This is a genomic window from Myxococcus sp. AB056, assembly GCF_006547365.1.
Lineage (GTDB): Bacteria > Myxococcota > Myxococcia > Myxococcales > Myxococcaceae > Myxococcus > Myxococcus virescens.
Map to the genome: position 1 here is coordinate 1 of NZ_VHLB01000043.1, position 57,549 is coordinate 57,549.

Consider the following 57,549-nt stretch of genomic DNA (forward strand, 5'->3'; position numbering starts at 1 on the left):
CTCGGCGGGCGTCTCGATGCCATAGAGGTCGGACAGCGCGCGGGCCAGCGCCGCGTCCGAGGCGATATGCGCTTCGACGCGTGGCATTCCGGACACGGCGCGGACGGCGTCAACCGCATCCAGCGACACGGGGGCGGGCAGCGCGATGTGGAGCACTTCCCGCTCGCCCTGGTCCAGCAGCACCTTTTCGACGCGCAGCGGGACAACCCGATACTGGCGCGCCACGCGAGCGGGGATGTGGTTCAGCAGCCTGGCGTCTGGCGGGGTCCGTTCCAGGTCCACCGCCTCCACGCCGAACTGCTCGGCGAGTCCGCGGAGCACGTCGGCTTCGGAGCAGAGTCCCTCACGCACCAGCGCCCGCCCGAGCGGGACATGCACCTCATGGTGATGCACCAATCCCACCCGGAGCTGAGCGCGGTTGAGCACTCCCTGTTCCAGGAGAATCTCGCCGAGCGGACGTCGTGAGCCGGTCTCCATGAGAAGACATGAAGTCTTCACTCGACGCCCCGGTCGGCGAGAGGCGGCCCGCCGTGGGCTCGCCAGGTCGCCTGCCCTGCTGGCGGGGCTCAGCCGCGCGAGGCGAAGTGCTGCTCGTAGGCCTCGGGCTTGAAGCCGACGAGGACGGTGTCACCGGTGACGAGCACGGGGCGCTTCACCAGCTTCCCATCCGCGGCCAGCCACTCGACCAGCTCCGCGTCACTGGCGGCATCCACCTTCGCCTTGCCGAGCGCGCGGTAGCTCTGGCCGCTGGTGTTGAGCCACTTGCGGACGGAGACACCGCTGCGAGCAATCCATTGCTTCAGCTCCGCCACGGTGGGCGGCATCTCGACGATGGGGCGCACCTGGTGGGCAATACCTTGCTCCTGCAACCACTTCAGCGCCTTCTTGCAGGTGCCACAGCCCGAGTATGAGAGAACGAGGACGTCTTTCGCCATGTGCGCGCTTGTAACAGGGCACCCGCGTCCCTCCCAGCGATGAGTCCCGGGGGCGTCCGGACCCGGTTTGCGAGCCGCCAGCAGCGCGTGTTAGCGCGACGGGACATGAGAGCCTCCCGCTTCCCGCGCTCGCTGTTCGCGCTACCCGTGGTCCTGGTGCTCGTTGCCTGTTCGTCGGGGCCGGATGACAGGCCCGTTCCCGGAGACGACGCGGGCGTGCCGGACGGCGGCGCGGACTCAGGCACGCCGGACAGCGGCACGGATGCGGGCAGTGACGGCGACGCGGGCACGCCGGACAGTGGCACCGACGCGGGCACGCCGGACGCGGGTCCGGACATCGAGGTCCCCGAGGATGGCGGCACGATTGTCAGGGGGACGTTGACGGGACGGCTCACGGTGGAGGGCTCGCCGTACCGGGTGGAGGGGGATTCAAACGGGGTCGTCACCATTCCCCACGGGCAGGTGCTGACGGTGGGGCCGGGCGTCATCCTGGACTTCCGTGGCCGGCCGGAGGTGACGGAGCGGGACGTGGACTCGGACGCCCCCGACAATGTGATGAACCACCAGGCGGGCCGCGTGGAGGTCCGCGTGTACGGCGCCATCCAGGTCCGGGGAACGGCGGATGCGCCCGTGCTGCTGACGTCCACCAACCCCCATGGCTGGTGGGGGATGAACTTCTACGGCGCCAACTCCGTGGGCTCGGGCAACCCGGTGTTCGAGCACATGATTTTCGAGAAGGTGCGCAAGAACCAATACAACAGCGACCGCGATTGGACCCGTGGCGCGCTGTGGGTCTACTACCCGGGGGCGGTGACGATTACGGACTCGGTGTTCCGTGACAACGAGTCCTCCGCCAACTGCGGCGCGTTGGACCTGATGTTCACCGACGGCTCGCGAGTGGAGAACACCGTCTTCGAGAACAACCGCATCCGTGAAATCGACCGCTTCGCACAGCCGGGCACCTCTTCGATGGCCGGCGGTGGAGCGGTGTGCATCACCCATGGTCGCAACACGGTGCTGCGCGGCAACACGTTCCGGGGCAACTTCGTGCAGGCCTTCGGCGGCTCGCTGACGAGCGACCTCTGGGACCGGCCCATCCTCACGTGGCCCAACCCCCAGGGCATCTTTGACCTGGGCGGTGGTGCCGCCATCCACTACTTCCAGCCGGACAATGACCTGCTGGAGGGCAACGTGTTCGATGGCAACTTCATCCCGCTGGGCCCCGGCGCGGCCGTCCAGTTGGAGGACATCGGCGGATCGCGGACCGTCGTCATGCGAGGCAACCGCTTCGTGAACAATCGGGGCGGGGCCGGAGGTGTCATCACCTGCAACCGCGGGTCGAATACGGGGGAGCTGGTCATCACCCGCGACAACGTTTTCACTGGCAACACGGTGAATGGACAGCCGGCCACGAACATGACGGGCGACTGCGGCGTGGTGACGCAGTAACGGCCCTCACGGCGTGGCGAAGCGGACGCCCGCGCGGCTCAGCAGCGGGTCGTCCGCCAGTTGCCACAGCGCGACGGCGTGATTCTCCTGCCGGGTGCCACCGAAGTGCAGGCCGAGCACCGCGTGCGTCTCCAAATCGACGATGGGCGAGCCGGAGCTGCCTCCCAACGTGGAGCAGTCATGGGAGAGCTGCTGCCGGGCCGGGTCGAGCGAGAGCAGCTCTCCTGGCTGGAGTCGCTTCACGCCGAAGGCATCCGCGAAGATGCGCAGCAGCACCTCGGGCGGCGTCCGGCTGTGGTCCTTCATCGGGTAGCCCACGCAGTACAAGGCGCGGGAGTCCGTCGCGTCCGGTGCTTGGGTGGCGAGCCGCAGCGGGGCGGGACGCAGCACCGCCCCCTTGGGAGCGCCCAGCCGCAGCAGCGCCAGGTCATGCACGGTGTGAACCGCCGCGACGCCTTGGATGGGGAAGGTGGCCTGGGCATCGCGCTGGTGCTCCCCCAGCCAGTCCACCCGAGGCACCACGCCGAGCCGCAGCACCCACTTGTCCGTCGCCTGCCGGCAGAAGTGCTGCGCGACGTGACGGTTGGTCATCACCAGCTCATCGGTCACCAGGAAGCCCGTGCCGAGCATGCCGCTTCCGGCCAGTTCGATGCGCCCGGTGGCGTCGATGGTCCGCTCGATGTGCTCGCGGTGTGGCTCCAACATCTCCCACCCCACGGGCGGCGCACCGAAGCTGCCGTTCCGGATGGCGAGGGCAGGGCGCCCGAAGAAGGCGACGACCGTTTCCAGCGCTGTCCGCTCGGTTTCGGAGAGGGACGTGTCCTCCCCTGAATGCTCCAGCCGCGCGAGGACCTGCGCGCCCGTCGTCAGCAAGTCACGGAGTTCGTCACGCAGAGCGTCGGCAGTCACCTTGCCGACGACGGAGGTGGGCACGCGCCAGGAAGGGGGAAAGTGTGTGGCGACGAGCGCCTCCACGCCCTCAGGGTGCAGTGCCTCGCGGACCTTCGACAGGTCGCGGAGGGTGCGGCGTGCTCGGTGCAACGGCTCACGGGCTTGCTGGGTGGCGCTCATGGAGACGTCGTGCCTCACGGCGTCGGCAGGCCCGCCAGGGGAGCCGCTGGGGGAAGGAAGGTGTCGCAGATGGACTGGACCGGTGCGTACTCGCGCCGTCCGCGCATGAGCGTGCAGGCCTGTCGCAGCAGGTCGTCCGGCCGGAGCGAGAAGACATAGGCTCCGTCCGAGTCGAAGGTGGCGATGCGCGTGCCCATCTCATCGGGCACCATCTCCAGGCCGGAGCGGTAGCCCTGGTGCAGCTCTGCCACATGCCGGCCATCGGAGGTTCGCCAGAAGTGGAGCTTGCCCGCCGTGTCCGAGACACCGAAGCGCGCTTGTGCATGGCGGACCTTCACGTGGCTATCCGTGCTCACGTCGATTCTGCGCACGAGCGCGCCTGAGTTCGGGTCGAAGAGGTGGATGGCATCGTCTGTCACCGCGACGAGCCGGGACGTATCAGGAGAGAAGGAGAGCGCCTTCACCTTCCCGTCGATGGCCGCAAGGGGCTTCTTCTCGCCGTTGGTGGCGTCGAAGAGGTAGGCCTGTCCCATCCAGTAGACGTCGGGATGGTTGGCGACCGCGAAGTACTTGGAGTCCGGTGAGAACGCCATGACGGCGGCTCCCAGGCTCGTGGGCAGTGGCGCCAGCTTCGTCCCCGTGGCGCTTTCCCAGAGCGCGGAGGACTCGGGCACGTTGGAGAGGGTGACGAAACGCTCGCCGTCTGGTGAAAACGAGGCGCCCTGGGATGTCGTCGCAGCGGTGGCCAGAGGCGCTTCCCGCGTCAGCCGGCAGTCTCGGGCCGAGCCCAGGTAGACGGAGCGTTCGTCCTCAATCGCGAAGTATCTGCCGCTGGGGGCGAACTCGACGAGGGCGCTCTGGGAGAACGTCCTCTGCGTCTGACACGCGCCCTCGCCGGGCACCTCGGTCCGCTGGAGGTGCGCACGGGGGCGAGGCGACGCCAGGATGCTCTCGGTGGCGGGGTCCTCCGTGGGGGTGACGTGCCGCCATCGCCAGTGCGCGGGGAGCGAGGTCAGGTTGATTCCTGCTTCGATGGGCGGCGGCTGTGTGCGCGGTCCAAGGTTCGCCTGCGCCACGTCCCAGAACCGGACCTTCACGCCGCAGCGGACGGCGAGGTACTGGCCGTCGTGAGAGAAGGCGCCCTCCAGGGGCGGATACACGCCTTCGACGTCACACGCGCCCAGTGCTGTCTGGTTCGAGGTCTCCCTGTCAACGAGTGAGAGCTGGCCGCTTTGCGGCTCCCTCACCGCCATCCAACGCAGGTCCCTGGACACGGCGAAGCCGCCCGGCACGTACTCGCTCCAGGTGGAGATATCGATGTTCTTCCGCGTGAGGCCGGGTTCGGTCTGGACGAGGAGCGTGCGTCCATCCGGCGCGCTCAGGGCCCGCTCCGCCCGGGACTCCAAAGGCCCCTGGCGAAACATCCAGCGCAGGGTTGCCTGGGGAACCCGGATGAAGGGATGGGCGCCCACGGGATTTTCGGCGAACTCGACGGCGCGCCGCCCGTTCTCGAAGAGGCGTCCATGGAGGGGAATGGGCGTCCAGCGTGTTCGCATCCGCGGGGATGCCGCGCTTCCGGTGGCGTTGCCAGACCCTCTGTCACAGAAGCGCACGGTGAGCGCCGAGGAGAAGATGTCGTCGAAGGCCGAGAGGCTGCATTCGTCTTCGAAAGACGGCATGAGCGCGTGCCCTTCGAGTTTCGTGAGCGGGCGATGAAGGTCCCGGCCAGAGGGCAGCTCCAGCAGACGGAGGCTGACTTCGCCGCGCCGGTCGCCGAGCACGGCAAGCCTGCTCGAAGGAGAGAAGGCGACCGAGGGGCCCGGGTCATGCGTCGTGATGCAACGGATGAGGCGCGCATCGGAGGTCAGGTCGTAGAGGCACGTCAGTTCTTCACCGCCCACCCATGCGTAACGCGAGTCGCCCGACAGCACGGCCTGGGTGCAGGGCTCCTGGAAGGTCAGCTCGCGCAATGTCCGTCCGGTGTTCGCATCCCAGAGCTTCACCCTGCGGTCGCGACTGGCGGACAGCACGCGGTCGCCGCTGTCCGAGAACGAAATGGCTGTAATCCTGTCCTGGTGGGCATCCGGAATGGAGGGCACAGCGCCCTGGTGGCTCCACCTGAACAGGGTGCCTCGGCGCCCTCCCAGCCAAAGCGTTCCATCCCCAGGCGAGAAGCCAAAGGCGTGGGTGTCTTCCCCTGAAACGTCGGCGTACAGCGCGTCCGTGCATTCCACGAGCGCGCCCTTCGGGCACAGGTCGACGGACTCGAACTCGCGCAGCAGGCTGGCGGTGCGGACGTCCCAGAGCCGGCTGACGAACCGCATGGACGGAGTCAGCACGACGCCTCGTGTGAGGAGATGACCTGAGTCTGGAGAGAACGCGCCGACGGTGCGGGCCTCGAGCTCCGTGGACAAGGGGGCGGAGTAGAGGAAGGCGGCGATGGCCTCGGTCAGTGCTTCGGTCACTTCGTCCTGGGCTGCGTCCGCACCTGCCGGCGGGCTTCCCGCGAGTTGGATGGCCTGCGTGAGTGCCTCCACCTCGCGGCCAGGGCTGCGCGACAGGCTCACCACGGAATCGGCTTGGGAGATGCGCAACTGCAAGGAGAGCTGTTTCGAGGTCGCGGCCTCGGCGGCCACGGCAATCTCAGCCGCATCCTTCGCGGCCACGGCCTGCTGCTCGGAATCCACCGCCCGGAGGTAGAACCCGCTCACGCCCAGCAGCGCGCTGACGGAGGCACCCAGGGCGAGCCACAGGTTTCGCCGTGTCCGGCCGTACCGGCTCCGCTCCGCTTCCTGGCCGCGCAGGACGTACCGTTGGACCCGTGCGCTGGTTGGGTGCGGATGGCGCGTGACCATCGCCTGCGCGTGGGTGAGCGCCTCGCCTCGCAGCAGCCGGTGCTCGGCCTCCTGTCGCTGCTGAGCGTGCTCCGCTTCCCACCAGCGCTCCGCGTCGGCCTGCACGGCTTCGTGCCACCGGCGGAAGGCCCGGTCCTCGGTGCGCAGCTTCACGAAGCGCTGCCAGTGCGTGAGGAGCGCGTCGTGAATCAGCTCCACCGTCTCCTGCTGCCGGTGCCCGTCCTGGGCCGTCACCAGGAGCCGTCCGTTGACGAGCACCTGGAGCACCGCGTCCACCTCGGCCTGCTCACCCAGGCGCCCGCGCAGCACCTCCAGCGGCACTCGGCGCCCCTTGTCCTCCAGGCCGCTGTCCGCCTCACCCAACTGCACCAGCTCCAGCAACAGCCGGTCCGCCAGCAGGCGTTCCGAGGGCTTCAGCGGTTCGTAGACGCTGTCCGCCCAGCGCGCCAGCGAACCGAGCAGCCCCGCGCTGGCGTTGAAGGCCTCCAGGGTCATCGCGCCATCCCGCGACGCCTGCCATAGCTGCGTCAGCGCGACCTCCAGCAACGGAAGCACGGTGACGCGAGCGCCCGCGCCAGACTCCACGCGGAACTCCTCCTGCGCGGCCAGGGCGATGGAATCCACCACCTCGGGTGGGTCGAAGCGCAGGCCCACCTCCCGGGCCGGGCCGGCGATGATGTCCCGCAGCTCCGAGGGCGTCAGCACCGATGGCACCTGCACCCGGTGCTCACCGAGCAAGGTGCGCAGCCTCGGCGCGCGCTCGGACAGCACCGCGTCGAAGCCCTCGCGCAGGGCCACCACGCACGTCACGGGCAACGACTCATCCGCGAGCGCGGAGAGCTGCTGGAGGAATCGTTGATGTTGCGCCAGCTCCGCGCTGCTTCCGCGAAGGAGCACGTCCTCCAACGAGTCGATGACCAGCACCAGCCGCTTCCCTGGCTCCGGATTCGCGGCGCGCCACGCCTGGACGCGCGCGACCAACCCCTCTCCAGCGGGCAGGCCCGCGCCATCCAACGCGGCGAACGGCTCCAACCCCGGGCGCAGGGCCCGGACGTCCCAGTGCTGGCTGCCCGGAATGAACGTTCCGTCCCGCAGCGCGGGAATCAGCCCCGCGTGGAGCAGCGACGACTTGCCACTGCCCGAAGGGCCGGAGACCTCCACGAATCGGGGCAGCCTCGCGAGCAGCGGCAGCAACTGTTCGTCTAGCACCCGCCCGCGTCCCTTCCAGAACCGCGCGTCCGATTCACGGAATGACGCCAGGTCCCGGTAGGGGCAGTCCTCCGAAGCACTCAGCTCCGGACAGCGCGCGAGCAACTGCTCCGTGGGCGTCGCGTACGCCTCCCGCGCCTCCGAGCCCACGGCCTTGAAGCGCACCACACCCACCACGCGCCGCGTCTGCTCATCGAAGAGGGGCGCACCGCTGAAGCCCTCCCGGATGTCCGAGCCGTGCAGCAGCAGCTTGCGAAAGTCGCCGTCCCCCGTCGCATAGCCGATGGTGCCGCGGGCCCACGTGCCCGTGTCATCGAAGCCCCGTGGAAACCCGAACGTGGCGAAGCGGTGGTCCGCGCTCCGCTCCGCGCTGCCCAGGGGCAGCGGCGTGAACGGCCCTCGGAGCGGGCGCGTCAGCGTCAGCACCGCGAGGTCCGCCACCTCCGTGGGGCTCGATGCATCGAGCCGCAGTCGCGCCGTGGCCTTCTCGTGGCTCTGCAGCACCTCCAGGCAGATGGCGTCACGCTCGGTGTCGCTGAGCGTGTCGAGCACGTGCCAGCACGTCACCACCAGGCGCTCGGTGACGAGGAGCCCTGTCCCGAGGACGCGCTGCCGATCCCGGCTCAACACGCGAACGACGCCTTCTCGGAGGTCACTGCCTTTCATGATGCGCGCGAAGCTAGCACGCGCACCCTGAGCTGATTCCAGGCGCACTCAAGAGGTGGATTCTGTCTCCGTGAGCGCTTGCACGATTCGGCGGGCGGCCCGCCCCAGGGGGATGTCCGCGTGGTGGTGGAGCTGGGGGCGGAACGCGTGGGTGGCGTCACCCGCCAGCTTCAGGGCCTTCAGCTCGCCCCGGCGCAGCTCGCGGGTGGCCATGTATTCGGGCAGCCACCCGAAGCCCAGCCCCTCCAGGATGGCCGCCTTCTTCGCCGCGAAGTCATTGAGATGCACCGTGGAGCGTGCCTCCAACTCGCCGGTGCTGAGCTGGAGCCGCGGGTCCGAGCCGCGCACCGTGAGCACCAGGTGCTCGGCCAGATCCTCGTCCTTCAACGGTCCCCGCCGCCGGGCGAGGGGATGGCCCCGGTGGGCCACCAGGATGGCCTTGAGCTCCGGCAGGCGGTACGTGCGGAGGCCCGGCACGGTGGGCGGCAGCAGCGTCACCATCAGGTTCGCCTCCTCGCGCACGAAGGCCGCTTCCACGCCGGAGAGGAACTCCGCGGAGACGTGGAAGCGGGTGCTGGCGCCCTCGGCGCGCAATTCCTTCAGCACGCGCAGCAGGGGCTCGGCGGGGAAGATGCCGTCGAAGACGATGCGCAGCGCGGGCTCCCAGCCGGCGCGAATCTCCGCGCACGCGGCCTCCAACTCGCGCTCGGCGGCCAGCAGCTTGCGGCAGTGCTCCAGAATCCGTTCCCCGGCGGGCGTCAGCCGGGTGCGGTAGCCGCGCCGGTCGAGCAGCGTCAGCTCCGTCTGCGCCTCGAGCGTGCGCAGCGCGTACATCACCGCCGTGTGTCCCTTTCGCAGGGCCTCCGCCGCGGCGGTGAAGGTGCCATGGCGGGCGAGGGCGTCCAGGGCGCGGGCATGCTCCAACGTGACGTTCATGCCCGACATTGTGCAATCTTCAGACAGATACAGGCAGTTCTCTGTGCTCAGTCCGCGTCCTCTGCGCTGGACTGGCTGCTTAATGACGCATGACGCTGCGCGCCCTATGCCGGGTGTGAGAGCCGCCCTACAGTCCCTCACAGTGAGGTGCTCCGAGAGCACCCACCTCGACGGAGGGGAATATGACGGGAAAGCTGTCTAGGGCCCTGGCTGTGGTGTCACTGCTGGCCTCCACGAGCGCGAGCGCGCAGGAGGAGGCGCAGGCGCTGGAGTCCTCCGCGCGGGATGAGCGCAGTGGCCTGGAACTCACCGTGGGGGTCGGCTTCCAGGTGGGCGCCGGCTACGTCTACCGGGAGGGTGCGGGGCTGGACCGGCAGGTCCGCGACCTGAAGCTCAGCGACGCGGCCAATGGGGGCATCGCCTTCCTGTTGGAGGCGGGCTACCGCGTCACCTCGCGCTGGTACGTGGGCGCGTTCGGCCAGTACTCGCACGTGCTGACGAAGACGAACCCGTACACGTGCCCGGAAGGCTACGACTGCTCCACGTCGCAAATCCGCTTCGGTCCCCACGTGCAGTATCACTTCGCGCCGGACGCCTCGTTCGACCCCTTCGTGGGGCTGGGCGTGGGCATGGTCCTGCTCAACAACAAGGTCTCCGGTCCCATCACCCAGCCCGCGCCCGGAACGGTGGAGATTGACAGCCAGTCGCGCGGCCCTGAGTTCGTGAACCTGACCCTGGGCGGCAAGTGGCGGCTGTCGGATTCGCTGTCGTTCGGCCCGTACCTGACGGGCACGTATGCTCGCTACACCACGCGCAGCGGCACCTCGACGGTGAACATCCCCGCCATCAATCTCACGCAGGAGACGCCGCTGGAGCAGGTGGGCGATGGCCCCTATGGCTTGCTCATGCTCGGAGTTCGCGGGACCTGGAACCTCTAATCCGGAATAGCCGGGTTTGTGTTTCACGCGCAGTCTCAAGTGACGCGGTGCCAACACGCCGCGTCACATGTTTCCCTACCGGGGACGTCGTCGTTCGGGATTCTCAACGCCTGCTGGCTGCGTAGAGTGCGGGCAGAGATTTTCATCCCGAGGAGTCGCCCATGGTTCGTGGTTGGCAGCGGTGGAGCGCGTGCGGAGTCCTGGGTGGATGGGCGCTGCTGAGTCTTCCCGGGGCCTCAATCGCAAAGGCGCCTCCGCTTCAACAGGTCACCAGTTGGGTGCACCAGTCCGGCGGCCCGCAGGACGAACTGGCACAGGCCGTCACCACCTCCGGCAACGCCGTCTATACGGCGGGCTACACCAGCGGGCAGCTCGACGCGGAGCCCTCGGCGGGGGGGCAGGACGCCTACGTATCGAAGTACGACGCCTCGGGCGCGCTGCTGTGGACGCGGCAGCTGGGAACGTCCGCGAATGACCGCGCGCTCGCGGTGTCCGCGGATGAAGCCGGCAACGTCTACGTCGCGGGCTACACGTGGGGCAGCTTCAGCTTCTACGAGAACGCCGGCGGCACGGACCTGTTCGTGGCGAAGTACGACGAGAAGGGGGCCTTCCAGTGGGTCCGGCAGTTCGGCACCGCCACGGATGACTACGCCACGGGAATCGCCGCCACGCGGCTGGCGTCGCATGACGTCGTCTTCGTCAGTGGCTACTCACTGGGGCGCTTCGATGGCTCGGCGCCGCAAGGCAACTACGACGTGGTGGTGGCCAAGTTCGACACGGGCGGCAATCCCTACTGGCTGCGCCAGTTCGGCTCCGCGCGCAGCGACGTGGCGCTGGGCGTGGCCGTGAGCCCCAACGAGGACATCTACGTCACGGGCTACACCTACGGCAGCCTCGACGGCGTGACGAACCCGGGCAACACGGTGGACCTGTTCCTGACGAAGTACAGCATCCTGGGCGAGCCGCAGTGGGTTCGCCAGCTCGGCTCCTCGCATGACGAGTTCGGCACCGGCGTCGCGGTGGCGGACGACGGCGGCGTCTATGTGTCGGGCTACACGTCGGGCGCGCTGGAGGGGAGCACCCGCCTGGGCTCCTATGACGCCGTGCTGGTGAAGTACGACACCCAAGGCAACTGGCATTGGACGCGGCAGATTGGCACGGCGACCACCGACTATGCGCAGTCCGTGGCGGTGAGCAAGGAGGGCCGTGTCTACCTGGCGGGATTCACCTCCGGCGCCATGGGCGGCGAGCCGTCGCTCGGGAGCACCGACATGTTCCTGGCCACCTACGACATCCACGGCACGTGGCTGGATTTCCGGCAGGTGGGCTCCACGTCGGCGGACCGTGGCCAGGGCGTGGCCATCGCGGAGGACGGCGCCATCTATCTGGTGGGCTACACCTTGGGGCAGACGTCCAGCTTCCCCAGCGCGGGGGGCTACGACGCGGTGCTGTACCGCTTCCTGGATGGCGCCGCGTTGCCGGATGAGCCAGGGCCGTGGGCGCCCCGATGGGACTCCAAGGCCCTCTGAGCCGTTCGCCGTCCAGCACGGGACATCGCGCGCGGGGGCAAGCGGCCACCGCGCGAAGCCGCGCTACGCTTCCGCCATGAGCCAGCAGGGCGACGGCGCGGCGACGGCCCGCTACAAACAAGCGGCCGCCGAATGGGCGGTGGACGGCTTCGTCCAGCCGGGCATGGTGGTGGGGCTGGGCACGGGCAGCACCGCGGCCTTCGTCGTCCAGCATCTGGCCGCGCTGCGCGCGCGGGGACGGTTGCTGGACGTCGTGGGCGTGCCCACCTCGCGCGCCACGGAGGCGTTGGCTCGCTCGTTGGGCGTGCCCGTGTCGACGCTGGACGCGCACCCCGTGCTGGACGTCACCCTCGACGGCGCGGACGAAGTGGCGCCGGACCTGTCCCTCATCAAGGGCGGAGGTGGCGCGCTGCTGCGCGAGAAGATCGTCGCGCAAGCCAGCCGGCGCGTCGTCATCGTGGTGGACGCGGGAAAGCTCTCCCCCGTGCTGGGCTCGCACTGGCCGGTGCCGGTGGAGGTGATGTCCTTCGGTTGGCGCTCCCAGGCGCGGTTCCTCGAATCACTTGGCGCGCGCGTCACCGTCCGGCAGGGCGCTGGCGGCGAGCCCTTCCTCACGGACCAGGGAAACCTCGTGCTCGACTGCGCCTTCGGCCCCATCGACGCGCCCGCGGCGTTGGCCGCGAGCCTGGGCGCGCGCGCGGGAATCGTGGGCCACGGCTTGTTCCTGAACCTCACCACGGACCTGGTGGTGGCGGGTCCGAAGGGCGTGGCGCACCGCGCGCGCTGATGTCAACGCGGTGTGAACGCGCACCCAGAGTCCTCTCTTACCCAGAAGACAAACAGTGGCAACGTAGGCGATTGTGCGGCCAGTTTATTCTGTAATCCTTGCATTCACTGGCGTTTGGAGCCAATTCCAGCGCAATCCCGCAGCTCGCCTGGACGCACAGGGGCACTGAAGCGTCGCGCTAGAATCGTGACGGACCGTGTTGGTGAAGCGGTTAGAATCGTCTGCCAGCCAGCACTTCAGAGGGGGCCAATCTGGGGGTGGCTGGTCCGAGGGTGCCTTGCGTATGCGACTCTTCCGTTTCTCTGTTTCCGCGGCCTTGCTGCTGTCAGCAGCGTCGTGTTCTTCCGACAAAACCCCGCCAGGGGGGACGCCTCCTGAAGTCGACGAGGCATCGGCGACGCGTGTGCGGCGCATGACGCGTGCGGAGTACGACAACAGCGTCAACGCCATCTTCCCCACGACGGTGCCGCTGGTGATGACGTACGCCTTCGCGCCGGAGGACACCATCCTCGGGTTCTCCACCCATGACCGGCTGCAGGTCACGTCGTTGCTGGCGGACCAGATTGACGTGGCCGCGAACAACCTCGCGGAGTACGGCAAGGTCCAACTGCGCGCGGACTGGACGTGCGCGGCGGGCGTTCCGGATCTGGAGTGCGCGGAGAAGTTCATCCGCGGCATCGCCTCGCACGCCTACCGCCGGCCCGTCACCGACGACGAGGTCGCCGACCTCCTGGTGCTGTGGCAGGAATCGAGCAGGGGGACGGACCCGGGCACCGGGGCCCGCATGGTGCTCCAGGGCATCTTCTCCTCGGCGTCCTTCCTGTACCGCACCGAGCTGGGCGCGGAAGGTGCCGGCGCCAATCAGGTGGTGCGGATGACGCCGCATGAAGTCGCCACCGCGCTGGCCTTCGCCATCACCGCCGGCCCCGCCGACGCGGAGCTGATGGCCGCGGCCGAGGCGGGCCAGCTCGACTCTCCGGACGAGCGTGAGAAGCACGCCCGCCGGCTGCTGGCCACCCCCGCGGCGCAGCGGCACCTGTACCGCTTCGTCGAGGAGTGGATTGGCATCACCGGCCAGGCCAACCTCACCAAGAACAACCAGGTGTTCCCGGTGTTCAGCGCGGCCTTCAAGGTCTCCAGCCAGGCGGAGACGCGGGCCTTCATCAATCACATCCTGAAGGAGCGCAACGGCTCCGTCCGCGAGCTGCTCAACGCCGACTACACCTACGCCGACGCGCGCATGGCGTACTTCTACGGCACCCAGCCCTCCATGCCGGACGGAACGCTGGGCCGGCTGCCGCTGCCAGCAGAGCGCGCGGGCATCCTCACCCACGCCAGCGTGCTGGCCACCTACGCGCTTTTCGACTCCAGCTCGCCCATCCGCCGGGGCAAGTTCATCATGCACCGCCTGCTGTGCCGCGAGGTGCCGCCGCCGCCGGCGACCATCTCCATCATCCCGCCGGAGCCGGTGCTGGACCGCACCACGCGTGAGCGCTTCGCCGCCCACACCAACAACCCGACGTGCGCGGGCTGCCACCGGACCCTGGACCCCATCGGCTTCGGTTTCGAGGACTTCGACGGCCTGGGCAAGCACCGCACGGTGGAGAACGGCCTGGCGGTGGATGCCTCCGGCGCCGTCGAGCTCTCCACGGGGACGGTCCCCTTCACGGGCGCCGCGGCGCTGGCGCGCGTGCTGGCGACCAGCGACGACGTGGGGGACTGCGTGCCGCTCCAGCTCTTCCGCTTCGCCATGGGACGTGACGAGACCCCCGTCGACGAGCACATGCTGGCCGACATGCGGTCCATGTTCCGGGCCAACCCGGAGTGGCGCATGGGCGATGCGCTCGTCGGCCTCGTGCGCTCCCCGTATTTCGTCCACCGGCGTACCTCTTCCCCCGAGTAGCCCCCATGCTCCGCGAACTTTCCCGACGCTCCCTGCTCCAGGCGCTGGCCGGCTCGACGGCGGCGCTTCCCCTGGCCAACCTGCTCGGCACCACCGACGCCTACGCCCAGGGCACCACGCCGCCGCTGCGCTTCGTGGCCCTGTTCACCTCGCACGGCTGCCTCCCGGAGCTCTGGAATCCCCAGGGCTCGGAGACGAACTTCACGCTCGACTTCCCCGACTCCATGCTCTCGCCGCTCCAGCCGCACCGGGACAGGCTCCTGGTGCTGGACGGCCTCGACTACCAGGTCCTCTACGAGCAGGGCCTGACGGGCCATGAGGGCGGCCCGGTGACGTTCCTCACCGGAAGCAAGGTCAACACCGGCAGCGGGGACCACCTGCCGGAGAGCGCCTCGCTGGACCAGGTGCTGGGCAACCACATCGGTGGTGGCACGCGCTTCCGCTCCCTGCAGCTTAACGCCTGGGAGCAGTTCGGCGGCCAGCACGTCTACAACAGCATCAGCTTCACGGCGAACGGCTCGCGCGTCCCCTTCGAGCGCGACCCGGCCAACGTGTACCAGCGCCTCTTCGGTGACGCGCCCTCGCCGACCGCCGACCCGGCGCAGGTGGCGAGCAACCGGGCGCGCCGCAAGAGCCTGCTGGACTTCCTGATGAAGGACGCCACGCGCCTGCGCAACCGCCTGGCGGGCGCCGAGCGCCAGAAGCTGGAGACGCACCTGGAGGCGCTGCGCGACATCGAGCGGCGTCTGGGGGCGCTGGCCGTGGAGCCGGCGCCGCTCCCCAAGCAGCAGTCCGGCGAGGCCGTTTGCGGTGGCGGCGCCGCTCCGCCGTCCTACGGCCTGGGCGGCCTGGGGGACCTCAACAACATGCCGGCGCTGACGCGGCTGCACATGGACCTCATCGCGCGCGCCTTCGCGTGTGACCTGACGCGCGTCGTCACCATGACGATTCCGGGGCCGTCCATGCCCTGGCTGCGCATCCACGAGGACACGCACAACGACATCGCCCACCTGCTCGATGTGCAGGATGAGCCCCGCCGGAGCACCATCCGCGGGAAGATGGTGCTGATTCAGCGCTGGTACGCCGAGCAGTTGGCCTACCTGATGACGCAGTTGGCCAACATCCCGGAGGGCAGCGGCACCGCGCTGGACAACACGCTCATCTACTGGGGCAACGAGCTGGGCGATGCGTCCGGCCATATGAACGTGCGCGTCCCCACCGTGCTCGCGGGCGGGGCGGGGGGACGCTTCCGCATGGGCCGCTTCCTGCGCGTGCGCCCCGCGGGCTCCAACCCGCTGGGCGGCTGGGCGGGCCCCGGCACGCGGCTGAGTGGCGCCGTGGCGCACAACAAGCTGCTGGTCTCCATTGCCCGAGCCTTCGGCGTGAATGTGAATACGTTCGGCCACCCCGACTACACGGGGGAGCTGCCGGGCCTCACCTGAGCGGCGCTCGGGCTTGAAGTCCGGGCCCCGGTGGGAGCCGCGTGCTTCCGCCGGGGCCTTCGTGTTTCTTCAGGGCGCCGCGGTGTCAGCGCTTCGCCACCTGCGCAGCAGCTCGCTGGCGCTGCCACCGCGCTCCAACTGCGCGTGGGTCACCGCGTTGGACGCGTCCAGGTGGATGACGAAGGCCAGCGTTGGCTCGCCGCGCAGGTGGTAGCGCAGGTCGGCGATGCGCACCTTCCGACCTCCTTCGGCCAGCGGCTCCATGTGGACGAGTGGGAAGCGGGCCCATGCGAGCGCCTCGCGCACCGTCGGCACGGCCTGCACGTGCTCCGGCAGCGTGCTCCCGGTGGCTTCCGCGCGTCGGGCCTCTGAGGGCGGACCGGCCAGGGGGACATCTCCCGCGGCGAAGACGTCACCGGGCAGCGTGGCCACGTAGCGCCACGTGCTCACGGAGAAGGGCAGGGGAAAGACGCGCACCGCCTGCGCGGCGGGGTAGGCCGCCTCCACCCGCTGCGTCAGCACCGCCCAGGTGGCCACGCGGAAGCCCACGTACGCCACGGAGCAGGCCGCGCTCCACAGCAGCGTCCGTCGCCAGTCCGCGCGCCGGCGCCAGGCCAGGATGGCTCCGCCGAGCAGCGGCAGCGTCACCCAGGGGTCCACCACCATCGTCCAGTCCAGGCTCAGGCGGCTGTCGGAGAAGGGCAGCAGCACCCGCGTCCCCCAGCCCGTCCACAAGTCGGGCAGGAGGTGCGCGAAGACGACGGAGGCCAGGCTGGTGAGGAACACGGGCGCCAGCCGCGCGCCGCGAAACAGGGCGCGGGCGGCCAGCGTGGCGGTGAGCGCCACCAGCGGCGCGGCGACGAGCGCGTGGGACAGCCCCCGGTGGGCCTGGAGCGCCACCGTCACCGCGTCGCCGCGCGCCAGCAGGGTGTCCAGGTCCGGCAGCTCCGCGGCGAGCACCGACGCCACCAGCACCGCGCGGTCCGTGGGGGAGGCGCGCTCCGGGGCGCCGGGGCGCACGTCGGGCTTGCGCATGGCGCCAATGGCGAGCCCGAGCAGTCCGTGGGTGAGGTTGTCCATGGCGTGGCTTCGTCTATCGCCCCACGGGCCGCGTGGCCAGCGGCAGGGGAGGCGCCATTCGCCCGGCGCCTGAAACGGCGAAGCGGGACGCCGGAAATCCCCGACGTCCCGCTCCAGGTGTGGCGTCACCGGGCCAGGCCCGGCGTCAGCGGCTGACTACCCGCCCAGCGCGCCGTTGATGAGCGGGGCCACAATCTGCATGCCCGGGTCCTCGGCGTTGTAGCCGTTGGCGGGCTCGTAGATGCGGACGCGCTGGTTGCCGTTGATCCACCGCGACAGGAACGTGTCCATGCCCACGAACTCGCTGTAGCACTTGTACGTCTGGCTCCACGGGAACTCGAGGTACTCGTACCAGTAGCGCTTCTTCTCCATCTGCTGGCAGGCGTGCGCGCCGATGAAGGTGATGATGGTGCTGCAGTGGCTGGAGTTGATGGCGCGCTCGTGCGGGATGAAATAGCTGAAGTTGTTGTACTTGTTCAGCTCGGTGACCAGCGCGTCCTGGTCCTGCTTCCAGTAGCCCAGCACGGACTCCTTGTCGTTGGGCGAGTGGAAGCGGTCATACGAGAAACGCGAGTAGTTGTAGTCGCGCGAGTAGCCCGTGTAGGCCAGCTGGTCGTTGGGGAACTCCTGCGCCACCATGCGGTTGATGGTGCCGAAGTCGCTCTGGCTGAACGTGCCCGGCAGCAGGGAGAAGACGGAGTTCAGGTCCCACGACTGGCGAATCTTGTCGTGCAGCGCGCGCGAGCGGAAGTTCGCGTTGGGCGCCAGGAAGATGGGGCCGGAGTCGTTGAGCAGGTAGCCACGCGCCGGGTTGATGGCCTTGCGCAGGAAGTAGTAGCCGGCCGACGTCGCCGTGCCACCCGCGCTGTAGCCCGTCATCAGCATCTTCTGGACGTTGGGGAACTGCGTCTTCGCGTAGTTCGCCACCGCCAGCGTGTTGTTGTAGCCGTTGTGGTGCCACGTCAGCGGCGGGTTCTGCCCCGTCGAATCGACGTAGGTGGCCACGTTGTTGCCCACGTGCACGTCACCGGTGCAGTACGGCACGTAGACGATGTTCCAACCCTTCGTCACCAGGTCCGTCTTGCTGCGCCCCGGCAGGCCCGGGTCCGCGCCGTTGACGAGCGGCGACACATACTTGGCCGTGAACTGGGTGATGTAGTCGTCGGCGATGCCGTTCGGATTGGCGGCGCCCAGCAGGCCCGCGCGGCCGCTACACGTGTCGTAATCCCAGCACGCGCCGCCACCTTCGAACAGGAACATCAGGTTGGGCGAACCCGTGCGATGTACCCAGAACTTGAACTGGGAGCCATTGCCACACTTGGTTCCTGGCAGCTCCACCTTCTGCCAGTTGTAGTTGTTGCCACCGTCCACCAGCACGTCGACGATGGAGGACATCACCACCTCCGCGCGTGCGGCTGCGGGCACGAGCGCGGCGGCCGTGAGTCCAGCCAGGACCAGGTTCTTCATTCGGGGACCTCCGGGTTTAGTTGGGAAATCCGTGTATACAATGGCGTTGCATCCGCGTCAGGAGGATTGTGGTTGTTTCACGTTTCCGACGAGAGGGACGCGGGTGCTGCATTGCGCCAAGGATGCGACGCATTGCGGCATCCGATGTGGTGCGTTGCGCTATCGCGCGGTGGGAGGTTGCCGCGCCCACTCCGTGCGCGGTATTCGGAGCGCCATGGCCGTGAATGCATGGAGAAAGGGCCTGCCCGGCCTTGTCGTGGCGACGGGCCTCGTGGTGGCGGCGCTGGTGTACGCGCTTCGCCAGGACCCGGAGCCGGTGACGCCGGAGTCGCCCGCCGTCATCGAGCAGGCCGCCACGCCCATGGCGCCGCATGCCGAGGCGCGCACGCCGCCGCCTCCTCCGCGGGCCACGCCGCCGCCGTTGGACCTGACGCGGCCGCCCGAGGAAGTGCCGGACGAAAACGCGCCCAAGGTGCACCCGGTGGACCTGCAGGTGATTCGCGCGAAGCTGCCCGACAACCTCTACTGGCGGATGGGCGCGCCCACGCAGGACCCGGCGGAGCTGGAGCGCCGCGAAGCGGAGTCCCGCCGCTGGAACGAGCTCTACGGCAAGGTGCTGTCCGCGGATGCCACGGTGGAGCAGATTCGCGAGTACTACGGCCACCGCCGGCAGGTGTCCGAGGACTTCATCACCTTCTCCACCGAGGTGTTGTCCCGGTTCGGTGACGTGCTGCCGGAGCGGGACCGCGGGCTCTACGAGCTGAGCATCAACATGCACCGCACGCGGCTGGCGGAGCTGCCGGCGCAGGAGCAGGACGCGCTGGACCGGCGAGAAGCCCAGGAGCGCCGCCGCGAGGCCTGGCGCCAGGGCCTCCAGTCGCCCTGAGCGCGCTCCCGTGCGGGCGAGGAGACTGTCCATCTCCGGACAGTGCCTCCGCGGGCGCGCCCGGCATGCCTCGGGGTGGGGAAGGGCGTCTCCCCCGAGCGGCGAGAATGTCGGCTGCCTTGCAGATTTCCGGCGCGTGACAGTGGGGTGGGCGCGGCGGAAATGTTAAGCGGCAGGTACATCGCCTTGGCCCGTTCTCACACCGACCGCGTGGACTCACTCTCGACCGGACAGGACCCTGGTGGCGCCAGCCACGGCGGGTCGGACGCCAGCGGGCTGGATACCGCCCTGCTGGACCAGATGCCGGAAGCGGTCGTGGTCTGCTCGCTGGACGCGGTCTGTGTCCATGTGAATCCCTCCCTGGAGCGGCACCTGGGCCGGCCGCGTCAGGAGCTGCTCGGCCGGAGGCTCTGGGAGCTGCACCCGGAGTGGGCGGAGCGTTCCTTCCAGGAGCGCTTCCTCCAGGTGGCCCGGACGGGCGAATCCGACGAGTTCGAATGCCACACAGCGCCCCAGGACCGCTGGTTCGTGAAACGGCTGTTTCGCGTCCATGAGCGGGTCGTCCTGTTCTCGCGAGACATCAGCGCGGAGAAGAAGCAGGAGGCGACGCTTCGGGCCCTCTACGACGAGATGCGCCGGGCGCAGCGGCACGCGGCCTTCCTGGCCCAGGCCAGCGAGGTGCTGGCGTCGTCCCTGGAGCACGACCTCATCCTGCAGCGCATGGCCCACCTCGCCGTTCCCATTTTGGGAGACGCGTGCTCGGTGGACCTCCCCATGCCGGACGGGCAGGTGCGCCGCGCCGCCGTCGCCTTCTCCAAGCCGGAGATGGTGGCGCCCGCGCAGGACTTCCAGGCGCGCTATCCCATCCGCCTGGAGGACGCGGCGGGTATCGGCAAGGTGCTGCGTACCGGCGTCACCGAGTTCATCCCGGACTTTCCCGCCATGCTCGCCGCCGCCCAGGGGGGCAGCTCGGCGTACCGGCGGGCCGTGGAGGGGCTGGGCATCAGCGCGTACATCATCGTCCCGCTCATCAGCCGGGGCCGGGTGCTGGGGGCGCTCACGCTGCTCAATTCGGAGTCCCGGCGCAGGTACACGGAGGCGGACGTGCGGCTGGCGGAAGACCTGGCCCGCCGCGCCGCCACCTCGCTGGACAACGGCCGGCTCTACACGGAGGCGCAGGAGGCCGTGCGCGCCCGGGACTCGTTCCTGTCCGTGGCGTCTCACGAGCTCAACACGCCTCTGACCTCGCTCATGCTCAACATCCAGGCGTTGCGGCGCGACATGGACCCGCGCGCCAGCAATGGCCCCGCGTCACCGGAGGCGCTCTCCACGAAGGTGGTGGCGGTGCAGCGGCAGGTCTCCCGCCTGTCGAGCCTGGTGCGCGAGCTGCTGGACGTGTCCCGCATCACCGCGGGGCGGCTGCGGCTGGAGCGCGAGGACCTGGACCTGGCCGCGCTCACCCGCGAGGTGGTGCCCCGCTTCACCGAGGACCTGGCGCGCGCGGGCTGTGCGCTGCACCTGGATGCGGAGGGCGCCGCCACCGGCCATTGGGACCGGCTGCGGCTGGAGCAGGTGCTGCAGAACCTGCTCTCCAACGCCATCAAGTACGGCCGGGGCCGCCCCATTGAAGTGCGGGTGGGGGCGGATGCGTCGCGCGCCTGGCTGTCGGTGAAGGACCAGGGCATGGGCATTCCGCCGGAGGGGCGCGCGCGTCTCTTCCAGCGCTTCGAGCGGCTGGCCAGCGAGCGGCACTACGGCGGACTGGGGCTGGGCCTGTGGATCGTGAAGCAGATTGTGGACGCCATGGAGGGGCGCATCCTCGTGGAGAGCGTGCCCGGCCAGGGCTCCACCTTCACCGTGGAGCTGCCGCGCCACCCGGCGTGACCAGGTGCGAGCGGACGCCGGAGGATACCACCCACAGTTGATGGGAGGTGCGCGTCACCGCCACGTGCAGGCGGCGGCGTGACTCGTCGTCCACCGGGTAGGCCCGCGCCGTCACGTCTGGGAGGATGACGTAGTCGAACTCCAGGCCCTTCACGCTGCCCACGTCGGTGACGTCCACGCCGGGCTCGAAGGTGAACTCGCCGTCGCTCACCAGCCGCGCCCAGGGCTGGTCGGAGACGACGCGGTAGATGGCCTTCGCGGACTCGGGGCTGCTGGCGATGACGCCCACGGAGGCGTGGGGCTCGCGGGCCACGAGGTCCCGGAGCGCCTCGCCGATGAAGAGCTGCGCCTGGGCCTCGTCGGGGAAGTGGTGGAAGCCCACCGGAGCGCCCGCGCGGCCGGTGGCGGCGGCCTCTGGGGCCTGCGCGCCCAGCACCTGCCGCGCCAGCTCCACCACGGGCTGGGGGCACCGGTAGGAGACCTGAAGCCGGCAGGTGGCGGCGTCGCGGATGTTGAGCTCGTTGAGGACGGCGGGCCAGCCCGCGAAGCCCGCGTCCGTCTGCTGCATCTCGTCGCCAGCCAGCGTGCAGCTCTTGCTCTTGCCCAGCAGCTGGCGGACGGCGAAGAGCTCGAAGAGGGAGAAGTCCTCGGCCTCGTCCAGCACCACGTGCGCCAGCCGCTCCAGGCCCAGCGAGGTGTGCTGGGCCTTGAGGAACATCAGGACGGGCAGGTCGTCCAGGTCCACCGTCCCGGCCATGGCGTCCGGCGTGTCGTCCTCGATGGAGCGCCCATCCACGGTGATGAGCCGCTCCGCGTCGGTGATGTGCTTGAGCGCCTTGGACAGCGGCGTGGCGAGCTGGAGGCGCGTGTGCTCCAGCGTCTCGTCGATGGCGGTGCGAGGAATCTCGCCCTTGGCGGCGGTAACCACGCTCTCCAGGAAGTGCCGGTCCATGTAAGCGTCCGCCATCCGCGTGCGCAGCCGCTCCAGCGTGGTGCCCGCGTCTGTCTTTGGCACGCCCACCCGGGCGGCCAACGCGCGCCGCAGGGTGGGGTGGCGCTTGAGGCGGGACACCAGCGGCGGCGTGTCATTCCACAGCTTGATGCCGGGCACGTTGAAGGCGGAGCGCGCGGCGGCGAGCAACCAGGCATCCCGCGTCTGCACGGCCACGTTGCCCAGGCCCAGCGGCGCCAGCAGCCGGCGGGACAGCCGCGCCAGCCCTTCTTCCGGGACGATGAGCTTCATGCGGGCCTGGGGGAACGTCTTCGGGTCGTCGAAGGCCAGCTTCGCCAGCCGGTGCAACGCCACGGTCGTCTTTCCACTGCCCGCGCTGCCCAGCACCAGCAGCGGCCGGTCCGGGCCGGTGCTGACGGCCTCGTACTGCTCGGCGTCCAACATGGCGGTGACGCCAAAGGCATCCTCGATGCGCCGCGCGCCCTTGCCGGTGCCCAGGAACTCCGGCCGCGCCGCTGTCCCCGCGCCGCCCGACTGGAGCGTGGCGAAGTCGCGGTTCACGCTGCGCCATGTGCCGTCCGCCAGGCGCTCCAGCACCAGCGCGCCGGAGATGATGCGCGTCAACACGCCGCGCTCGATGATGACCAGCCGGCGCGTCTCCACGCTGCCCTCGGCGAGCCGCTCACCGAAGTACTCCTCGTAGTCGTCGCCTTCCTCGTAGCAATAGAAGACACGGGCCACGGGAGCGAAGCGCCAGTCGATGACGCGCACACCAGCGCCCACGTCCGCGAACGTGGTGCGGCCCAGCAGGTAGTCGCGCGGGCCGCCTTCGCCATTGAGGCGCAGGTGCGCGAAGTAGGGGGCCTGTGGGTCGGGAAGCTTCACTCCCTCCTGACGTTCCAGGAGGGCGCGCATCTGGTTCATCTGCGCGAAGATGTGCGGCAGGTCGGCCACGGCAGCGGTGGAGGCGTCGTCCCGCAGCACCTGCAACTGGGCGACAAGTCCCTGGGCGTCCTGTCCGCGTGCGGACTTGCGCCGCGCGGCTTCCAGCGTGGACTGAACACGGGCCAGCAAGGCCTCTTCCTCGGCGATGATGGCGCGGGCATGGTCCGGCAGCGACGCCTCGACGTGGCTCATGCGCGGCAAGGTGAACCTCGGCGCCGTATGCGTCAACCTGTTGTTTTTCCTGAGAGAAATGCTGTCTTTTTGGTACTCTGTACCGGAAAGGGATGGACATGCGCGGTGTGACCCAGCGGCTGCTGCTGGTGGGGCTGGTGTTCCTGGCATGTACGGCCTCCGCGTCCCGCAAGGTCCTGTACGAGAAGGAATCGCCCTACACCCTCATCTCGGTGACAGAGGACGAGGAGGGGCGCCGGTACCTGGGCTTCGATGCCTCGGGGGCGCTGCAGAGCGTGGTCCGGCCGGGCAAGCCGCTGGACCTGGTGCTGCCCTACACGCAGGTCTCCATGGTGGGGCTGGCCTACGTGCCCGCGCCCAAGCGCATCCTCATCGTGGGGCTGGGGGGCGGGGCCATGCCCATGTTCCTGCGCAAGGTGGTGCCGCGAGCGCACATCGACGTGGTGGACATCGATCCGGATGTGGTGACGGTGGCCAGGCGCTACTTCGGCTTCCGGGAGGACTCGCACCTGCGCGCGCACGTCGGAGACGGCCGGCGCTTCATCGAAGCCGAGCGGCCCGCGTATGACCTCATCTTCCTGGATGCCTATGGCCCGGACAGCATCCCCGAGCACCTGGCCACGCAGGAGTTCCTGGCGGCGGTGCGAGCGAAGCTGAGCCCCCAGGGCGCGGTGGTGGGCAACGTGTGGGCCTTTCCGCCCAACCGTCACTACGACGCCATGGTGCACACGTGGCAGGTGGCCTTCACGCAGTTGTATGAGTTCATCGTGCCGCAGAGCTCGAACCGCATCCTGGTGGGCGTGGGGTACGAGGAGAAGGTGGCCGCCAAGACACTGGAAGCGCGCGCGGAGAAGCTGGAGCGCACCCGGGGCGTGCCGTTCGACTTGAGCGGGCTGGTGGACCGGGGCTACACGGACGCGACGGAGCGGCATCTGCGAGGCAAGGTGCTGAAGGACGCGGACCTGCCGAAGCCCGAGCCTGTGACGACGCCGGCGCAGGTCCGCTGAGCGCTTGTAGGGGGCTCGGACCTGCCTCACATCGACGTGTCTGTCTTCAGCGGTCCGTCCATGGAGGGGACCACGCCTTGGGATGCCGATAGCGGTCCTTCCGGGCGTCGAGGAAGGCGCGGAGCTTCGTGAGCGCGGGGTGCGCGTTGTCGCTACGCCAGACCAGGGAATGTGGGTACACGAGCATCGGGTTGCGGATGGGGATGCGGCGGAGGTTGTGCTCGGCCGGCCACACCAGCCGGATGTGTTCACCGACCAGGGTGGCCAGGCTCGAGGAGCCGGCAATCACCTCCAGGAGCGCATCGATGCCGAAGTCGGGACCGAGCGTGTCGATGGTGAGCCCGAATCTCGCGGCGAGCTCATCGTAATAGGCGGCCCACTCTGTTCCTGGGACGATGAAGGGCATCCAGACCTTGTGCTTCGCGAGCTCGGCCGGCGTCAGCGAAGTCGCAGCGGCGAGCCTGTGCGTATTGCTCGTGAGGAGCTCCACGGCGTCGTCGAGAACCCGGGCAGCCACGACGCCGTCGGTCAGTTGCTGCGCGGGCCGGGGGATGGCGCGAAACGTCGCGTCAATCGTCCCAGCCCGCACAGCGGCCAACGCGGTCTTCGCGTCGAAGAGATGCGTGACGACGTCGATTTCGATTTCAGGATGGGCGCTGTGGAAGTCCCGAAGGATGCGTGCGCTCCCGAGGTTCGGCTTGACCACGTCGACACGGAGCCGGCGGCGGCCAGGGCGCACGGAATCGGCTGCCCGCTCCGCCGCTTCGAGGAGGCTGCGAGCGTGAGGCAGGAACACCTGGCCGTCGATGGTGAGCTGAACGCCGCGTGGCGTCCGGACGAACAACCGGGCCCCGAGGCTGGCTTCGAGCGCGGCGATGCGCTTCGAGACGGCTTGCTGAGTCAGTGACAGCCTTGATGCCGCCTCTTGGAACTGTCCCGTGTCGGCGACGGCAATGAAGGTCCGCACCCCATCGAAATCCACGCTGCCCCGCCTCCGTTGCTCCAGTGTCGTCGGGGGAGGGTATCGCACGGGATTGGAGGGGGCCAGGGAACGGCACAACCCGCGGTTGTGTCTCAGGGGATATCAAGTTGTTTGATGTCTCAGTGATGCACTGGCTAGGGTTCTATTCAACGGCACGCACGCTTCAATGGCTGCCGTAATTCCAGGAGAACCGTTCCATGCATGGCGAGAAGCCATTCCTTCCCCGGGAGGTGCTGATTGGCACCCCTGAATCAGAGGTCATGTTCAGCAACATCCGGCGAGCGATGCGCCTGACCGCGGAATTGAACAAGCGCACCTTCGATGATGCCGAGGAGATCAGGGCGCTCTTCAGTGAGCTGACCGGCAGGAATGTCGACAGCTCGTTTTCACTCATCCCGCCGTTCTACACCGACCATGGCGTCAACATCCGCGTCGGGCGGAATGTGTTCATCAACCAGTGCTGTACGCTGATGGACATCGGCGGTATCGACATCGCTGACGACGTCATGATTGGCCCGAAGGTGAACCTCATCACGTCGAGTCATCCCCTGGAGCCCGCCCTGCGGCGTGCTTCCGCGGTCGCGAAGCCCATCGTGCTCCAGCGGAATGTCTGGATTGCGGCGGCCGTCACGATATTGCCGGGTGTGACGGTGGGCGAAAACTCGGTGGTGGGCGCAGGAGCGGTGGTGACCGAGGATGTGGCGCCGAACAGCTTCGTGGCGGGCGTCCCCGCCCGGCTGGTGCGACACCTGACTTGAGGGGCCACGGGGGCACGTCTCGGTGCCCCCTGGCCTCGCTCAATGTCAGGCGTTGGCGATGGACTTGGGCGGCAGCTTCAGCACCTGCCCGACCTTGATTTTGTCCGGGTCCTTGAGCTGGTCCTTGTTGGCCTCGAAAATCTTCGGGTACAGCTTCATGTCCCCGTAGATGTCCTTGGCCAGCTTGCTCAGCGTGTCGCCTGACTTGACGGTGTACAGGCCATACGGCGTCTCGTGCGTGACGGTGAGCATGACCATGACCTCGTTCTGCCAATTTGGATGTCTGGCCTTGATCTGGTCCCACATCCGGTCCCGGTCCCAGGCGTAGTCCACCGTCCCCTTGATGATGAGCTTGCCGTTCTCCTCGCGCGACTCGACCCTGGCGCCCACGTTCTTCGCCACGTCGAGCACGTCCTGGTAATCATTCTGCAAGGCCATGGTTGCTCCCTTTCGCCTGCGCACGCCGGAACGGGCGTGGTGCTGGGCGGGGCGCAATGTAGCCGCCTGCCCCGACGTGTCTGTCGCGCCTCGATGTCTCTGGGCGCGCGGATGGCGAGCGGTCAACAGAGTCCGTCCCGCGCCTGTCTCGGATAGACTGCGGGCGGAGGGAGAGGCGCGCCTCCCGCCCCGCGCGTCAGCGCCATGCGTTCGGCGCACGGTCACGGACAGTATTGCAGCGCGCACTCGTGCCGCTGGTCGATGCAGACCTGCGTCTCCTCGGGGTCCCCAAGGGCCTGACGAATGCATGCGGTGTAGGTGGTATGGCAGTCTTCACAGGTGGTCAGCGCCTGGACTTCGGCTCCGTGTGCCTCGTCCGTGCTGGCGGGGTCCCCCAGTCCCGGGTCCATGCCGCCACAGCCTGTCCCCATGAAGACCGCGGCCAGCGCTACGCCCATCCACGTAGCTCGCATGATGCCTCCCCCGTCGCGAAGACGGTCCTGTTGCGTTGTGGATTGCCAGAATTGCGGAGGTGCCTGGATGTGGCAATCGCGCCTGGAAGTCCCGGCGCTTGGCCTGTCTTCCCGCGGATGGTATGAGCATTCCGTCCGTCTGGCCTTGAGTCCAGGGCCAGCGCGGTTCGTGCACGGTCTTCGCCTCATCGCTGTCGAGATTCACTTCCGCTCGGGGGAGGCGGTGGGGAATGCCCCAGCGCGCCGCTCCCGGGTTCGTCCTTGGAGCTTGGATGTTTCGCCCGCGTATCTCCCTCCCTTCCGTCTGGCGGCCCCGTGCCGCCGTCGTTGCCCTGACGCTGCTGCTGAGCGCGTGCGCCACGCTGCCCCAGCGTGGGCAGATCGTCATGCGTGACGTGGCCTTCCCGTTGCGGGACTTCCGCTTCCCCTCGGGGCTCCGCGTGGTGGTGGAGCAGGATGCCCGCTCTCCCGTGGTGGCGGTGGTCGCGGTGGTGGGCGCGGGGGGCTCCAGTGACCCGGGTGGCAAGGAGGGCCTGGCGCACGTCGTGGAGCACCTGGCGTTCCGTTCGCGCCACGCGGGGAGTCCGTCGGTGTGGCGGCGCCTGGAGGCGTCGGGCGCGGGCTTCTACAACGCCTCCACCAGTTTGGATTACACGTCCTACGAGACGCTGGGCCCCAAGGAGGCGCTGCCCGTTCTCCTGAAGCTGGAAGGCCAGCGCCTGGCCGCGCCGCTCGCGGGCGTGAGCCCGGAGGTGTTCGCGGTCGAGCGCGAGGTGGTCCGCAACGAGCTCCGCCAGCGCAACGAGACGGGCTACGTGGGACAGGTCTTCAGCTGGTTGAACGCCGCGGCCTTCCCCGGTGGACACCCCTACGCGCGTCCTCTCGCCGGGACGCATGAGTCGCTGTCCGCGCTCAGCCTGTCGGATGCACAGCGCTTCGCCCGGGCGCACTACCGTCCAGACAACGTCACGCTGGTCATCGCCGGTGACGTGGACCTGGCGGCCGTGGAGGCCACGCTTCGGGCAAACCTGCCCGAGGCCTGGGTGGGGACAGGCGCACCCCTGGCGCTGGAGGCGCGTCTGCCCGCGCAGCCCGCGGCCCCGGCCACCACGCCCGCCCAGAAGTCGGTGCCCGTCTTCACCGCCGCCGTGCCCACGCCGGAGGTATATCTGTCCTGGGTGCTGCCGCGCGGCTTCGACGAGTCCAGCGCGGTCCAGGACTTCGTGCGCGCCACCTTCGGCCAGAACCTCTGGGGCGCGGTGCGCAACGACGGCGACATCGCGGACATCTCCACCAACCTGATTCCGGGGACGCGCGCCTCGCTGCTGGTGGTGCGGGTGCGGCTCAGCCGGGGCGACGACCCGACGCGCTCGGCGGGGAAGGTGTTGGACCAGGTGCAGAACGCGTGGGTCCAGGAGATTCAGCCCGGCTCCGTGCTGGGCCGCGAGTTCGATTTCCAGGCGACGCGCCGGCAGGTGGTGACGGGCATGGTGCTGGAGTCCGAGGACCTCATGTCCCGCACCGAGCGCCGGGCGTTGCTCACCCACTTCACGCAGGACGTGCGCTCCTACACCCGCTCGCAGGTGGCGCTGATGGGGCTCGGCGGCGGCAAGGTGACGGACTTCTCCTACCAGTGGCTGCAGCGGGACCGGGTGCGAATGATTGTCGTCCGTCCCGGTGAGGTGCCGGGCGCGGCGACGGCGGCCGCCACGCTATCCGCGGACGAGGAGCCCTGGACCACGCCCGCCGAGCAGGTGACGCCGTCCATGACGGCGGCGCTCGATTCGCCCGTGCAGGTGCTCAAGCTGGACAATGGCATGGAGGTGCTGCTCGCTCCGCGTCCGGGCCTCCCGGTGGTCCGCATCGGCGCGGCGCTGGGTGGCGGTTCGTCCTACGGCGCGAAGTCGGGGGTGGCGGACCTGGCCAACTGGGGCTCCTTCCGGGAGTCCTGGTTCGAGGGCCGCCCCAGTGACTGGGGCCTGCATTCGACCTCGTCGTTCCAGCGCGACCACCTGCGCGTCGGCATCTCCGGCACGGCCGGCAACGTCGGCAACATGCTGGCGATGCTGGCCGAGCAGCTCGACTCCACGCGGACCTCCGAGGACGTGGTGCGCTTCTACCGCGAGCAGGTGCTGCCCTGGCGCCAGGCGGTGGACTCGAATCCGGAGCTCCTGGCCGAGCGTCACCTCCAGAAGGCGCTGTATGGCACGCATCCCTTTGCGCGCGCCGCCACCGGCGCGGACCTGGCCCAGGTGTCCTGGACGGAAGCCGATGCATGGCTGAAGGACGTGTATCGCCCGGCCAATACGGTGGTCGTCATCGCCGGCGAGTTCGACGTGAAGGAAGTGGAGGGGCTGGCGCGCAAGTACCTCGGTGGTTGGAGCCGGGGGAAGGCGGCGCCCGTCGTCACGCCGGCCGCGCCGGAGCTGCCGGCGGCGTCTTCGGAGGCGACGGTCCTGCTCTCGCCGCGTCCTGGCGCGAGCCAGGCACAGGTGCAACTGGCCTGCCGGCTGCCCACGGCCACGCCTGAAGCAGAGGCGCGCTACGCGTTGATGGCGGAGCTGATTCACAATCACGCCTGGGGGGAGATGCGCTCGCGCCGGGGGGCGACGTACGGCTTCTCCGCGCGGCCCTGGCTGGGGCGCGGCGGCGCGGCCCACCTGGTCCTGGAGGGCGCGGTGGATGCGCAGCGCATGGGTGAAAGCATCAGCACCGTGACCCAGCTGCTCGCGTCCTTCGGGAAGGAAGTGCCCGAGCACGCGCTGGAGCGGGCTCGCAGGGGGATGCTGGCGTCCCAGGCCGTCTCCTTCATCAGCTCGGAAGCCTGGGTGAACGCGCTGCTGACCGCGCGCGTCCGGGGCTTCGAGCCGGACACGGTGACGCGCCGGCCCGCGCTGCTCCAGACGGTGACGGCCGAGTCCCTTCGGAAGGAGTTCGAGGGCTGCTCCCAGCGGCTCGTCGTCTCCATCACCGCGGATGAGGGCAAGGCGCGGCCCGTCATCCAGGCCATGTCCCAGCCGTAGCCCACCCCGGCCCCCTGCCTGCTGGCCATCCCGCCTGGCAGGGGCTGTCATCCACCTGCGTGTCCCTGGCTGCTTATCTTGAGGCCGCCAGGGACCAGCCAGGGGGGCGCCGCATGCGGTGGCAGGGTGGACGTCGCAGCTCGAATGTCGAGGACCGGCGGGGCAGTGGCCTGGGCCGCCCGCTGGCGCTGGGGGGCGGCGCGGCCTCCATCGTCGTGGCGCTGCTGGTGCTGCTGCTCGGAGGAGACCCTTCCGAGCTCGGGCTGGGCGGAGGCGAGGACCCTCGGAGCGTGGACGGCACGGGTGGTTCGGGCCAGCGCTTGGACCCCCGGCAGGAAGAGCTCAAGGACTTCGTGTCCGTCGTGCTCGCGGACACGGAGGACACCTGGCCGGAAGTGCTCGCGCCCGTGGGCGTGCAATACGCGCAGCCCCGGCTGGTGCTCTTCACGGACGCGGTGCAGTCCGCGTGCGGCTTCCAGGAGAGCGCGGTGGGGCCTTTCTACTGTCCACCGGACCGGCGCGTGTACCTGGACCTCGGCTTCTTCGACGAACTGGACCGTCGCTTCGGCGCGCCCGGTGACTTCGCGCAAGCCTATGTCGTGGCGCACGAGGTGGGGCACCACGTGCAGAACCTCCTGGGCATCTCGAGACAGGTGCAGTCACTGCGCGGACGCCTGTCCCCGGAAGAGGCCAATGCCCTGTCCGTCCTCCAGGAGCTGCAGGCGGACTGCTTCGCCGGCATCTGGGCCCACCATGCCCAGCGTCAGCGGCAGTTGCTGGAGTCGGGGGACGTCGAGGAAGGACTGGCCGCGGCGAGCGCCATCGGTGATGACACCTTGCAGCGGCGGGCCCAGGGCTACGTCGTCCCGGAGTCCTTCACCCACGGCTCTTCCGAGCAGCGCGTCACCTGGTTCCGGCGCGGGCTGGAGCAGGGCACGCTCGAAGCCTGTGACACCTTTGGCGACGCGGGCGTCGGAGCGCGCTGACGGTGTGCCCAAGGGCCCGGGTCAGCCGAGCCGGTCCACCGGTACCAGCAGCACGTCGCGCAGGCGCCAGTCCAGGCGTTTGAGGTCCTCGGCGGCGTTGCCCAGCCGGGTGACGAGCTCCGGTCCCCGCTCCTTCGGCACCAGGCGTACGTCCGCGCAGAAGACGTGTCCGTCCTCGCGCACGCGCACCTGAGCGGCCTCCACCCAGTCCAGGCCGCACAGGGCCTCGTGAATGCGGCGCGGCAGCGGCTCGGCGTGCTTCGAGTCGAGCGTGCGCGGCGCGCGGTCCATCAAGTCACCCAGCGCGGTGCGCAGGTGCCGCTGTCCGTCCCAGGCGATGTCCAGCGCGATGACCCCCGCCGCCACCGCGTCCGCCCACCACCAGCCCATGCCGATGCCCAGCACGCCCAACATGGCGGCGACCGCGGTGAGCCAGTCCGCCTTGTTCATCAGCGCGTCGGCGTGAAGCACCTTGTCGTGGAGCGACTCCGCCAGTGGCAGCTTCGCCCGTCCCAGCAACACGGACGGAATCGCCGACCACAGCAGGGCCGCCAGCATCAGCCAGCCCATCCACACGGTGTGGCCGAACAACTGCGTGGTCCCGATGGACGGGTATTCGGTGCGCACCAGCTTGAGCACGGACTCCACGAACAGCCACATCCCCATGAAGAGGAGCGCCACCGAGCCCACCAGGTACGCCACGGTGACGGCGCGGTGGTAGCCATAGGGGTACTCGGCGGAGGGCTTCCGGTGTGCCACCCGGCTGCCCACCAGGAAGGAGATGGGCGGAATGAGGCTGAGCAGGTCCTCCAGCCACGCCGCCTTCATGGCCTGGGACGCGCCCAGCGTGAGGTAGATGATGACGATGGCCGACGCCAGGTACGCCAGTGACCAGGCCTCCAGCCGCTGCGCGCGCTTGAGGGCGCGGTGCTTGTCGTCAGGCAAGTCTTTCGGGTCCACCGGGCCGCGCGCATGTCCGGCGTGTTGCCGTCGTTGCCGCCAGCTCATCGCCGGTCCTCCTCGGAGGTCGTGGGTGTCTCACCGGCTCTGGCGGAGGCGAGGAGGCGCCGCCGGATGGGCTCCGCGTGGTCGAGGACGAAGCGGTCCACGGTGAGCAGCCAGCGGTTTTCGCCCGCGGGCACCACCCAGATGCGCTGCTCCTCGCGGAGCACGTCTTCGCCAGCGGCGTAGCCCCATCCATCGAGCTGCCAGTCCCAGGCGGCCCGAAGGCCCGGGGCTTCATGCAGCCGCTCCACCTCGCGAACCCGGGCGCCCCAGGCCTGAAGCTGCGGCCCGGCGTCACTGCCCGGCGCCACGGAGACGGAGGCACCCTCCAGGGACTCCGGAACGGTCTGCCCCGGCGGCGCGCCCACACGCATCCGGGTGGTGAGGTAGGGCTGTCCCGCACCCAGCTGCTTCACCCAGGGGGACTTCGCGGTGATTCCTCCGACGACCACGTCCACCGCTCGCTCCTCCAGGGCGTGCATCAGCTCGGCTTCCGGGGCCACCGTCCAGGACACGCGCGCCCCCAGTTGTTCGGCGAGCTTCGCCACCGCCTCGGCTTCAGGCCCCGTGGGCTTGCCGTCCTGGAGGCCCGTCCAGGGCTCATGGCGCACGAGCCCCGCGCGCAGCACGCCATCTCGGACGATGCGCTCCTGCGTCCCGTGGGTATCCCGGGGAAGGCCACAGGCCCCCAGGAGCAGGGCCAGCCAACCGAACAGCAACACTCCGACACGCCTTTCACCGCGCACCGTCTGCGCCTCCCTTCGGTCCGTGAATCGCACCGGGAACGGTAGGCACGCGGCGGATGAGGCGCTACGCGCCCCGACTGCTCCTCGGAGTCACGGCGAAGAGGGGACCGCCTGCCTGCTCGCGGGCCCGGGACGCGTTCAATCCAGGTAGCCCCAGCGCTCCTCCTCGAAGACGAAGAAGGGGCGCCCGAAGGGAATCCTGTCCGTCCATCCCAGCACGTGACGGCGTGCGTCCGCCGGGCCGCTCACGTCGTAGGTGAAGCCGAAGTGAGGGCCGCTGAACCTGGCGGGTGGCAGCTGGGGGAGGAACTCCGGCACGAGCTGCTCCAGGGTGTCGGGGAGCTGTCCGTGCCGGGCCTGGTAGGCGCGGCAGGCCGCGATGAGCGTCTCGGCATTGCGTTGCGCGCGTTCCGCCTCCTTCTTCCCGGGGCGGAGCGCCATGTACAGCGTCAGGGGAATGCCGATGGCATTCCGCAGCAGCCCCCGAGCGGTGCCAAGGAATCGGTGGAGCGTCATATGGGCGAGACCATCGCATGACTGACGACTGCCTATCTTCTCCAAGAGGAGGACATCGCCATGCCAGATGTGGAAGCGCCGCGGCCGCTGTCCGAGCCGCCAGAGGAGGCGGAGGAGCGACAGAGCCGCTACATGGAGGAAGAGCCGGGCCACACGCCTGGGAGCGCGGAGGGCGACGACGAGGACGCGCCGCACCGTGTTCGCCCCTACCCGGACCCGGACCACACCCCGGGGCGGGCAGAAGGCTGAACCCAAGGCCGCCGGGAGGGCTGACCTGCCAGAGGACGTGGTAGGTGCAGGAATTCGCGCCCTTCTGGCGGCACCCTGCTGAAGTGTCGTGGGGGAGGGCGGCCTCGGGCGCGAAGCGCTGGGCCATGCCCTTCACGAGTCCCATGTCGAAGCGGCACGGGGAGGGATTGTCGAGGACCAGGCGGGCCTCGAGGAGCCAGGGGCTTGGACCTGAGCCCCTGCGGGAGCCGACGCTGTCTCTAACTGAAGTGGCGCTCCAGCACTGCGGCGACGTGTGGGTTCTTCTCCGCTTGAGTGGCCACTGCTGCCAGGGCGGGGCAGTTCTGAATGAACCAGGCCTTGTTCGGGCGCCAGTGCGTCATCACGGTGACGTAGAGGTCCAGCGCGCTGAAGCGCTTGCCGAGCACGTGGGGCTTGCCCACCTGGGCCTCGATTTCGCGCCAGAGGTTGGCGCGGCGCTCCATGACGGTGTCGCGCAGCCGGTCCGCGGCGGGACCGGGCAGGGTCCACTTCGGCGGGTCGTCCGCGTAGGTGAACGTCGGGTACACCGCGCCCACGAGGCGAAGCAGGAGGTTGAGGAAGCGCACGCGCTCGGGCGCCGTGGGTTCCGGCACCAGGCCGCTCTGGGGCGAGACGTCGTGCAGGTGCAGGATGATGGCCGCGCTCTCTGTCATCACCGCGCCATCGGGGAGGATCAGGGTGGGCACCTGCCCCAGGGGATTGAGCTTCAGCAGCCGGTCGCGTCCGGGACCGGGCTCCAGGTAGGGTAGCTCCGTCAGGCGGTGCGGGATGCCAGTGATGCTCAGCGCCATCTCCACGATGGCCGAGCCACATCCCGGTGAACCAATCAACTCATAGTCGTTCATGGACCGTTCCGTCATTCCCCAGAAGAGGGCAGTGGCTGCCTGTCGGGAACCCACGTGGGGACGATTTCCCCGGAGGCCGGAATCGTCAACTCCTCCCGGTGGAAATGGATGTGGCCGTGCCGTCACCAGCCTATGGCGACAGGTTCGCGAGGCGTAGCGTCCAGCAGTGAACCCAGGATGGAAGGCCCCGGACTCATGTGGATGTCACCCAACTCCACATCGCCTTCGAAGGGAACATCGACCGTGAGGGTTCGTGATGCCATCCCGGGGGCATCGAATCTCAGCGTCTGCACCCCAGATTTCAGGGTCGACCATTTGAAGGCGCCGTCCTGGGGGTCGACATAGAATTCGCGGTTGTTGAGGACGAAATTTGAGAAGGGCGCCCCATCGGGACCCAGGAGCCTGCCTCGGATTTGTGAATCACGTTGCATGACGATACGGAGGGGGGCCTCCCCCGGCTTCACAAGAAGTGCGAAGGTCTCGTATTCGGTCCCTCCCGAGGATTGTGCTGGGACGAAGGTATGGCCATCTATCGAGGCCGATATCGTGTGCGGGCCGGAAGACAGATGCCGCAGGACGAATCGCCCATCCGCGCCTGTGCGAACGCCGAAAGGTCCGCCGCATTTGAAGCTGACGGTCGGCGGCTCTGTCGCGTCAACTGGTGACTGCCGAGAGGCCGTGATAGTCGCGCCCTCCAGGGGCCTTCCGCTCGTTGTCACCACGATGCCGGAGACCGTCACACCTTCGGGAAAGCGCAGCTCCACCTGCGGCGGAGGTCCCTCTCGCAACTCGATGTCCTGGGCGACGGTTCGCCGGATGACACCCAGAACCTCCTTTTGTGCCCACACCGTGTAGTGCCCTGGCGGAACGGCCCCGAGTTGGAAGTGTCCCTGGGCATCTGAAGATGTATAGCGGCTGTGCGTGTCTTTCGCCTCGCGCCTGGCAAGGATGACGTCCGCATCGGGCACGGGAACATCGTGCTCATCCAACAAGATGCCTGACACAGTCGGGCCTTGCTTCAGCGAGATGCGGAGGTCGCCGCTAGGCGCGTGCACCGAAGCGACGTCCGGAAGGAAGCGCGGGTCAACGGCTTGGAGCCCCCAATCACCTGCGCGGCAGGCTTTCAGCTCGAAACGGCCGACGTCGTCCGTGGTCGTCTCATGAGCATGGTATGGCACCGCGGGGTTGCATTGGCGCTCCAACCTGAGCGTGACGTTCGAAGCGGGCGCCCCGCGTGCGTCGACTGCAACGCCGGCGATGGACACCGCGCGAAACAGGGTGATGGTGGCAGGGGACGTGGTCTCCGGAGAACTCAGCGTGACGACTTCGTCCAGATGACCCGGTGCTGACACCGTGACCTGGTTCATGTCGGGGCCGAAGGGGCCCAGACGAAAGCGGCCATCCAGGTTCGTTGTCGTGACGGGGTAGTCGATATCAAGGCGCTGCGGAACGACGGAGACGCGGGCACCTGGAATGGGCTGGCGCGCCTCGTCTTGAACGATTCCTTCGAAATGAGGTGCAGGCCGCAGTTCGAGTACCGTCTCAGCCCCGTTTCGTTCCTTCAGGGTGACTTCCTCGCTGGCAATCATCCCTTCATGGAAGGCCGACACTTTGAGGCCGTAGCCATTGCGGAGTCCGGAGAAATGAAACCGTCCTTTCGCGTCGGACGTGGCGAACTGAAAGGGGAAGTCATGTGGAAACTCCGCGGTGAGCTCGACGCGGGCGCCCGCGACGGGGCTTCCCTGGAAGAGGACTCGGCCTGCATGGTTCAGCGGCCGTGTGAGATGCACGCTGCCCCACGGAAGGGCGGTGGCCTCATTGAGATGGAGGAGCTCCGGTCGCCAGCCATCCTGCTTCGCCAGGAGGACGTAATGCCCATACGGCAGAGGGCCGATATGGAACCGGCCATCCGGACCTGCGATGCCGTCGAAGTATCGGTCCGTCGCCACGGAGACCAGGCTGATGCGGGCGCCTGGTAGCGGTACGTCCTCACCAAAGACGGTTCCCTCCACCCGTAAACCCGGAGCCAGCACCAACTGCAGTCCGTCGTGCGTCCCCAGGATGCCTTGTTGCACGGCCGCCCCGTCCTCGTTCAAGGCCCAGACCGACAGGATTCCGACGTCCAGTCCATCCAAGACGTAGGTGCCGTCACCGTCGGTGACCGTCTCTGCCTGGAGGATGGCTTCGCCCATGCGGGAGGAAACCCACTCCGTCAGAATGTCCTGGGCCGCCCGCGGGCAGTCATGCATGAGCCGGAGGGGTTTCCCCTCGCGGCGGGAGCCCCCTGTACCAGGCGCCCAGTCGGGACACGGCAGCTCTGCCAGGGGCTCCTCGGCCCGCGACAGGGCGGACACGCGAACGCCCGCGAGGGGGACTCCTCGCGCATCCACCACGGTGCCACGAATGCGCCGTCTCTTTTCGGGTTGAGGAAGCGAGCCCAGCGCCGCCATGCCTGGGGTGCCAGTTTCTTCGATGCGGTTCGCGGCTTGCGACGATGCGGCGACGCCTGCGCCTCGGGCGACGGCCTCTGACGTGGAGTTCGCATCCCAGGCGAGCATCCCGAGGACCCCGACGGCCAGAATCGTGAACGCCCCGCCGCTGCGCCTGCGCCGCTCCCTCGTCCTCGTCATGCCCCGACGGTAGGGAGCCGCGGCGGGGCAAGCCTCACGGAATCGTCATGATTGGCTCAGCAATCGCGCAGCACGCGCGTCGCGTGTCGGACGCCTCATGGAGCCCGCGTAGCCTCACCGAGCTGGGGGAATCCCTCCGCAAGGTGGTGCTGGCCCTGTGCCTGGGGAGAGAGCGACCTGGGGCAGCGTGCCCAGAAGTCACCGAAGCTGACGGTGGTCCGTTGAGGCGGGCGGCGTTTCCTGGGAGGAATGCGCAGACTGCACGCATCACTGAACCTGGAGGTCGTCCATGCAACTGTTCCTGACGGGCGCGAGCGGCTTCATCGGCGGCTCCCTTGCTCACTCGCTGAAGGCCCGTGGCCACGCCATCCGAGGGCTGGTCAGGGACAAGGCGAAGGCGGAGCGGCTGGCGGCGCTCGGCATCGAGCCCGTGCTGGGGGACTTGGAGGACCGCGCGCTGCTGACAGCCGAGGCGCGGCGCGCGGACGCGGTCATCAACGCGGCCAGCAGTGACCACGCGGAGGCCGTCGAGGCGCTCCTGGCGGGGCTGCGCGGCTCTGGCAAGCCGCTGCTCCACACCAGTGGTTCCAGCGTGATTGGCGACGACGCCCGAGGCGACGTGCTCTCCGACAAGGTGTTCGACGAGGACACCCCCTTCATCGTCGAGCCCGACAAGCAGGCCCGTCACGCGGTCGATACCAGCGTGCTCGGCGCCGAGGGAATGCGCGGCATCGTCCTGTGCAACACGATGATTTACGGCACGGGCACCGGGCTCAGCCCGGACAGCGTGCAGATTCCCCCGCTGGTGAAGCAGGCGCGCAAGAGCGGCGTGGTGCGCATCGTCGGCAAGGGCGTCAACCGCTGGTCCAACGTGCACATCGATGACGTGGTGGCGCTGTATCTGCTCGCCTTGGAGCGCGCGCCCGCCGGGGCCTTCTACTTCGTGGAGAACGGCGAGGCCTCCTACGCGGAGATTGGCGCCGCCATCGCCCAGCGGCTCGGGCTGGGGCCCGTCCAATCCTGGTCGGTGGAGGAAGCCAGCCGCGAATGGGGTGAAGGCCACGCGCGCTACTCCTTCGGCTCCAACAGCCGCGTGCGTGGCAAGCGCGCGCGCCGCGAACTGGACTGGAAGCCCCGGCACGACTCCGTCACGGCGTGGATTCGCGACGAGATGCCGCTCGGTTGAGTGCTAGTTCCAGGGGAAGATGGGACCCCAGACGGAGTGCGAGCTCAGCGCGACGGGGAGCTTGAGCGTCAACACCAGCCCCACCTCGCGGGCATGCCGCGTCCGCTCCTCGCCGCCGGGGCCGATGTCCCGCTCCCCGGCCAGGGGAATCCCGAAGCGCACGCCCAGACTGCCGAACACGAAGGCCAGGTAGGGCGCGACGTGCAGGCCCGTGGTCGCCACGCGCGTCCTGCTCGCCGTTTCATGCATGACGCCCAGCTCCACACCCCCGAAGAACAGGGTGCCCTGGAGCCCGGCGCAGAGCCGCGCGCTGCCGCGCTCCATCTTCTGTGCCTGCGCGAAGAGGCCCAGGGCGCCCACGCCCTTGAACCAATTGAGCGTCAATTCCCCGCCCACGCCCGTGCCGGACTCGTCCGCCCCGAATGCCGCGCTGTACAGGGGGCCCACGGACAGCCAGGTCTCTCTTTCAGGGAACAGCGTGATGTCCGCCCTCGCGGGCAGGGCGAAGAGCACGGACGCCGCCAGGAGCGGGACGGGAAGGCGCATGCGGCCGCCCGGATGCAACCACCGGGCCCTGTCTCTGCGCGAAGGAATGGCACGTCTTGCCTGTGCAAGGGACTGCACGTTGCGTCACCGCCCGTGCGCAGTCGCGGGGACGGACGGGGCGCGTCTGCTCATTTCTTCCGAGCCTTCGGCCCCGCGGGGCGAGCCGGCGCGGCGGAGGGCTCCACGGAGCCCAGCGTGACGGGGCCTTCGCGGTACAGGGCGTTGACCTTGCCGCCGCGAAGCTCCAGGGCCGCGAGGTTCCGCCCGTACCCGGTGCTCAGCCCGGTGTCGATGAGCAGCGCCTTGCCGTTGAAGCGCACCTTCACCTTGCCGTCGCGGTTCGTGGTGTGCCCCATGACCATGCGCCTGGCGCCATAACGCTTCAGCACCGCGTCCAGCGCGGGTTCGGCGTCCTGCGGCTCGCCCAGGGCGTAGCCTCGGAACCACAAGGGGCCCTGTGCGTCCCGCGCGCCGCCGGGGGGATTGTCGGGGAAGAAGTCCTGGCGCACCCAGCGGTTGAGTTCGGCCAGGTTTCCGCCGGGAACGCCGGGCGCGACGCCGCCGTGCACGAAGAGGGTGTCGTTGATGCGCACCACGGCGGCGTGCTTGCGCAGCCACTGGCCGTAGCGTCCCTGGAGGCTGTACGCGACGCGGTGCCCGTTGAGGCCGGGTGGGGAGCCGGCGCTGTCCTGCTCGGGGCTCTGGTCGGCGAACGAAGCCATCTCCCCGGGGTTCACGTAGCGCAGGTCACCCAGCATGTTCATGGCTTCATGGTTGCCGAGCAGGGCGTGGACCTGTCCGCCCGCGGCGAGCGCTTCCTGCTCCAGCCGCATGAGCAGGTCGAACGCCGCTCGCGTGTAGTCGCCCCGGTCCGGCACGTCGCCCGTCTGGACCAGGTGCGTCTTGCCGCCAATCCACCGGTCCTTCGCGTCGATGAGGCCGGCGAGCCGGAGCACCTCCTTCAGGGCGTCCACGTCACCGTGCACGTCCCCCACCGCCACCACGCGCTCCACGCCGGTGAAGGTGTCGGGGACCGAGTCCTCCAGCCGAGGCTGCGCCGGGGCATGGGGGGCGGGTGCCGCCGCCAGGAGCAGCGGGACGAGCACGAGCAGGGGGCGCGTGCGGAGCAAAGAGGGGGGCATGGGCATGTCCTCTGGTGAGACGGCGCGCCTGGGCTGGCCGGCCCAGGCGCGCTGGAGGACCTCAGCGTGTCACGCCCGCGCGGCCCTCGGTGCCTGAATCGCCTCCAGGCACCCGGGCCGCTCGGTCAGGCGACGGAGGGGCAGCGGTAGTCCCACTGCTGGTTCGGGTTGCCCGTGCACTCGTAGGTGATGAGCCGGGCGCCGCTGGACGTGTTGTGGTTCACGATGTCCACGCACTTGTTGGCGAGCACGCTGACCAGGTCACTCGCGGATGCGCTGCCGCACCCAGGTGGACGAGGTCGCGGTGGCCTGTCCCTGACGCGCGCGACGAACTGTACTGCTCCCTGGGTGCAGCACAGCGGGCGACACGTGGGGAGGACGTAGGATGGCGTCACGCCCATGCGCACCCACACTGAGGCCATTCCCTATGAAGTCCACCGCGATGACGGGTTCGTCGCCTCCGACGACCCCGCGCGCATCGACCTGGACGTCGTCCATGGCTACCTGTCCCGCTCATACTGGTCCGCGGGTATTCCCCGGGAGACGGTCGAGCGGGCCGCCCGGAACTCGCTCGTCTTCGGGCTCTATTCCTCTGGAGAGCAGGTGGGCTACGCCCGCGTCGTCACCGACCGCGCGAGCTTCGCCTATCTTTGTGACGTCTTCGTCCTGGAGTCGTACCAGGGGCGGGGCCTGGGCCAGTGGATGATGGAGGCGCTGCTCGAGCATCCCGACCTGCAAGGGCTTCGGCGGTTCTTGCTCGCCACGCGAGATGCCCATTCGCTCTATGCGCGTTACGGCTTTCGGCCATTGGGCGCACCCGCGTCCTTCATGGAGCGCCATGACCCGGACGTCTATGTTCGAAATCGAGAAGAGGGCGCGAAAGGGAAGACAAGATGAGGCTGCGGGCATGACAGCCGTGCGATGCTCAACTCCAATTGCTTCCTGCGGTTGATGCGTTGCTGGCTGTCTTTGGGGCTGGGCGCGGTGCTCCGGGCGAGCCAACGCACAGCGTCTTCGCTACTTCACTGAGACAGTTTCTTTCCAGAGACAGCTGTCTGGTTGTCGCGGGAAATAGCGAGGACAGGTCGCTGTTTCTTCGCCGGGTGCTTGTGACAGGCTTCAAGCGTTGTTACCTTTAAATTGCGAAATGCTGTTTATGCCGGGATGCGGATTTTTTGATGAGTCTGTCGTCCGAGGAGAGAGCAGCGTGCAACAGATTGAGGTCATTCGGCAGCTCGACCATCGGTTCCAGCATCAGGAGCCGTTTGGAAATTCATCGAAAATCGTGTTGCGTGTCATCGAACGCTACAAGTTCGTCCTGGAGGTGTTGTCGCGCCAGGACGCGCGGCTGCGGGCGCTGATGGAGCGCGTCGAGGCGCTGGACACCGCGTCCGTGAATGTCTTGTTCGGTGACCTGCTCGTGCGCGCCGCGCTGGAGACGGCCATCAGCAAGCTGGAGACGACGGGGCCGGTAGGGGCGGTGCGTGACACCTTCCCGGCGCTGCTCGGCGAGGCCCTCGATTCGCTGGAGGAGGGCCGTGGGAGGTCCGTCGCGCGCAAGGCGATGGGGCGTGACTTCACGGTGGGCCCTTTGGGCCGCACCTGGGTCTGGGACCTCCCGGACACGCCGTCGCGGGTTGGGGACCTGCTGCGCGACAGCATCCGCACCGGGTTCATGCCAGGGGCCAAGAGCAGCGTTGAAATCATCCGTCCGACGCCGCGCATGGTGGAGGGCCTGGAGCGGGCCTGTGAGCTGCTCCGGCGGCTGGTGCCGGAGATGGCGCAGAGCGTCTTCCTGCACCTGCACTGCATCGCCGTGGCGAACATCCGGGGCCCGCGTGGCCGGATGCTCACCGGCTCCGGGGGCGACGGCACGCCGTGCATGATTTTCATCGACCCGGACGAGCTGGAGAACCCGTGGGACACGGCGGGCCATATCCTGCATGAGGCGATTCACCTCAAGCTCTCCGACCTGATTCGCACGGGCGCCATCGTGACGGATGACGACCCGGTGGAGCTGCCCTGGGGACGGCGGACGGCCCTGTCCAACAGCGTCTTCGCCTACCACGCGTACGCGCACATGCAGGTGTTCCGCGAGGCGGTGAAGCACCTGGGGCCGGACTGCTACGCGGAGTTCGGAGCGCCTCGTGACTACGACGCTCCGGCCCACGCGATGTCGGTGGTGAAGAACGACGTCAAGCCCTACTCCCGGGCCGAGGAGCGGCTGGCGTACCTGCACTCGCAGCTCTCGGGCCCACTGTCGCCCCGGGTGACGCCCTACGGGCGCGAGCTCGTCGCGTGGCTCTGGGACACGGTTCGTCCCCTGGTGGACGGAGTCACCACGGGCGACACCGCTCCGCGCGCCGCGGCCTCCACGCCGTCACCGGTCAGCTCCAGCCGGGCGCCGTCCTCGGTGCGTTACCGGCAGGGGCGGAACCTCTCGTTGCGCCGCTCTCCGGCGTCAGAGGTGCTGTTCGCGCTGGACCCCACGTCTCAGAAGATCGTCACCCTGAACCTGTCGGCGTGGCTCGCCTTCGAGCTGTGTGACGGCAAGACGGAGGAAGAGGTCCTCACCTCGTACACGTCGTCGCTGGGGCTCGGGGCCGAGCGCGCCTGGGCCCAACTGGCGCCCACGCTCAGGGGCCTGGAGTCGAGCGGGATGATTGAGCAGGTCGCCGAGGGAGGTGCACCGTGACGAGTGGCCTGGGCGTCGTTCAGACGGCTGACCGAGCGCTGTCGCAGCACCCTGTGTTCGGGGACTCGCCGCGAATCCTGGCGAAGGTGATGACCCGTTACCGCTTTGGCGTGGAGTTGTTCGCGGAGCGGCTGCCGTCCCTGGCGCGCGCCGCGTCGACGGTGGAGGCGCTCAGTGACGCCGACGCGCGCCGCGTCTTCTTCGACCCGCTCGTGCGCCTGACGCTGGAGCAGGCCTTCTCCGGCCTGGAGGCGGGTCATCTGGCGTCGCCGCACCCGCTGGAGGAGATGCTGCCGGGCGCGCTGGAGGCGCTGCCGCTGGGCCTGTGCGAGTCGCGCATGCCCTCTCGCTTTCGGGTGGGAACGGAGGTGCCGAAGTGGCTGTGGGACGTGGCCCGGCCCGCGGACTCGTACTCCCGGGCGCTGCATGCCGCGTTCGACGGCGTCTTCGGCGCGAAGTCCAAGAGCGGCGGGACGCTCTTGAGCCCGGACGCCACCGCGCAGCGGAAGATCAACGACTCCATCGAGCTGCTCTCCCTGTTGCTGCCTGAGTCGGGCGCGAGCGCGCTGACCCACATCGAGGCCATCGCGCTGCTCAGCGCCCGGCTCGAAGGGGGCACCGTCCTGTCCGCCGCGGGGGGCGACCTGACGCCCTCCACCATCTTCCTGTCGTTGGAGGAGCTCGGGAACCCCTGGGACGTCGCCGGATGCCTGCTGCACGAAGGGCTTCACATGAAGCTCTTCGACGCGACGCGCTCGGTGGCGCTCGCGGTCCGTCCGGAGGAGACCATTCAGGTCCCCTGGCGTGACATCCGCTGGTCCATCGTCCGCACGGTGTTCGCCTACCACGTCTATGTGCACCTCTCGCTCTTCAAGGCGGCCGCGCTCACGGCGGACCGCACCCTGACGGAGCGGTTCGGGGACCCCTCGGCGTATGTGTCTCGCCCGCATGCGATGTCGGTGGTGAACAACGACAGCGCCTCGCGCTACGGCCGCTCGGTGGACCGTGCCCGCTACCTGGGAGAGATGTTGCTGACGGAGTGGGCCCACCTGCTCACCCCGCAAGGGCGCGACTTCGTTCGGTGGCTGAGCGAGTCCCTGGCGCCCGTGGACCGCGCGCTCTTCCTCAAGGACGCCGGCCCCCGAGCCCGTGAGCAGGAGCGGGCCGCGTACCGCAAGGTGAACGGGCTGCGGGTCCGCCCGTCGAAGCAGGGCGAGTGCTTGATGGTGTTCTCACCGGCCGCGCCACGCATCCAATGGCTCGACTTGAATGCGTGGCTGATTTTCGAACTCAGCGACGGCCGGACGTACTCCGACATGGAGCGGGCTTACCTCGAGGTTGTCGGCGCGAGAGTGGCCCCGGACGAAGCGCGCCGACAGTTGCGTTCGGGGCTCGACTCACTAGTACGCAGTACCCTCATAGAGCCAACACGGCAGCAAGGAGACGTGGCATGAACAACGGATCGCAGTGGCTGGAGACCGTGAAGAACCTGGTGGCCGAGAAGGACCTGCTCCAGGAGCCGAGCGTGACGTGTGGGTCGAGCGCGGAGCGCCAGTGGTGGCCTCCCTACGTCGTCAACGACACGTCCAAGAAGGAGGACTGACCCCCGGCGGGTCAGCCTGAATCCCTGACGTTCTGCCCGCCGTGTCCGCGCTCCCTTCGAGCCGGATGCGGCGGGCGCTCTTCCCCATCCCCATGCCACCGAGGACAGCGAGCGAATGGACACGTATGACATCGTGGTGGCGGGCAACGGCGCGTTGGGCCTGGCGACCGCGCGCGCCTTGACGCTGGTGGACCCCCGTCTGCGCATCGCCGTGGTCGGTCCCCTCAGCCGTCCCGCGGGAGCGTCCCCCGCCGCCGGGGCGATGCTGGGCTGCTACGGTGAGGTGACGGCGCCCTTGCTGCGGACCGCGCCGGGCCGCGCGAAGCATGCCAAGGGCGTGCTCGCCGCGCGCCTCTGGCCCTCGTGGCTGGAGCAGCTCAATGGCGAGCTGCCTGAGGACGCACACGTCCAGGTCCGCGCGGGCACCATTGTCTTCAGCAACGCCAAGTCCGGGACGATTGAGGACGAGAACTTCATCGCCATCCAGCAGGCGGTGAAGGACGAGGACGAACCGCACGAGCTGCTGGACCCCAACCAGGTGCCGGGCCTGAATCCCGCGGAGGACTGCCGGCCCAAGCAGGCGCTGTTCCTTCCCCGCGAGGGCTCGGTGGACGCGAGCCGCCTGCTGCGGGCGCTCACCCTGTCCCTGGAGCAGTCGCCGCAGGTGTCCGTCGTGGATGGGGCGGTCAAGACGCTGGACGTCCAGGGTGGCCGCGTGACGGGCGTGCGGTTGGAGGATGGCCGCGCGCTCAGCGCCGCGCAGGTGGTGCTCGCCATGGGCGTGGGGACGCAGGCGGTGCTCGACGAGCTACCGGAGCTGGCGCGGCGCATCCCCCGCATCTTCAGCGGCGGCGGGACGTCGCTGCTGCTCCAGGTGCCCCGGCCGTCGCTCCAGCACGTGGTGCGCACGCCGAACCGCGCCTTCGCCTGTGGCCTTCATGGCATGCCCCGCGGGGGGGACCAGCTCTACTTCGGCGCGACGAACATCCTGATGGCGCGGCCGATGCTGCGCACCACACCGGCCGACATGTACTTCCTGCTGGAGTGCGTCCTGGAGCAGATGGACCAGGACCTCTGCGCCGCGCAGCTCGTCGCCTGGCAGGCGGGAAACCGGCCCGTCACCGTGGACACGTGCCCGCTCATCGGACCGACGTCCGTTGACGGGCTGTGGCTGCTCACGGGCACGTACCGCGACGGGCTGTTCCTCTCCCCGCTGCTGGGGCAACACATGGCGCGGCGGATGTGCGGGCAGAGCGGCCTGGTGGCCGAGGACTTCCTGCCGGAGCGCAAGCCCATCTCCCTCTACACGCTGAAGGAGGCGCGCGCGGAGGCGCTCAAGCACTACCTGGCCATGGGCTGGGAGCACGGCATCCGGCTGCCCAAGGTGGGCTGGCACCGCGCCTTCCCGCGCTTCTACCAGCAGATGCTGGACTCGCTCTACGACGCGCTGGGGGAGGAGGAGTTCGTCATGCCCCCGGAGCTCCTGGCCATCGTCGACAGCAATCGCGCGGCCATGGTGCCGTTCTTCCGCAACTACTACGCGGAGGTCCGCAAGGCCTGGGCGTGAAGCGGGCCCAGGCCCGGGACGCTCAGTGGCTCTCCACCGCCGTCCGGTTCTGCCGGGCGGTGACGGCCTCAATCACCTTCTCCGGCGGGACGACGCCGTCGCGCCCGAGCAGCACCGCGGTGGACTCGCCCTCCGCCACCACCTTCCCGCGCGAGAGGAACTGGTGGGTGGCGTAGAAGTACTTCTCGTCCCAGCGGGTAATCGACATGGACACCGTGTACTTCTGGAACGGGCGAAGCGGCTTTTTGTAGTCCATGGTGTGGCGCACGATGATGGGCGCCCACTTCTGCTTGAGCATGAGCGCCAGCAGGCCCGTCCGGATGAACAGGTCGACCCGGCTCAAGTCACAGACGGTGAGGAACCGTCCGTTGTTCATGTGCAGGTTCAGGTCCAGGTCATTGGGCAGGACGCGCTGCTCCAGCGTGCTCGTCAGCGCGTCCACGCGCATCTCCGGCTTCCAGAGCGAGGAGAGCATGACCCACAACATCCTGAGATAGAGATTCATGTGCTTCGGACGGCTCCTGCAGGAAGAACGAGATGAGCCGGGCCGGCGGGTAGTAACCCAGCCCGGAGGAACGCTGATACATGAAACCCAGGTGCCCGCCATGCGGCGTCAGCTCCAGCCGCACGTGCTCCCGCAGCGCGCGTGCGTCGGGGAGCGTGTCCCGGGCGACGAGCGGGTCGTCCTCGGCGTTGAGGATGAGGAAGGGCACCTCGATGCCCGGCAGGAATTGCTGGCTGCTGCATCGCTCGTAGTAGTCCTCCGCGTCCTTGAAGCCGTGGAGGGGCGCGGTGAAGACCTCGTCGAAGGCCTGGATGCTGCGCATCCCGTTCAGCGTCCCAACGCGTGAGGCGAACTCCGGCAGGTGGGCCTTGAGCCGCGCGACGCGCTTGTACGAGTTCAACACGCGGAGCTGGTAGAGCTGGTTGATGCCTTCGCAGGCCCGCCGGGCCGTGCTGCCCAGGGAGAACGTCAGGGACACGGCCGCCGCGGCGGACAGGTGGCTGGCGTGGCCTGTCTCCGCCAGGTAGCGAATCAGCATGCTGCCGCCCAGGGAGAAGCCCACGCCATAGAGTGGCGTGTGGGGCTCCTGCTCACGGACGAGCCGCACCAGCCAGGCCAGGTGGTCAGTGAAGCCCGCGTGATAGAAGGGGGCCCGCCGGTTGGGCACGGCGCCGCCCCGGTGGCACAACACCGCCGCGCGCAGGCCGCGCAGGGACAGCTCCGACAGCAGGCTGCGGACGTAGGTGGAGTCCTGCGTGCCCTGCATGCCGGGCAGCAGGATGAACAATGGGCCTGGCCGCGTCCGGTTCAGCCAGTACACGTCCACGAAGTCACCGTCCGCCAGCTCGTGGCGGATGTGCTCGGTGACCACGTCGTGGCGGCGCCGGTCCAGGTGGGGGACCACGGTCTGCACATGGGAGAAGCGCAGCCACCAGGGGACGTGGAAGACGTTCGCATGCTCAGCCATGGACGGTCCGCGTGGGGGCCTCTTCGGGCAGCGGCATGCCCACCTCGGCCATGACGCTCAGGTCCTTCTCCGTCAGCACGCGGGTGCGCCGCCGCACGATGTCCGCTCCCAGCACCAGATTGAAGTTGGACACGCCGCCATAGCGGTGGTGCAGGAAGTGGTTGCGGTAGACGGCGCGCATGTAGCGGGTCCGCAGCAGCCACGCCAGCCACCGGGGCGCCGTGCGCTGTCCTTCCTCGAAGGGCATGTGCAGGTACGGGTGGACGAAGTGGCTCATGAAGGGCGGCAGCAGCAGCGTCACGCAGCCGGCCAGGAAGGCGATGGGCTTGAGCGTGAAGTAGAACACCGGGAAGAAGATGACCAGCGGGGCCACGAAGACGAAGGCGCCCTCGCCGTGCAGCCGGGTGGCAAAGGCACCGTTGATGATGGTCCGGCCGTGCTTGCCCCGCTGAAGCAGCTCCTCGGTGAGCTTCTGCTTCTCCTCCTCGCTCCGGAACTGCGTCACGTGGTTGCTCCGGAAAGTCCTCACGTGGTGGATGGTGTGGTGGGAGAAGTGCGTGTTGATCATCGGCCGGAACAGGCGCGGCGCGCGGTTCCAGAAGCGCACCGCCTTCGGACGCGCGTCGGACACGTACTCGTGCATGAAGGACTCGACGTACGAGGAGATGACGTACCCCAGCACGAGTCCGAGGAGGACATGGACGTAATCAGGCATTTTCAGCGTTCCTCGCCGGAGATGGTCAGCAGTCGGCCCAGCTGACCTGTCGGCTCGATGGAGGGCGGGGAGGCCAGCGGTGTCCTGGCCTGGCCCGCGTGGACAGGGGGAAAGCCCGTCATCCTGCCGGTGGCCTCGTCGTACACCTTGAGGCGGAAGGCGAGCACCGAGTCGCGCAGACCCAGCTTCACGCCCTCTTCGGCCAGTCCGTGCTGCTCCATGTAGCCGCGCAGCAGGTAGTTGGGAATCTGGGGCTTCAGGTGATGGACGTGGTGCAGGTTGATGGCGCCAAAGAGCCACTCGAAGGCGCGTGGAAGCACCAAGTGACTGCTGCCCTGGAGCGCCGAGCCCTTCAGGGACCACTGTGCCCGCGGAACCCAGTAGGGCCGCTCCACCTGGTGCTGCACGAAGAAGAGCCAGATGCCCAGGCCCGCGGCCACCTGGGTGATGATGAGGTGCACCACCAGCCACCGGGGCCAGTCACCCAGCGCCAGGAACGCGAGGTGGACGGCCACCAGCGCCAGGTTCGTCACCAGGATGGAGCGGCGCTCCGGCCTGCGTTCCTTGGCGACGATGCCCGGCATGCGGAAGCGCAGCAGGAACTGGAAGATGGGCCCCACGCCCAGGAGGACCGCGGGGTGCCGGTACAGCCGGTAGCGCAGGCGCTGCAAGGGCTTGAGCGCCAGGTACTCCTGGGCCGTCATCGTCACGATGTCGCCCACGCCGCGCCGGTCGAGGTCTCCGCTGGTGCTGTGGTGGACCAGGTGCATGGCCCGCCAGTACGCGTGCGGTGCCAGCGTCAGCATGCCCAGCACCACGCCCACCCGGTCATTGGTCACCGGACGCTGGAACAGCGAGCGGTGGGAACAGTCGTGCTGGAGGATGAAGACCCGGACGAGCACGACGCCCGCGAGCACCGCCAGCGCCACGCCGCCCACCAGGCTTTGGGCGAAGAAGACATAGCTGGCCCCCGCGAGCAGGACATAGGCGCCCACGCATCCCACGAGCTGGACCACGCTCCGCAGGGTGCGCGCCCGCCAATCCTGGGACCGGGCGCGAGAATCGCTAACGGTGGATGCGTCAGATGGCATGGCTGCCCCGAATCCCCAGACCTCCCCCGAGGGCAATCAATCTGGGAATTTCCGACATAACGCGCGTTGATTCTCGAATCAAGAAGCCCTGGGGTGGTGGGCGCTTGACGTCATCGGGCGCCGAATTCTCCTGTGGCCTCTGGGGCCGGGCCCTGCGGCGCGGGTGCCTCAACCCGGCGAGACGCCGAGCGCTCCACAGTAGAAGCAGAGCTCGTCGACGTCCTGCTCGATGAGCGCCGTCAGGGTGGTGCCGCCCCCATGCCCGGAGTCGCGAAGCGGGAGCAGGAGAAAGGGCCCGCCCTGCGTGCCTTCCGCCTGAAGTCTGGCGACCATCTTCAGCGGGTCGTGGGGTGGGGCGGTCCGGTCGTTCAGCGCGGCGACGAAGGCCATCCGGGGGTAGCGAAGCCCGGCGCTGACATGGTGGTAGGGCGAGTACCCCGCGAGGTAGGCACCCTCCACCGGGTCCTCGGGTGAGCCGTATTCGACGGTGGCCGAGCTCAGGTAGCCGAAGCTCGGGAAGCGCAGCATGTCGAGCGTGGGCGCGCGGCAGAAGACGGCCCCAAAGGACGCTGGGGCCTGCATGGCGGTGACGGCGACCAGCAGCCCACCATTGCTGTTTCCTCGCGAGGCCAGCCGGGCAGGCACCGTGTAGCCCTCCGACACGAGCCAGCGCGCCGCCGCGATGAAGTCGTCGAAGGCGTTCTGCCGACGTGTCTTGAGGGCCGCCTCGTGCCAGGCGCGGCCGTACTCTCCGCCGCCCCGGACGTTGGCGAAGGCCAGCACGCCGCCCCACTTCAGCCAGGCGGCTTGGAGCGGCGTGAAGCGCGGCTCCATGGAGATGTTGAAGCCGCCGTAGCCACTCAGCCTCACGGGCCACTGTCCGTCGCGCGGCAGGTCCTTCCGGTGGACGAGGAACATGGACACCCGGGTGCCGTCGCGCGACGGGTACCAGACCTGCTCCGTCACGTATTCGGACGCGTCGAGCCCGACGTCGGGGACGTGGTACGGCGTCAGCAGGTCTGCGTCGTAGTCGTAGCGATAGACAGAGGGGGCCTGCACGTACGACATGAAGTTCACCCACACCTCGTCGCCCTGCCATGGGCCACTGACGCCGCTGATGATTCCCTCTCCCTCGTTGCGATTCACGGAGCCCAGGGCTGGGAGCTTCAGGTCGCGCAGCCAGGTGCCGTCCTCGGCGTGGATGCGCACGTGGTGCGACGCCGCGCGTGAATAGACGGCGTAGAGCCGGCCGCCGACGCCTGCGACAGTCTGAAGGGTGTGCTCGCTTTCCGGGATGAGCGTCCGCCACTGGGTGGGCGCCGTCAGCGGCGCGGTGCAGAGCCTGCCTCGTGGTGCGTCGAGGTCGGTATGGATGAGCAGGGACTCCCCGATGACCTGCACCTGATTGAGGGAGGTCATGGCCGTTGCCACGGGGATGAGCGCATCATCCGCGAGGCGCAGCAGGGTGATGACGTTGGCGTGGACGTAGTCCCACTTCGCGAGCACGGCGAAGCGGCCGCACTCGCTCACCTTGACGGTGCACCAGTACTCCTTTTCGTGGTCATCACCGAAGACGCGCCGGGCGGGTGCGCCCGAGCCCAGCCGGTGCTCGTAGACGGCGTTCCAGTGGGCCTCTTCGCCCGTGGGCACCTCGCCGGGGTCGGGATTCGCGGCGTAGAAGAACCCGGATGAATCGGGCCGCCAGGCCACCGAGGCGTGGCTGGTGCCTCGGGGGCGGTCCGGCAGCAGCCTCCCCGTCGAGACCTCGAGGACGTGAATCAATGCGCCGTGGGCGCTTCCCACGGCCTTGCCGAACGCGACGAATGCGCCATCCGGGGAGGGGACCGCGAAGACGAGCACCTCGTTGCTCGCCCACGTGTTGGGGTCGAGCAACGTCTCCAACGGCGCTCCTTCGTGGCGCCGGAGCAGGAGCTTGAGCTTGTCGTCGTGGGCCTCTGCCTGCCAGATGAACTCACGCCCCTCCGGACCGGCGGCGATGGGCGGGGACCTGCGTGCCTGCCGCGCGGAGCGGGTGACCGCCTCGCGCAGTGCCTCGCGTCCAGGGAAGGCGTGGAGCACCGATTGCGTGAGGGCCTCCTGCTCGGAAATCCACGCCTGCGTCTCCGGCGCATCGAGCTGTTCCATCCACGCGTAGGGGTCGTCGAAGCGCTGGCCGTGCAGCGTGTAGCCGCTCAGCGCGTCTCTGCGTGCGGAGGGGTACTTCCAGGTCCGGTCCACGGGCGTCATCGGATGTTCCTCTACGGGGGTGGGTCCTGGCGCGGACGTGCAGGCAGGAGGGCAGGGTGTCGAACTCCGGTATTACGCGCGTGAATCCGACGAATTCCAGGAGGCCGTGGGGCGCGGTGCGGAGCGCGTCGTCGCACCTTGTTTGATTTGCGTAAAACGGAAATAATCCTGCGTCACTTCATCGGGATGGTTTCAACGTTGTTGCGGATTCGCGAGTCGCAGATGAGTTCGTTGCGCAGCGCCGCGATGGACAGCCGCGTCGCGCAGCTCGTCACAGCGCTCCTCGCGGAGCCTTCGGCGGCGGAGCCTGGATGGACCCGCGAGCGGCTCGAGCCGGTGGTGCGCAGGGTGGTGGACCGGGGCATCTTCTCGCTCGACGACGTGCGCGTGTACGTGCAGCTCGCCGAGTCGCTGGGGGATGACTTCGAGTCACAGCGTCGCCACGCGTGGATGCGCTCGTGGCTGGATGACGCCTCCGTTTCGGACCCTGTCGCGCGTCTGCACCGCGTGGTGCGCGAGCGCCGCCGCCGCGAGGACGTGGCAGCGCAGAACCAGCGGAAGGAAGCGGCCTTCCGCCTCCGCCACGCCCCGCCCGGCGAGGGCCGCTGACTTTTCCTCTCCCTGGATGCCTCATGCCCCCTTCCTCGACTTCACGGCAGGACCCGGCGGTTGCTCCATGCCCATTGCAGGCGGGCAAGGGGCAGGTGGAGGTTGTTGTTGTCGATGACCGCGAGACGCCGCTGTCCGGCGTGGCGGTGGAGCTGGCGCAGGGGGCGGCGGACGAGGCGCTGCGCACGCGCACCGACGAGCACGGCGTCGCGCTGTTCGAGGGGCTCGTGGAGGGGCGCTACCGCTTCCGGTTGCTCGACGTGGAGCCCGCGCTGTGGCGGGTGCTCGGCCGGCTTCCTCTGCCTCCGCGCGCCGCGGGCGCAGCGCCCCGCTGGAGCTCCGTCTCGCTACCGAAGCCGCTGTCCTGGACGTGCGAAGGGACGGAGTCGCTCGCGGTGCTGGCGGCGAAGCTGGGTGTGCGTCCCTCACGGCTCATTGACGCGAGCACGGGACAGCCGCTCACCCCGGAGGTGGCTCCCGCTCCGGGAACGCGTGTGGAGGTGCTGCCGTTCTCCCATGAGTGGACGACGGTGGAGACCGGCTTCCGGCATGTGGTCCACCGCATCGGGCTTCCCCTGTCCCTGGTGGTGGTGCTGCGCGACGGCACGCACCACCCCCGAGCGCACCAGCCCTACCTGTTGAAGGTGTGGCTGGACGACGAGGAGGAGTTGCCCGCGCGCGAGGGCATGACGGACGCGGAGGGCCGCATGGCGCAGGTCCTGCCCGCTCGCGCGGCGCGGGGCGAGGTGACGGTGTCTCCCGGCCGCGACGACGAGCGCAAGGTGACGCTGCGCTTCGCGGCGCTGCGCGCGACGAGCGCTCCGGAGGGCTTGCAGGAGCGGCTGGAGAACCTGGGGTTCTCCTGTGGCGGCGAGCGTGGCCAGTTCGGCCCGAAGACGCGCCTGGCCGTGGAGTGGTTCCAGTACGCGCTCGGGCTGCCTCCGAGCGGAGAGGCCGACGAGGCGACCTGCGCCGCGCTGGGCCTGTTGCACCGCTCGTAGCATCGGAGGTCTTTCGTCATGCAGTGCCCCAACTGCGCGCCCGACACGATGCGCGACCTGTCCGTGACGCCGCCTAGCTGCTTGGAATGCGGCGCGGTGCTGGTCTCCGAGCCTCCCAGCATTCCCCCCTCCTTCGGCTCGATGGAGACCGAGGTCGAGCGGCTGGAGAGCGGCGACTACGACGACGTCCTGGATGACATCCTGGACGACGAGGAGCCGTACCGACTCTCCAGCAACGAGATGCGTGATGAGACGCTCGGGGCATCGCTGGTCACCGACGACATCACGCCCCCGAAGTCGCCCCCGTCCAATACGATGGGCGACGACGTCGCCGAGGAGCGCTGTGTTCCGCTGGGCGCGGAGACCACCGTCTCCGACAGGCCCGTCGTTCCGCCGAGCTTCCCGCTGCGGACGCTCCTGTGGAACATCGCGGACCTGGGCGGAGGCCCGAGTGGAACGCTCCCGGTGCGCAAGCCCTGGACCATTGCCGCCCTGGCCCATGTCATCCGCACGGCGAACGCCGACATCGTCACCATCCTGGAGCTGAAGAAGAAGGGTGGCATCCGTCTGGTGGAGCCCAAGCCTCCGGTCCCGATGAAGCAACACACGGGCCGCGGAGGCAGCGGAACGAAGCTTCTGGTGTTGAAGCAACTGGCGTCGGCCTTCGTCGAGCCCACTGGCTACCAGGTCAAGACCGCCTCCGGCGCACAGGTCGGTCAGATTGCGGCTCAGGAGGCGGCGCTCCTCAACGACCTGGCGAAGCACTTCGCGGAGCACGTGCGGCGGACCATCTGGCCCCGTGACGAGCAGGACACGGACGCCGAGGCGTGGGACCCCTCTCATATCGAATGGAGCGAGACCTCGCGGGCGCTGGACGCCGACAAGCTGGGCATCATCGAGGGCCGGCTCGACGCGGCCTGGGCGGAATGCGAGCCAGACCTCGTGAAGCGCTTCGGCAAGCCTCCGGCGAAGAAGGCGAAGGGCGAGGACGACGAAGAAGACGAGGAGCCACCCGAGACGCTCGTTGCGACGTCGATCGACGTGTTCGGGAAGAAGCAGGCGAAGCTGGACGCCTACTGTCTGCTCTGCGTGCGGCTGCTCGTGGAGGAGGGCTACTACGACTGGCTCCAGCCCCACGCGAACCGCTACACGTCTACGGAGAAGGACTCGAAGAAGGGCGGCGCGGAGGCGAAGGAGAAGGCGAAGCGGGACGACCTGGCGAAGCTTGGCATCGCGCTCCTCCGCGAGCACTGCGGCATCCTGTTCCACCGCTATCTGGCGGTCATCGCGGGCCTGGACGCCAAGGGTGTCCCGGCCAGTCAGGGGCAGGTCCTCGAGAACATCCTGCACCGCTCCAACGACGCGCATCTGCAGCGCGTCTACAAGAAGAAGCTCGCCGAGTACCAGGCGCGCAAGGGCGAGGTGGAGGACGCGCCGGAGTCGCACGCGGGGCTGCGCGAGTTCCTTCGCATCCGTGATGCGTTGAACGACCAGTGCAAGGCGCGCGGTGAGGAGGTCTATGCGTCGTGGCCCGCGGAGGTGCCCGACAAGCCCGTCAAGGGGCTCTACACCCAAGATGAGGCGTACGGCGTCCTGTGGCGCAAGTCCAAGTTGGACGTGGACGAATCCGCCATCTCGTACCTCAGTGCCTACGTGGCGAAGCGCTCGCCGGGGGGCGAATCCCCGTCGATGGATGTCGACACCAGGATGGGGGACGACGAGGCGGAGGACGCGCCGGCGCAGACCGTCAAGAGCCTCTACAGCAAGCGGGAGCCCATCCGGATTCCGGTGCGGCTGGCGCAGGTGAAGAACGCGCCCGAGGTGAGCGTGGTGGCGTGGCATCCCCCCGCGCCGGGAGACCGCAACAAGAACGCGCGCGGCACGGACTTCCGCGCCTTCCTCCAGTACTGCAAGGACGAGCGCCAGGAGAAGGTGCTCGGCGTGGTGCTCTCGGACCTGAACATCGACACCGCGCGGCCCAAGGCCGAGCTCGCGAACGATGGCACGCCGTACATCGACACCTGCGTGGAGCGCCTGTCGTTCCACCAGTTCTTCCAGACGCTGCTGGGGCCCGGGGCGGATGCGAGCCACCTGTACGACATGGCGCCCCAGCTCTCGACCATCGCCAAGAGCAAGTTCGGTAGCTGGGCCGTGGACAGCGAGAAGGCGTTCGGGGACGGCTCGCTCAAGACGCTCCGAAGCTTCGTCAACAGCCGGGTGCAGCCGGAGATGTTCGCCCCCTTCAAGACGTCGACAGGCGTCGAGCTGCGGCCCATGTTCTCGTCCGCGGAGGACGTGCTGGCTCACATCGAGTCGTTCATCACGCCTCCGCAGCAGCGCTACGGGGCGAGCGGCTACGACAAGATTCTCGTGTACTCGCGGCGGACGGATGGCTGGATGCTGGAGCAGTCGTCGGTCTACGTCATCCCGTTTCCCATGGCGCTCGCGGACGAGAAGGAGAAGGGACTCTTCTTCATCCACGGCAACCTGCTGCCCAAGCACCTCCAGCCGTTCTGGCGGCTCATCCAACGGGAGGACGCGGCGCTGCCCGAGGATGAGCGGATCTTCGACCACCTGCGTGCCCCGGGCGTGAAGCTCACGGGTTCGGAGGACGCGCGCTGGGAAGAGGTCATGGCCGCCGCGAAGAAGCTGAGCGACCACATGCCGCTCGTCTCCGACCTGCGGCTCATCTACAGCGGCGAGGAGGCGCTGGTCGTGGAGGAGGTGGAGGTCGCCACCGAGACGACGTCCTCCGAGCTGGAGCATTTGGAAGCACTGTGTGCCGCCTATCAGCAGTCCCAGGCCACGGATGACGAAGCCACGGAGGCGCTCGGCGCGATTCTGGACGCCGCGGAGAAGGTCCCCGCTTCGGACCATGCCCGTTCCAACGCGCTGGTGGCGGAGGCCATGCAGTGGCGGGAGACGTTCGCCGCGCTGCGGAGCGCGGGCTTCGAACCGGAGGCGTACTGGGACCATCGGCCCGCGCTGAAGTCGGAGGAGGGGATGGACAAGGGGGGCGGCCAGGGCATCTCGCTGGACACCCACCTGGGCTCCATCCACCAGGGGCGGGTTCACAACGCGGGCGGTGGGGACTGTCTGTTCCGCTCGCTGTCCCAGTTGTTCTTCGGCAGGGAGGAGCACCACCGCGAGGTGCGCCAGGCGGTGGTCAATCACCTGGAGGACCTGCTCGCCGGGCAGTCGCTGGACGACGGGGGCATGGTGGGACCCTCGACGGCGGCGACGTTCCGACAGGACATGGGGCTGCTGCTCGACTGGCACCGTGTGGCCTGGCCGCAGGAGCCCGCGTATCGCCGGGTGGCGGGCATGGACCCCTGGCGCCAGTACCTGCGGGCCATGAGCCGGGACAGGGTTTGGGGCGACCACGTGGTGCTGGCGGCGGCGTCCCACCTGTTCCAGGTGCGCTTCGAGGTTTTCGCCCAGACGGGGGCGACTTCGTACTGGACGGACCTGGTGGACTTCGTGCCGCGCACCGAGGGACACGCGGCGCGGCCCCTGCTCCGGCTGGCGAACCTGGGCAACGCGCACTACGAGGCGGTGGGGCCCACGGATGCGCCGCTTCCCGCGGCCACGGCATTCCCCGCCGAATTGGGAGCGCTCAGCGAGCGCCGCCGCCGCGACGAGGGGCCGGCACTTCAGCCTGGTTCGAAGAAGGTCGAGTCTCCGCGGTCAGCGGCGACGTCGACGCAGAGCGCCACCGCGACGTCGGCTCCGCCCACTGTGGGCCCGGTCTGCAAGTGGCCTCACACGTGCTACTTCCAGTCCGACACCCCCACCCACCATTCGCACGCACTCTTCCTTTTCGGGGAGAATGCCGTCGCGAAGAAGGCCAGATACCCCCAGCCGGACACGCAGGCCGTCATCCGGATGAACCCCAACGCGCTCGGGATTCGCACGTGCTGGGTGCCGGGCAAGGGGATGGAGGACAAGGACCTCGCGAAGAACCAGCAGGCCATCGATGAGGACTGTGCCGAGGCCGTCCAGCTCCTGAAGAGTGGCCATTACACCACGCTGGTGGTGCCGTGGAACCACTCACGGGGCCATGTGGACATCGGGACGGGAGTCGCCAGGTTGCCGGGCAATGCGCCCAAGACGTGGGCGTACCTGACGAAGAAGATCGACGAACTCATCGCCTGGGCAAACACGCACCTGGGCACGGTGCTGGTCGTCCCGCAGGTGAACGTGCTCGTGCCTGCCGTGGTGCGGCAGCAGGCGACGGACCTCCACGTGCAAGAGGTCTCGGACGTGATGAGGCAGGCTGCCTCCATGGGAGATGACTCCAGCACGAGCGTCCTGGGGCAGCCGAACGTCGTGTCGTTGAGGACGCTGCTCTTCTCCGGCGCCACGTCCCCTGAGACGGGGCTGCTGTCGGACAAGGACTACGAGAAGAACAAGGCGATGTTCGACGAGGACCTGGACGTGCTCACCCAGAAGGTGGAGAGCGGCCAGTATCGCAGGCTCGTGCTCGAACGAGACGATGAGGGGCGCATCGTTCTTGGCACGGAATTGGGGAAGCTCGACAAGCACGCGCCTCGGACGCTGGATTATCTGCGCGAGCGCCTGGAGGCGCTGTGCAGGCGCTGTACAGAGGTCCACGTCGAGAGCGCGACGTCGAAGCGGCAGGTCGTCGAGGACGAGAACTCGATGCAGGGCGTCGAGGAGTCGCAGTCCCTGGACTTCCTGTCCGCCAGCGATGGCCGTACTTCCTCCGAGGGAATCAAGCGCAAGAAGCCCAGCGTCGTCGCCGAGGACTGGGAGGACGACGACGCCACCCAGGCGATGGACCCAGCGGCCTGGGGGACCGCGGCGTTCTCGAACTCGGGCTTCAGTGGAGGAGCCCCGTCGTCGCAGT

General features: G+C 68.8%; 44 protein-coding genes and 2 pseudogenes (1 of these 46 only partly in view). 22 read left to right on the forward strand and 24 right to left on the reverse strand.

Features of this window, described 5'->3' with window-relative positions; translation table 11 throughout:
* Together FMP39_RS19605 and FMP39_RS19610 are read right to left on the reverse strand one after the other, a co-directional pair.
* Window positions 1-477, reverse strand: a pseudogene (locus tag FMP39_RS19605) (hypothetical protein); the annotation flags it as partial.
* Window positions 478-566: 89 nt separating this feature from the next.
* A complete protein-coding gene (locus tag FMP39_RS19610; RefSeq protein WP_011555454.1) occupies window positions 567-935 on the reverse strand; it encodes an arsenate reductase family protein in 369 nt (122 codons plus the stop codon).
* A 105-nt stretch (window positions 936-1,040) separates the two neighbouring features.
* Between FMP39_RS19610 and FMP39_RS19615 the strand changes: the two genes are divergently transcribed.
* The gene (locus tag FMP39_RS19615) at window positions 1,041-2,384 is read left to right on the forward strand and encodes a right-handed parallel beta-helix repeat-containing protein (RefSeq protein ID WP_141591856.1); all 1,344 of its coding nucleotides are present in this window, start codon (window positions 1,041-1,043) and stop codon (window positions 2,382-2,384) included.
* A 6-nt stretch (window positions 2,385-2,390) separates the two neighbouring features.
* Here the strand turns inward: FMP39_RS19615 and FMP39_RS19620 are convergent, their stop codons facing one another.
* From FMP39_RS19620 to FMP39_RS19630, 3 genes are read right to left on the reverse strand one after another with little or no spacing between them, the layout of a single operon-like run.
* Window positions 2,391-3,473 carry a serine protease gene (locus FMP39_RS19620; protein ID WP_228558136.1) on the reverse strand — a complete coding sequence of 361 codons (1,083 nt, stop codon included), beginning with the start codon at window positions 3,471-3,473 and terminating at the stop codon, window positions 2,391-2,393.
* Entirely contained in the window at window positions 3,470-8,185 is a 4,716-nt protein-coding gene (locus FMP39_RS19625) for a trypsin-like peptidase domain-containing protein (protein WP_228558137.1), read from the reverse strand. The genes FMP39_RS19620 and FMP39_RS19625 overlap by 4 nt, the downstream gene beginning before the upstream one ends.
* A 48-nt stretch (window positions 8,186-8,233) precedes the next feature.
* Complete coding sequence (locus tag FMP39_RS19630) at window positions 8,234-9,121, reverse strand: LysR family transcriptional regulator (RefSeq protein WP_228558138.1); 888 nt, start codon at window positions 9,119-9,121, stop codon at window positions 8,234-8,236.
* A 182-nt stretch (window positions 9,122-9,303) separates the two neighbouring features.
* On the opposite strand from FMP39_RS19630, the gene FMP39_RS19635 reads away from it, so the two are divergent.
* The 5 genes from FMP39_RS19635 to FMP39_RS19655 all read left to right on the forward strand — a co-directional run bounded on the left by FMP39_RS19635 (window position 9,304) and on the right by FMP39_RS19655 (window position 15,720).
* Window positions 9,304-10,059, forward strand: a complete 756-nt coding sequence (locus FMP39_RS19635) for an outer membrane beta-barrel protein (RefSeq protein WP_141591860.1) — start codon at window positions 9,304-9,306, stop codon at window positions 10,057-10,059.
* A gap of 161 nt (window positions 10,060-10,220) precedes the next feature.
* Entirely contained in the window at window positions 10,221-11,588 is a 1,368-nt protein-coding gene (locus tag FMP39_RS19640; RefSeq protein WP_228558139.1) for an SBBP repeat-containing protein, read from the forward strand.
* Window positions 11,589-11,664: 76 nt separating this feature from the next.
* Entirely contained in the window at window positions 11,665-12,375 is a 711-nt protein-coding gene (gene rpiA, locus FMP39_RS19645; RefSeq protein ID WP_141591861.1) for a ribose-5-phosphate isomerase RpiA, read from the forward strand.
* A 196-nt stretch (window positions 12,376-12,571) separates the two neighbouring features.
* Complete coding sequence (locus tag FMP39_RS19650) at window positions 12,572-14,278, forward strand: DUF1592 domain-containing protein (RefSeq protein WP_141591862.1); 1,707 nt, start codon at window positions 12,572-12,574, stop codon at window positions 14,276-14,278.
* 5 nt (window positions 14,279-14,283) lie between these two features.
* Window positions 14,284-15,720, forward strand: coding sequence for a DUF1552 domain-containing protein (locus tag FMP39_RS19655; protein WP_141591863.1), 1,437 nt, complete (start codon window positions 14,284-14,286; stop codon window positions 15,718-15,720).
* 69 nt (window positions 15,721-15,789) lie between these two features.
* Here FMP39_RS19655 and FMP39_RS19660 read toward each other — a convergent pair whose 3' ends face one another.
* On the reverse strand, window positions 15,790-16,800 hold the full coding sequence (locus FMP39_RS19660; RefSeq protein ID WP_141591864.1) for a metal-dependent hydrolase: 1,011 nt from the start codon (window positions 16,798-16,800) through the stop codon (window positions 15,790-15,792).
* Between the two features lie 156 nt (window positions 16,801-16,956).
* Window positions 16,957-18,267 (reverse strand): pectin acetylesterase-family hydrolase, encoded by a 1,311-nt coding sequence (locus FMP39_RS19665; protein ID WP_141591865.1) that lies wholly within the window; start codon window positions 18,265-18,267, stop codon window positions 16,957-16,959.
* Between the two features lie 214 nt (window positions 18,268-18,481).
* Between FMP39_RS19665 and FMP39_RS19670 the strand changes: the two genes are divergently transcribed.
* Window positions 18,482-19,153 carry a hypothetical protein gene (locus FMP39_RS19670; RefSeq protein WP_141591866.1) on the forward strand — a complete coding sequence of 224 codons (672 nt, stop codon included), beginning with the start codon at window positions 18,482-18,484 and terminating at the stop codon, window positions 19,151-19,153.
* A 162-nt stretch (window positions 19,154-19,315) separates the two neighbouring features.
* Entirely contained in the window at window positions 19,316-21,037 is a 1,722-nt protein-coding gene (locus tag FMP39_RS19675) for a PAS domain-containing sensor histidine kinase (RefSeq protein ID WP_368667072.1), read from the forward strand.
* Here the strand turns inward: FMP39_RS19675 and FMP39_RS19680 are convergent.
* On the reverse strand, window positions 21,006-23,126 hold the full coding sequence (locus FMP39_RS19680) for an ATP-binding domain-containing protein (protein ID WP_141591868.1): 2,121 nt from the start codon (window positions 23,124-23,126) through the stop codon (window positions 21,006-21,008). The genes FMP39_RS19675 and FMP39_RS19680 overlap by 32 nt on opposite strands.
* A 92-nt stretch (window positions 23,127-23,218) precedes the next feature.
* On the opposite strand from FMP39_RS19680, the gene FMP39_RS19685 reads away from it, so the two are divergent.
* The gene (locus FMP39_RS19685; RefSeq protein ID WP_141591869.1) at window positions 23,219-24,133 is read left to right on the forward strand and encodes a fused MFS/spermidine synthase; all 915 of its coding nucleotides are present in this window, start codon (window positions 23,219-23,221) and stop codon (window positions 24,131-24,133) included.
* Window positions 24,134-24,179: 46 nt separating this feature from the next.
* Here FMP39_RS19685 and FMP39_RS19690 read toward each other — a convergent pair whose 3' ends face one another.
* Window positions 24,180-25,115 carry a LysR family transcriptional regulator gene (locus FMP39_RS19690; RefSeq protein ID WP_141591870.1) on the reverse strand — a complete coding sequence of 312 codons (936 nt, stop codon included), beginning with the start codon at window positions 25,113-25,115 and terminating at the stop codon, window positions 24,180-24,182.
* 197 nt (window positions 25,116-25,312) lie between these two features.
* Between FMP39_RS19690 and FMP39_RS19695 the strand changes: the two genes are divergently transcribed.
* On the forward strand, window positions 25,313-25,873 hold the full coding sequence (locus FMP39_RS19695; protein WP_141591871.1) for a sugar O-acetyltransferase: 561 nt from the start codon (window positions 25,313-25,315) through the stop codon (window positions 25,871-25,873).
* 45 nt (window positions 25,874-25,918) lie between these two features.
* Here the strand turns inward: FMP39_RS19695 and FMP39_RS19700 are convergent, their stop codons facing one another.
* Window positions 25,919-26,311, reverse strand: a complete 393-nt coding sequence (locus FMP39_RS19700; protein WP_141591872.1) for a LysM peptidoglycan-binding domain-containing protein — start codon at window positions 26,309-26,311, stop codon at window positions 25,919-25,921.
* A 221-nt stretch (window positions 26,312-26,532) separates the two neighbouring features.
* Window positions 26,533-26,784 carry a hypothetical protein gene (locus FMP39_RS19705; protein ID WP_228558143.1) on the reverse strand — a complete coding sequence of 84 codons (252 nt, stop codon included), beginning with the start codon at window positions 26,782-26,784 and terminating at the stop codon, window positions 26,533-26,535.
* Window positions 26,785-27,056: 272 nt separating this feature from the next.
* Between FMP39_RS19705 and FMP39_RS19710 the strand changes: the two genes are divergently transcribed.
* Both FMP39_RS19710 and FMP39_RS19715 read left to right on the forward strand, forming a co-directional pair.
* Complete coding sequence (locus FMP39_RS19710; RefSeq protein ID WP_141591873.1) at window positions 27,057-29,807, forward strand: pitrilysin family protein; 2,751 nt, start codon at window positions 27,057-27,059, stop codon at window positions 29,805-29,807.
* A 113-nt stretch (window positions 29,808-29,920) separates the two neighbouring features.
* Window positions 29,921-30,793, forward strand: a complete 873-nt coding sequence (locus tag FMP39_RS19715; protein WP_141591874.1) for a neutral zinc metallopeptidase — start codon at window positions 29,921-29,923, stop codon at window positions 30,791-30,793.
* Window positions 30,794-30,814: 21 nt separating this feature from the next.
* On the opposite strand, the gene FMP39_RS19720 is transcribed toward FMP39_RS19715, so the two are convergent.
* From FMP39_RS19720 to FMP39_RS19730, 3 genes are all read right to left on the reverse strand, one after another.
* Window positions 30,815-31,801: a cation diffusion facilitator family transporter gene (locus FMP39_RS19720; protein WP_141591875.1), complete on the reverse strand. Its 987-nt coding sequence runs from the start codon at window positions 31,799-31,801 to the stop codon at window positions 30,815-30,817.
* Window positions 31,798-32,520 (reverse strand): ABC transporter substrate-binding protein, encoded by a 723-nt coding sequence (locus tag FMP39_RS19725; RefSeq protein WP_194858478.1) that lies wholly within the window; start codon window positions 32,518-32,520, stop codon window positions 31,798-31,800. Before FMP39_RS19725 ends, FMP39_RS19720 begins: the two co-directional genes overlap by 4 nt.
* A 162-nt stretch (window positions 32,521-32,682) precedes the next feature.
* The gene (locus FMP39_RS19730) at window positions 32,683-33,060 is read right to left on the reverse strand and encodes a hypothetical protein (RefSeq protein WP_141591877.1); all 378 of its coding nucleotides are present in this window, start codon (window positions 33,058-33,060) and stop codon (window positions 32,683-32,685) included.
* Window positions 33,061-33,120: 60 nt separating this feature from the next.
* Here FMP39_RS19730 and FMP39_RS19735 point away from each other — a divergent pair, with 60 nt between their 5' ends.
* Window positions 33,121-33,309: a hypothetical protein gene (locus tag FMP39_RS19735; RefSeq protein WP_141591878.1), complete on the forward strand. Its 189-nt coding sequence runs from the start codon at window positions 33,121-33,123 to the stop codon at window positions 33,307-33,309.
* 239 nt (window positions 33,310-33,548) lie between these two features.
* Here FMP39_RS19735 and FMP39_RS19740 read toward each other — a convergent pair whose 3' ends face one another.
* Both FMP39_RS19740 and FMP39_RS19745 read right to left on the reverse strand, forming a co-directional pair.
* A complete protein-coding gene (locus FMP39_RS19740) occupies window positions 33,549-34,190 on the reverse strand; it encodes a glutathione S-transferase family protein (RefSeq protein WP_141591879.1) in 642 nt (213 codons plus the stop codon).
* A 107-nt stretch (window positions 34,191-34,297) separates the two neighbouring features.
* Complete coding sequence (locus tag FMP39_RS19745; RefSeq protein WP_141591880.1) at window positions 34,298-36,805, reverse strand: carboxypeptidase regulatory-like domain-containing protein; 2,508 nt, start codon at window positions 36,803-36,805, stop codon at window positions 34,298-34,300.
* Between the two features lie 289 nt (window positions 36,806-37,094).
* Between FMP39_RS19745 and FMP39_RS19750 the strand changes: the two genes are divergently transcribed.
* A complete protein-coding gene (locus FMP39_RS19750) occupies window positions 37,095-37,991 on the forward strand; it encodes an NAD-dependent epimerase/dehydratase family protein (protein ID WP_141591881.1) in 897 nt (298 codons plus the stop codon).
* A gap of 3 nt (window positions 37,992-37,994) precedes the next feature.
* On the opposite strand, the gene FMP39_RS19755 is transcribed toward FMP39_RS19750, so the two are convergent.
* The 3 genes and pseudogenes from FMP39_RS19755 to FMP39_RS19765 form a co-directional block, all read right to left on the reverse strand.
* Window positions 37,995-38,537 carry a hypothetical protein gene (locus FMP39_RS19755; RefSeq protein WP_141591882.1) on the reverse strand — a complete coding sequence of 181 codons (543 nt, stop codon included), beginning with the start codon at window positions 38,535-38,537 and terminating at the stop codon, window positions 37,995-37,997.
* 128 nt (window positions 38,538-38,665) lie between these two features.
* Complete coding sequence (locus tag FMP39_RS19760) at window positions 38,666-39,685, reverse strand: metallophosphoesterase (protein WP_141591883.1); 1,020 nt, start codon at window positions 39,683-39,685, stop codon at window positions 38,666-38,668.
* Between the two features lie 119 nt (window positions 39,686-39,804).
* Window positions 39,805-39,954: pseudogene (locus FMP39_RS19765) on the reverse strand (RICIN domain-containing protein); the annotation flags it as partial.
* A 124-nt stretch (window positions 39,955-40,078) separates the two neighbouring features.
* On the opposite strand from FMP39_RS19765, the gene FMP39_RS19770 reads away from it, so the two are divergent.
* The 5 genes from FMP39_RS19770 (at window position 40,079) to FMP39_RS19785 (ending at window position 45,544) form a co-directional block, all read left to right on the forward strand.
* A complete protein-coding gene (locus FMP39_RS19770; RefSeq protein ID WP_141591884.1) occupies window positions 40,079-40,576 on the forward strand; it encodes a GNAT family N-acetyltransferase in 498 nt (165 codons plus the stop codon).
* A gap of 310 nt (window positions 40,577-40,886) precedes the next feature.
* Window positions 40,887-42,374 (forward strand): HEXXH motif-containing putative peptide modification protein, encoded by a 1,488-nt coding sequence (locus FMP39_RS19775; RefSeq protein WP_141591885.1) that lies wholly within the window; start codon window positions 40,887-40,889, stop codon window positions 42,372-42,374.
* Window positions 42,371-43,828 carry an HEXXH motif-containing putative peptide modification protein gene (locus FMP39_RS19780; protein ID WP_141591886.1) on the forward strand — a complete coding sequence of 486 codons (1,458 nt, stop codon included), beginning with the start codon at window positions 42,371-42,373 and terminating at the stop codon, window positions 43,826-43,828. The genes FMP39_RS19775 and FMP39_RS19780 overlap by 4 nt, the downstream gene beginning before the upstream one ends.
* A complete protein-coding gene (locus tag FMP39_RS37480; protein WP_163884630.1) occupies window positions 43,825-43,977 on the forward strand; it encodes a hypothetical protein in 153 nt (50 codons plus the stop codon). Before FMP39_RS19780 ends, FMP39_RS37480 begins: the two co-directional genes overlap by 4 nt.
* A 115-nt stretch (window positions 43,978-44,092) precedes the next feature.
* Window positions 44,093-45,544, forward strand: a complete 1,452-nt coding sequence (locus FMP39_RS19785) for an FAD-binding oxidoreductase (RefSeq protein WP_141591887.1) — start codon at window positions 44,093-44,095, stop codon at window positions 45,542-45,544.
* 22 nt (window positions 45,545-45,566) lie between these two features.
* On the opposite strand, the gene FMP39_RS19790 is transcribed toward FMP39_RS19785, so the two are convergent.
* From FMP39_RS19790 to FMP39_RS19810, 5 genes are all read right to left on the reverse strand, one after another.
* Window positions 45,567-46,019 (reverse strand): acyl-CoA thioesterase, encoded by a 453-nt coding sequence (locus FMP39_RS19790; RefSeq protein WP_228558144.1) that lies wholly within the window; start codon window positions 46,017-46,019, stop codon window positions 45,567-45,569.
* Window positions 45,940-47,016, reverse strand: coding sequence for a YheT family hydrolase (locus FMP39_RS19795; protein ID WP_141591888.1), 1,077 nt, complete (start codon window positions 47,014-47,016; stop codon window positions 45,940-45,942). Before FMP39_RS19795 ends, FMP39_RS19790 begins: the two co-directional genes overlap by 80 nt.
* Window positions 47,009-47,731 carry a hypothetical protein gene (locus FMP39_RS19800; RefSeq protein ID WP_011555420.1) on the reverse strand — a complete coding sequence of 241 codons (723 nt, stop codon included), beginning with the start codon at window positions 47,729-47,731 and terminating at the stop codon, window positions 47,009-47,011. The genes FMP39_RS19795 and FMP39_RS19800 overlap by 8 nt, the downstream gene beginning before the upstream one ends.
* Window positions 47,732-47,733: 2 nt before the next feature.
* The gene (locus tag FMP39_RS19805; RefSeq protein WP_228558145.1) at window positions 47,734-48,747 is read right to left on the reverse strand and encodes a fatty acid desaturase; all 1,014 of its coding nucleotides are present in this window, start codon (window positions 48,745-48,747) and stop codon (window positions 47,734-47,736) included.
* Between the two features lie 243 nt (window positions 48,748-48,990).
* On the reverse strand, window positions 48,991-51,069 hold the full coding sequence (locus FMP39_RS19810; protein WP_141591890.1) for a prolyl oligopeptidase family protein: 2,079 nt from the start codon (window positions 51,067-51,069) through the stop codon (window positions 48,991-48,993).
* A gap of 222 nt (window positions 51,070-51,291) precedes the next feature.
* Here FMP39_RS19810 and FMP39_RS19815 point away from each other — a divergent pair, with 222 nt between their 5' ends.
* The 3 genes in view from FMP39_RS19815 to FMP39_RS19825 are tightly spaced (at most 23 nt apart) and all read left to right on the forward strand, a layout consistent with a single transcriptional unit that may run on beyond the window.
* Window positions 51,292-51,678: a hypothetical protein gene (locus FMP39_RS19815; RefSeq protein ID WP_225888024.1), complete on the forward strand. Its 387-nt coding sequence runs from the start codon at window positions 51,292-51,294 to the stop codon at window positions 51,676-51,678.
* 23 nt (window positions 51,679-51,701) lie between these two features.
* Window positions 51,702-52,679 carry a peptidoglycan-binding protein gene (locus FMP39_RS19820; RefSeq protein ID WP_228558146.1) on the forward strand — a complete coding sequence of 326 codons (978 nt, stop codon included), beginning with the start codon at window positions 51,702-51,704 and terminating at the stop codon, window positions 52,677-52,679.
* Window positions 52,680-52,697: 18 nt separating this feature from the next.
* Window positions 52,698-57,549: the 5' portion of a hypothetical protein gene (locus FMP39_RS19825; protein WP_141591891.1), read on the forward strand. 191 nt of this gene lie beyond the right edge of the window; only the first 4,852 of its 5,043 coding nucleotides appear in the window; it begins with the start codon at window positions 52,698-52,700; its stop codon lies beyond the right edge, outside the window.

Coding starts and splice junctions, on each gene's coding strand:
- FMP39_RS19610 (WP_011555454.1), bottom strand. CDS start 935: ATGGCGAAAGACGTCCTCGTTCTCTCATACTCGGGCTGTGGCACCTGC.
- FMP39_RS19820 (WP_228558146.1), top strand. CDS start 51,702: ATGCCCCCTTCCTCGACTTCACGGCAGGACCCGGCGGTTGCTCCATGC.
- FMP39_RS19655 (WP_141591863.1), top strand. CDS start 14,284: ATGCTCCGCGAACTTTCCCGACGCTCCCTGCTCCAGGCGCTGGCCGGC.
- FMP39_RS19685 (WP_141591869.1), top strand. CDS start 23,219: ATGGACATGCGCGGTGTGACCCAGCGGCTGCTGCTGGTGGGGCTGGTG.
- FMP39_RS19695 (WP_141591871.1), top strand. CDS start 25,313: ATGCATGGCGAGAAGCCATTCCTTCCCCGGGAGGTGCTGATTGGCACC.
- FMP39_RS37480 (WP_163884630.1), top strand. CDS start 43,825: ATGAACAACGGATCGCAGTGGCTGGAGACCGTGAAGAACCTGGTGGCC.
- FMP39_RS19745 (WP_141591880.1), bottom strand. CDS start 36,805: ATGACGAGGACGAGGGAGCGGCGCAGGCGCAGCGGCGGGGCGTTCACG.
- FMP39_RS19795 (WP_141591888.1), bottom strand. CDS start 47,016: ATGGCTGAGCATGCGAACGTCTTCCACGTCCCCTGGTGGCTGCGCTTC.
- FMP39_RS19660 (WP_141591864.1), bottom strand. CDS start 16,800: ATGGACAACCTCACCCACGGACTGCTCGGGCTCGCCATTGGCGCCATG.
- FMP39_RS19770 (WP_141591884.1), top strand. CDS start 40,079: ATGCGCACCCACACTGAGGCCATTCCCTATGAAGTCCACCGCGATGAC.
- FMP39_RS19615 (WP_141591856.1), top strand. CDS start 1,041: ATGAGAGCCTCCCGCTTCCCGCGCTCGCTGTTCGCGCTACCCGTGGTC.
- FMP39_RS19675 (WP_368667072.1), top strand. CDS start 19,316: ATGTTAAGCGGCAGGTACATCGCCTTGGCCCGTTCTCACACCGACCGC.
- FMP39_RS19800 (WP_011555420.1), bottom strand. CDS start 47,731: ATGCCTGATTACGTCCATGTCCTCCTCGGACTCGTGCTGGGGTACGTC.
- FMP39_RS19790 (WP_228558144.1), bottom strand. CDS start 46,019: ATGCTCTCCTCGCTCTGGAAGCCGGAGATGCGCGTGGACGCGCTGACG.
- FMP39_RS19700 (WP_141591872.1), bottom strand. CDS start 26,311: ATGGCCTTGCAGAATGATTACCAGGACGTGCTCGACGTGGCGAAGAAC.
- FMP39_RS19720 (WP_141591875.1), bottom strand. CDS start 31,801: ATGAGCTGGCGGCAACGACGGCAACACGCCGGACATGCGCGCGGCCCG.
- FMP39_RS19625 (WP_228558137.1), bottom strand. CDS start 8,185: ATGAAAGGCAGTGACCTCCGAGAAGGCGTCGTTCGCGTGTTGAGCCGG.
- FMP39_RS19755 (WP_141591882.1), bottom strand. CDS start 38,537: ATGCGCCTTCCCGTCCCGCTCCTGGCGGCGTCCGTGCTCTTCGCCCTG.
- FMP39_RS19670 (WP_141591866.1), top strand. CDS start 18,482: ATGGCCGTGAATGCATGGAGAAAGGGCCTGCCCGGCCTTGTCGTGGCG.
- FMP39_RS19785 (WP_141591887.1), top strand. CDS start 44,093: ATGGACACGTATGACATCGTGGTGGCGGGCAACGGCGCGTTGGGCCTG.
- FMP39_RS19630 (WP_228558138.1), bottom strand. CDS start 9,121: ATGAACGTCACGTTGGAGCATGCCCGCGCCCTGGACGCCCTCGCCCGC.
- FMP39_RS19815 (WP_225888024.1), top strand. CDS start 51,292: ATGAGTTCGTTGCGCAGCGCCGCGATGGACAGCCGCGTCGCGCAGCTC.
- FMP39_RS19640 (WP_228558139.1), top strand. CDS start 10,221: ATGGTTCGTGGTTGGCAGCGGTGGAGCGCGTGCGGAGTCCTGGGTGGA.
- FMP39_RS19715 (WP_141591874.1), top strand. CDS start 29,921: ATGCGGTGGCAGGGTGGACGTCGCAGCTCGAATGTCGAGGACCGGCGG.
- FMP39_RS19740 (WP_141591879.1), bottom strand. CDS start 34,190: ATGACGGAACGGTCCATGAACGACTATGAGTTGATTGGTTCACCGGGA.
- FMP39_RS19665 (WP_141591865.1), bottom strand. CDS start 18,267: ATGAAGAACCTGGTCCTGGCTGGACTCACGGCCGCCGCGCTCGTGCCC.
- FMP39_RS19680 (WP_141591868.1), bottom strand. CDS start 23,126: ATGAGCCACGTCGAGGCGTCGCTGCCGGACCATGCCCGCGCCATCATC.
- FMP39_RS19735 (WP_141591878.1), top strand. CDS start 33,121: ATGCCAGATGTGGAAGCGCCGCGGCCGCTGTCCGAGCCGCCAGAGGAG.
- FMP39_RS19710 (WP_141591873.1), top strand. CDS start 27,057: ATGTTTCGCCCGCGTATCTCCCTCCCTTCCGTCTGGCGGCCCCGTGCC.
- FMP39_RS19760 (WP_141591883.1), bottom strand. CDS start 39,685: ATGCCCATGCCCCCCTCTTTGCTCCGCACGCGCCCCCTGCTCGTGCTC.
- FMP39_RS19730 (WP_141591877.1), bottom strand. CDS start 33,060: ATGACGCTCCACCGATTCCTTGGCACCGCTCGGGGGCTGCTGCGGAAT.
- FMP39_RS19635 (WP_141591860.1), top strand. CDS start 9,304: ATGACGGGAAAGCTGTCTAGGGCCCTGGCTGTGGTGTCACTGCTGGCC.
- FMP39_RS19750 (WP_141591881.1), top strand. CDS start 37,095: ATGCAACTGTTCCTGACGGGCGCGAGCGGCTTCATCGGCGGCTCCCTT.
- FMP39_RS19810 (WP_141591890.1), bottom strand. CDS start 51,069: ATGACGCCCGTGGACCGGACCTGGAAGTACCCCTCCGCACGCAGAGAC.
- rpiA (WP_141591861.1), top strand. CDS start 11,665: ATGAGCCAGCAGGGCGACGGCGCGGCGACGGCCCGCTACAAACAAGCG.
- FMP39_RS19705 (WP_228558143.1), bottom strand. CDS start 26,784: ATGCGAGCTACGTGGATGGGCGTAGCGCTGGCCGCGGTCTTCATGGGG.